The sequence below is a fragment of the Agrobacterium sp. YIC 4121 genome, assembly GCF_002008205.1.
Lineage (GTDB): Bacteria > Pseudomonadota > Alphaproteobacteria > Rhizobiales > Rhizobiaceae > Agrobacterium > Agrobacterium leguminum.
Map to the genome: position 1 here is coordinate 1 of NZ_MRDI01000010.1, position 57,671 is coordinate 57,671.

Below are 57,671 nucleotides of genomic sequence, written 5' to 3' on the forward strand. Positions count from 1 at the left end.
ACCCACAAACCAAAACCAGATGGCCTTCCAATGGCCGCAAATTTAAACCGGACAGTAGTGGGACAAGCCCGAGGATGACGTAGTATATGCGGATAGTGAAGGCGGCTATGGTTTCCCTCACGCCTTTCCGGAAACATCCGGCTTCACCGCGCACACAGCATAACGATGCTGCAGCCCGCGCAGAATGCCTTTCAGCAGGCTGAAATTTTTCGCCTGGGCGCGGTGAATGGCCTGAAGCTCCTGATCGATTGCGACAGGTTCGAAGCCGGTCGCACGCAACAGCGCCGCGACATCGCCGGCCCTTGCGCCCTTCGAAAAATAAACGCGGGAAAGAATGCTGTTGAAGGTGTTTTCCGGGTCCGCCGGCTTGTGCGGCTGGTCCGGTTTGACGAGGCCGATGCTTTCGAGACCGGCCGCCAGTTTCTTCACCAGTTTTTCGCGCCAGCCGGTATTTACGAAATCGCCGTCGACAATCAGAAGCCGTCCGCCCGGTTTCAGAACGCGGAACCATTCGGCAAAGCTTGCCTGCGGGTCCACCAGCGTCCAGACCAGATGACGGGTGATGATGACATCGGCGCTTTCATCCGGCTCCATCGTGTTTTCGGCATCACCGACGAAAAAGCGGATGCTGCGGCCACGGCTTTTCGCTTTTTCACGGGCAAGCGCCAGCATGGTTTCCGACCAGTCCATGCCGATGACCTGAAAACCGAGATCGTCCATCAGGTGCGAAATGACGCCGGTGCCGCTGGCAAGATCGAGCGCCCTGCGGCCTTCTCCGCGGCCGAGATGTTTCAGGATAAGCGCGTGCCAGGCCTCGCGCTCGTCTTCGGAAAAAATTTCATGTCCGGGGGAAAGGTCGAAAGTCGCGGCGCGGCCGGACCAGTAGGATTTGATTTCGTCTCTTAGACTGTCGTTTTTGCCATATTTGATTGTGTCGATCATCGGTCTTCAACTCATGTACCGCTCAGTTAAGAATGGCTCTAAAACATAAATGTTGACTAGTACAGTCAGAAAATAATACAGCCGCGCCAGTCAACACTGGAGAGCAATATCCGATGCGCATCTCAGCCAAATCTGCGGCACTTGCCCTTGGCCTTCTCGTATCCGCCGCATGGCCTGCATTCGCCGAAAAGGTCACCGTCAAGGATGTGACGGGCCGCGATGTCGAGGTGAATGTGCCGGTATCGCACGTCATCCTCGGTGAAGGCCGCCAGATTTATTTCCTGGCTGCACTCGACAAGGAAAACCCTTTCCAGCACGTGGTTGGTTGGCGCGACGATCTGGCGAAAGCCGACCCGGAAACCTATGCTGCCTATCTCGCCAAGTATCCGGAGATCGCCAAGCTGCCGACTTTCGGCGGCATGAAGGACGGCACTTTCGACATAGAACAGGCTGTTGCCCTGAAGCCTGACGTGATCCTGATGAATATCGACGCCAAGACGGCGACCGAAGAAGCGGGCTATATCGAAAAGCTCGCAAAGGTCGGCATTCCGCTGGTTTACGTCGATTTCCGTGAAAAGCCGATGGAAAATACCGAGCCGAGCATGCGCCTCATGGGCCAGCTTACGGGCAAGGAGAAGATCGCCGAGGACTTCATCAAGTTCCGCGCCGACTCCATCGCCAAGGTCACCGATACGCTCGAAAAGGCCAATCCGAAGAAGCCTGTGGTGTTCATGGAGCGCGCCGGCGGTTATTCCGACGATTGCTGCATGTCCTTCGGCAACGAGAACTTCGGCAAGATGGTGGAGCTTGCCGGCGGCATCAACATGGCCAAGGACATCATTCCCGGCACTTTCGGCACCGTCAATCCGGAACAGATCATTGCCTCCAACCCGGAGCAGATCATCATCACCGGCGGCAACTGGAACGGTTATGTTCCGGGCGGCAACTGGGTCGGCGTCGGTTATGGCGCGGATTTGAAGGAAGCCCATCGCAAGCTTGAAAACCTGACCAAGCGCCCGGCTTTCACCGGCGTGCAGGCGGTGAAGGACGGTAATGTCCACGCCATCTGGCATCAGTTCTACAACAATCCCTATCAGTTCGTGGCCGTTCAGGAAATCGCCAAGTGGCTGCATCCGGACCTCTTCAAGGACCTCGACCCCGAGGCGACCTTCAAGGAACTGCATGCCCGCTTCCTGCCGCTCGACTACAAGCCCGGCTACTTCGTTTCGCTGAAGGACGCCAGGTAATAAAGGGACGGTGAAGGGGAGCGCCGTCCGACCGATGGATAAAGCCGCAGCCATGCGGCTTTATCGCTTTGTTTTGGAACTCAATGAGGACTGCTCATGCGGCTCAACGCTCTCAGGCATCTTGCGGTGCTGGCTTTCTCCCTTCTCGCCGTGCCGGTTCTGGCGGCTGAGATTACCGATGTCACTGGACGTAAAGTCGAGCTGGATTTGCCGGCCAGACGCGTCATCGTCGGTGAGGCGCGCCAGGTGCATGTCATTGCCGCGCTCAAGGGCGACAAGACCTTCGACACCATCGTCGGCTGGCGTGACGATCTTCTCAAGAAGGACCCCGACAGCTACACCGCCTATGTCGAGCGTTTTCCGCAGATCGAGAAACTGCCGCGCTTCGGTTATGTGCCGCAGGGCGATTTCAGCCTGGAAACGGCCATCACCCTCTCGCCCGATGTGATCACCCTCAATCTGGAAGCGGAGAAATCCGCCAAGGAGAGCGGTTTCGAAGAAAAGGCCGCCGCCGCCGGCATCAAGATCATCTATCTCGATTTCCGCATCGATCCTGAAAAGAACAGCGAAGCCTCGGTCGAAATTCTCGGCAAACTCTTCGGCGCCGAAGAGCGGGCGAAGGAATTCATCGCCTATCGCCGTGCCGAAATCGCCCGCGTGACCGACCGGCTCGCCAGCGTCAAGGACTTGAAGCGACCGAACGTCTTCATCGAACGCGCGCCCGGCATTTCCGGCGAAAACAATTGCTGCCGCACTTTCGGACCCGTCAATTTCGGCGCGATGGTCGATCTTGCCGGCGGCCACAACATCGCCGACGGCATCATCAAGACGACCTTCGGCGATCTCAATCCCGAACAGCTCGTCGTTGCCGATCCTGACCACGTCATCGTCACCGGCTCCAACTGGGCCGCCGAATCCGACATCAACCAGTTCGTTCCTGTCGGACGCGGGGCGGATATGGCTCTCTCCCGTGAGCGGCTGGCCAATCTGATGAAGCGCACGCCGTTTCCGGAACTGAAGGCCGTGAAGCAAGGCAATGTCCATGCCGTCTGGCACCAGTTCTATGGCGCGCCCTACGAATTCTTCCCGATCCAGCAATTCGCCAAGTGGTTCCATCCCGATCTCTTCGCCGATCTCGATCCGGAAAAGAATTTTGAGGAGTTTCACCGCAAATTCCTCCCCGTCACCTACAAGCCGGGCTATTTCGCCTCGCTCGAAAAAGGTTTGAACCAATGAGTTCGGTGAATGAAAGCGCGGTTGGCATCAGTGGGCGCGATCAATATCGCGCCCTTGCCGCGCGCAGGATAATCATCCTCTTCGGGCTTTTTATCGCGCTGTGTTTCAGCATGGCCGCCGACATGGCGCTCGGTCCGGCGCGCTACACGCTCTCCGAGGTTCTGGCGACGATTGCCGATCCGGCCGCCGTGGGAAACCAGCTTCGGGTGGTGATCTGGGATATTCGCATGCCGATCGCGCTGATGGCGGTGACCGTCGGAGCGTCGCTTTCGGTTGCGGGGGCGCAGATGCAGACCATCCTGTCGAACCCGCTCGCCAGCCCCTTCACGCTCGGCATTTCGGCGGCGGCAAGCTTCGGTGCGGCGCTGGCGCTGGTTGGCGGCGTGGCGATCTTTCCGGGCGCCGTGCATTACATGGTGCCGATCAACGCCTTCATCATGGCCATGGTCGCGGCTCTCTTCATCCATTTCGCCTCGACGCTTCGCGGGGTGACGGTCGAAACCATCGTGTTGCTTGGCATCGCGCTGGTGTTCACCTTCAATGCGGCGCTGTCGCTGCTCGAATATCTGGCCTCCGAACAGGCGCTTGCCGCCGTGGTTTTCTGGACCATGGGCAGCCTGACGAAGGCGACCTGGGACAAGGTCTATATCACCGCCGCCATCCTCCTCGTCACCGTGCCGTTGTTCATGCGCAATGCCTGGGCGCTGACGGCACTCAGGCTCGGCGATGACAAGGCGGCCAGCATGGGCATCAATGTCCGGCGGCTGCGGTTGACGACCATGCTGACGGTCAGCCTGCTGGCGGCCATTCCGGTTTCCTTTGTCGGCACAATCGGTTTCGTCGGGCTGGTCGGTCCGCACATCGCCCGCATGGTGGTGGGTGAGGACCAGCGTTTCTTCCTGCCCGGCTCGGTGATCTGCGGCGCGCTGCTTCTGTCGGCAACCTCGGTCATCAGCAAGATTCTCATTCCAGGCGCTATTCTGCCTATCGGCGTCATCACGGCGCTCGTCGGTGTTCCGTTCTTCTTCGCGCTTATTTTCGGCAACAGGAGGCGCGCATGGTAGCGCTCGCACTGAAAGATGTCGGCGCCGCCTATGGGCGCATCACGGTTCTCTCCAAGGTCGGCATCGATACGCTGGAAAGCGGCAGTGTGACGGCCGTGATCGGCCCGAATGCCGCCGGCAAGTCCACGCTTTTCAAACGTATCGCCAGCCTGATTTCCGGTCCCGGACTGGTCGAGCTCTCCGATACGGCTCGCGGCAACCGCGCCATCTGCTACATGCCGCAGGATACCGGCGCCAATGCCGTTCTGACCGTCTATGAATCCGTGCTTCTTTCCGCCAAGCAGGGCGGCGGCTGGCGGGTCCATGACGATGAGCTGTTCGAGATCGACGCCATTCTCAAGGCGCTGAAAATCCATGACCTTGCTTTCCGCGGGCTTGGCGAATTGTCGGGCGGTCAGCGGCAGCTTGTTTCGCTGGCGCAGGCACTCGCGCGAAAGCCGGAAGTGCTGCTGATGGACGAGCCGACGTCTGCGCTCGATCTTCACCGGCAGATCGAGGTTCTGGGCTTCGTTACCGATCTGGCGCAGAAGACCGGCATGATCGTGCTGATCGCTCTCCATGACCTCAACCACGCGCTTCGTTATTGCGCAAATACGATGGTTATCGCGCGCGGTGAAATGGTGGTGAGCGGCAGCACGGAGGCGGTTATAACCCCGGAGATGCTGCGCGATATCTATCGCATCGATGCCCGTATCGAGCCCTGCTCGCAGGGCAGACCCATGGTCATTGTCGACGGGGCCATCTGAGTGTCCATCCAAGAACGGTGCTGGTTCTAAGGATTGGCGTCATTGCGGTGATCAGCTTTTGAACGGCTCAATCGTTTAGGGATGTTCCGTGGGCCTAAAAATCCGCCCGTCGAATTCAACTAATACGACGCCATGGAAGGGAAGCCCGGCCACTACCAACCTGGAGGTTAGGCCGTTGTCACAAACTGCCAATTTTCTCTGATCGTCAAATTTGCAGGACGCTTCGGCGTGACCGGGAGCACGGTACTTAAACTTTTCACCCTTGAATGAAATTGTCGCGCCATCGTCCGAAAACACCGGTGGGATTCTCGCGCAGCCAGAGAGCAGCCCCGTGACCAACACAGTCAACACGCTAAGGAACTTGGGGATTTTGAGAGCATCATAGGTCATTGATTTGATTTCCCGCCATAGGGCTTCTCATGTCATATTCGTCCTCGTTTTCTCGAAGAGACTCTGACACGTCAATACCCGGCGGCGTCCGGTGTCGGGTCCGCAGGTCCGTCACGCACAGGCTGTTGCATGAGCCGCAGCCTGCACAAATTCTTGATAATAATAATCATGAAATATCTGTTCGATCCACGGTTTGGATGCTAGAGCTTTGAGCGGCAGAGCTGTGCGGCCATTCGGGGGGCGGCAGGTCTCGTCGATCCTTGAAATTTCTCTCGGTTGAGACATGGGCATACGGGAAGATGACAAGCGTTATAACGCTTACGTCGCGCATAGGGTCGACCTGATCAAATACGCCACCCTCATTCTGGGGTCGCGGGCGGATGCGGAGGACGTGGTTCAGGAAGCATTCCTGAAATTCGTTCCGGAGGCCTCCGGCAATCCTTCCAATCTCAAATCCTATCTCTTCCGCATCGTTCGCAATCTTGCGCTCGACAATCGCCGGCGCAGCCGCCAGGACCTTCGGGAACGGCCGGACGATACGCCGTTCTGGGGTGTGCCGCAGGACAATGGTACGCCGGAAGAGCATGCCCTTTTCTGCGACGAAGTTCGCCAGATGCGGACTATTTTGGCCGGCCTGCCGGTTCAGGCGCGGGTGGCATTGGAAATGCACAGATTCGGTGGTTACAATATGGAAGAGATTGCGCGTCACCTTGGCGTGTCCGTGGCCAGCGCACATCGTCTGATCAAGGGCAGCATTGCCGCGATTACCAAAGAAATGAAGTAAAATAGTCCCGATTGTCCCGCCTTGTGAAAAAAATCTCTTCCTCAAACGTCTTTATAGCAATGCAGAAGACGACGCTTCTCCTCCGCCCCGCAAAGGAACTGGCCCGGTTCAATGACCATTGATCCAGAGAAAAAAATTGAATTGCCGGCCGGTAAGGCGGAGGAGGCGGCCGACTGGCTGCTGCGCTTGCAGTCTGGCTCGGCGGAGCCGCGGCTGAAGGCGGAATTCGAGCAATGGCTGGCGGCAGCGCCGGCAAACCGTCTCGCCTGGGAACGAACATGCAAGACGTGGCGCAATCTCGGCCTGGTGGAGCCAGAATTCAAGAACCTCTGGGAAGATGCACCGCATCTGCCCGGCAAGGCCGCGACAAAGCCGCAGCGGCGGCGCTGGTCCGTGCGACATTATGCCGGCGCGGCTGTGGCGGCGGCGTCCCTCTGTCTTGCGGTACTGTTCGTTCCGGCATTTTTCGTTCGTCTGGAGGCGGACTATCAGACCACCACTGCCGAAAGCCGCACGATCATCCTCGAGGACGGCAGCAAAGTACAGCTTGCCGCCGCGAGCGCGCTGTCAACGGATTTCACGAATGGCCGCCGCAATGTGACGGTGCTGAAGGGGGAAGCCTTTTTCGACGTCGTGCCGGATAAAACGCGTCCCTTCGTCGTGGAGGCAAAAAACGTGACCGTTCAGGTGCTGGGCACGGCTTTCGACGTCGACCTGACGGATGGCGTAACCCAGGTGGCGCTGGCGCACGGTTCCGTGGAGGCGTCTTTCCGCAATGCGCCGCCAACGCGGCTGGTGCCGGGCGAGATGCTGATTGTCGACGCTTCGGGCGCAATCCGCAAAGAGACTGTTTCCGTCGAGGATATTGGCGGCTGGCGCAACGGCGAACTCTATGTGGTCGATGCGACGATAGGCTCGGTCGTGGAGCAGATCCAGCGCTACCATCCGGCATGGCTGACCATGGCCGACAAGCGGCTTGCCGAGCAGAGGGTGACGGGCTTTTACGATCTGCGCGACCCGGATCGCGCGCTGGAGGCCCTGGTCGAACCCTACAAGGGCAAGGTGCATGCGATTGGCGGCAGCGCGCGCATCATCACCCGCTTCTGAAACAGTCCGCAACAAAAAATCATATTTATTTTCAGAAGCTTATAAAATTTCTTCTGAAAGCCTGAAAAAAATCGACGAGGCAATCGTCTTTTTGTTGAGTAATCCGGTCAAGATATATCCGGAGCGAAAGACAGGAAGACAAAAGCAATATGCGCCTCCAGACATGCAAGACCGGTTCAGGGGAAAAAGCAGCAAAGCAGGCTCGCAGGGCCATGCTGCTGGCGACAACGGCGGTCGCCGTTTCATTCGCGACGCCCCTTCTGGCCCAGACCGGAGCAGATACCGCCAATTCCCAGCGTCCAGGCGGCGAGCAGGGGGCGACGCGGCCGTTCAATATTCCCGCCCAGTCGCTGTCATCGGTCGTGGGTGCTTTCGGGCGGCAATCCGGCCTTCAGGTCACGCTTGCCACGCCCGCGGCGGGCAATGTGCGCACCAATGCCGTCACCGGCAGTTTCACGGTGCGGGAGGCGCTGTCGCGGTTGCTGGCGGGAACGGGCGTCAATTTCCGTATCGCCGGCAATGGCAGAACCGTCGTCATCGGCACGGGGCAATCGACCGTCGATCTTTCCGCGGCGGAGGGTACGACGGTTCTGGAAACCATTACCCTGACCGGCAAGACCGGGCGCAACTCCATTGCCGGTTCCGGTTATCAGGGGACGCCCGACTGGGTTTATGAGACGCCCGCCAGTGTCAGCGTGGTCGGCCGTGAGGCGATCCAGTCGGCAGGCGTGCGCAACACGCGCGATGTTTTCAATCGGGTTTCCGGTGTTTATGCCGGCGAGGGCAATGGCAGCTTCCCGACCGTTTCGCCCAATGTGCGCGGTTTGCAGGAAAGCGGCCGCGTGGTCGTCTCCATCGACGGGGCGCGGCAGAATGCGCAGCGTGGTGCGGCATTTGGCGGCGCCACCAGCTACACCGCAAGCGCCGGGCAGGGTTATGTGGATGTCGCTTTCATCCGTGCCGTCGAGATCGAGAAAATAACCAATGCGCGCTCAGGCAATGCCGGCTCTCTGGGCGGCAAGGTCGAGTTCCGAACCGTCAGCGCCGACGATCTCATCGCCGAGGGTGAAAACAAGGGCGGGGAAGCGAATGTTTCCCGCGGCACCAATGGTTATGATTTTCAGGGCTCGGTTCTCGGCGCCGTTCGCTCGCCGGATGGTCCTCTCTCCTTCGTCGCCGGCTACAGCCGCACGATCATGGATGAATACAAGGTCGGCACAAAAGGCGAGGCCCGCAGCACCGCGCTCACAATGAAGGATTTGCTCGGCCGCGACGGTTGGTCGACCTTTTTTAAGGGCGAAGGCGATTTCGGCGACGTCAAGGCCTCGCTTTCCTGGATGCATCAGGAGAATGACTTCGTTCAGGGCGCATCTGAGGTGATCGACCGGGAAAGCGTGCGAAACGACAGCGTCGTCGCGAAGCTGGACTGGGATCCGGAGAGCGAACTCATCGACTTCAAGTCGTCGCTGTGGCTGAACGATAATATGACGCATGAACTGCGGGCGGCGCGCAAATATGCGGTGGAAACGAACCTCGATATGGGTCTGCGCAGCTTCGGCGGCAGCATGGAAAATACCAGCCGCTTTGACACGGTGGCGGGTGCGCTCAGTCTGAACTATGGGGCCGAAGCTTTCCGGGACATTGCCACATCCGTCGCGACGAGCGCCAAAATCGCGGAAAATCCCTCTTTCGCCAGCAGCTACACGTCATTCAGCCCTGCCGGGCGGCGCGATGTCGCCAGCCTGTTCCTGAATGGTGAGCTTGAGCCGGCCGATTGGATCACGCTGAGTGGCGGCGTGCGTTACGACTGGTCGCGTCTCAAGGGATCGGCGACCTATTATAGCGTTCGCGATTACATGGTGACCACGACCGTACCCTGCGATGCGATCCGCAATCACTATACGGCTCTCGATTATTTCAATCAGGTCTTTGCCCCCGCTAACCCCAGCTGGGCGGCGCGTTATGCCCTCTATCTTGCGCGCGTCTGGCCCACAACCTCGGCCAACTGCATGCCGGGCACCGGTACAACCACCAATACGCCGGTCACCGAGTACCCTGAGCACAATGTCGATATCGATCGCACCTATAGCGCCTGGCTGCCCTCCGCCACCATCGAGCTGAAACCCGTCGACTGGTTCCGCCCCTATGTGAGCTATTCCCAGAGCTTGCGTCCGCCGACAATTCTCGAAGCATTTTTCGCTGGAGCGCGTCCGGGCGACAGCGCTGGATACGAATACGCTCCGAACCAGGCCCTGCGTGCCGAAAAGGCGACGACCTACGAAGTCGGCGCGAATATGAGCTTCGACGGCGTGCTGCTGGACGACGACTCCATTCGCATCAAAATGGCTGCCTTTCGCCGCGAGGTGAAGGACTATATCGCGCTCGGTTATCTCGTTACGGATCAGGTTCTCGACCGCACCTATACCAGCTTCGTCAATCTGGACGGCACGACCTATATGCGCGGGCTTGAATTCGAGGGCAATTACGATGCCCGCAGTTTCTGGATCGGCGGCTCGGCAACCTTTCTGAAAACAGAATGGCCTGAAAAGACACAGGTTTTTTCCAACGGCACGACCACCACAACGGGCGAAATCGTTGCCTGGCCGGGCGACGTCGCGCCCAAGGTGAAGCTGACGCTCGATGGCGGCATGCGTTTCTTCGATGAAAAATTCTCGCTGGGCGCAAGGCTCAACCACGTTACGCCGACACAGTCGCGCACGCTAGATACGGAAGGCAATCTGCGTGAGGTGACCGATCCCTACACGACGGTGGATCTCTACGGTTCCTATGCCTTCAACGACAAGGCCACGCTTCGCTTTGCCGTCAACAACCTGACGGACCGCAAATACATCCCGGCAGCAAGCGCTTACACAGCGCCGGGCCGCACCTTTATCGCGACGATGAACGTGAAGTTCTGAACCGTGGAAGAAATTCTCCGGGCTGGGTTGCAGCCCGTCCCGGAGATGAAACGCCTTCGCCACAGGACGAAGGTATCGATATTGGCCAGCAAAGGAGTACACCTATGGCTACCACAATTCAACTGACGCAGTCTTCCTCCGATCTGATCGGCTACCTCAACGGTTGGACGAGCGGTTTCGGTTCGACCTATGGTGCGTTCTACGACGCTCAGACCAGCTCTCTCGCCACCACCACCATCGATCCGAACACGACCTATGAGGCGTGGGGCGATGGCAGCACCGGCGGCAAGGGCATCGTCATGAGCGGCGCTCTGCAGTACTCCCAGGGCAACCTGACGGGTTCGGTCGACAGCATCGTTCTGGGCACTGGCTACAGCCAGTCCACCAGCGGCATCGCCGTCAGCCAGCAGGAACTGCTGATCGATCCCGACAGCGCCTACTCGCTTGCCGGTGCCCGCGATCTTCTCGATCTTGCCGTTTATCAGCTCGCCCGCTTCGGTTCGCTTGCCGGTTTTTATGATTACTTCGCGGCCACTGGCACGGTCATCGAGGATACGGCTGCCTCCAACACCCTGACCGGCTTTGCCGGCGCAGACACCTTCGTATTCTCCGGCGGCAACGACGTTGTGGCGACTGGCCCGACCGGCACCTACGGCTACCAGGATGGCACGGATACGCTTGACGTTTCCGCCTGGGGGGCAACTTCGGTGGACGATTTGTTGTGGTATAACGATAATGGAAATGCCGTTATCCTTTCTGCCACAGACACGTCCGTCTCCGTCACACTGAATGGCGTCGATGCAAATGTGCTCGACGCATCGGACTTCATTTTCGCCAGCGCATCGGCGCTTGCCGCGTAAAGGAAAATCAGGCTGTGGGCTTTCAAAACCACCAGCAGACGCCGCCGCAGTCCCTCACTGCGGCGGTTGTTTCGCCCCTTAAAAGCACATTTCTCGGCGTTGCGCTCGTCAGCGGCGTGGTCAATATACTCGCGCTCACGTCGCCGCTCTTCATGCTGCAGGTTTATGACCGGGTCCTGGCAAGCGGCAGCCTGCCGACGCTGGTCGGGCTCGCCATTCTCGCGCTTGGCCTTTACGGCTTCCAGTGCCTGCTCGATATCATCCGCGCCCGCGTTCTGATCCGCATCGGTGAAGATTTCGACATGCGTTATTCCGGCAGGGTGCATGATGCGGTGGTGCGTCTGCCGCTCGTCAACCGCATGCCGGGCGACGGTCTGCAGCCGCTGCGCGATCTCGATAATGTGCGCGGTTTTCTCTCAGGCACGGGGCCGACCGCCTTTTTCGATCTGCCGTGGATGCCGCTTTATCTCGGCATATGTTTTCTGTTTCATTTCTGGATCGGCGTGACGGCGCTTGCCGGCGCTATATTGCTTGTCTCCCTTACGATCCTCACCAACATCTTCTCGCAGAAGCCGATCCGCGACACCATGGTCGAGAATATGGCCCGCAACCGGCAGTTGGAGGCCTCGCGCCGCAATGCCGAAGTCGTGCAGGCCATGGGGCTTGGCGGCCGGCTCGGAAAACGCTGGCAAAATTCCAACGAGGCCTATCTCGCCGCCAATCGCAAGGCGGGCGATGTGGCAGGCGGTCTCGGCAATATCGCGAAGTCTTTACGGGTCGTGCTGCAATCGGCCATTCTGGCGGTCGGCGCGTGGCTCGTCATCAATCAGGAGGCCTCCGGCGGCGTGATGATCGCCAGTTCGATCATGATGGGCCGGGCGCTCGCGCCCGTCGATCTCGCCATTTCCAACTGGAAGTCCTTCGTGGCCGCCCGGCAGAGCTGGGCGCGGCTGAGGGAGCTTTTTGCGCAGATGCCGGCCAATGCCGCCGCCATGGCCCTGCCGAAGCCTGAAAAGGAACTGCGGGTCGAAAACGTCACCATCGTTCCGCCGGGAGAAAGAAAACCGACCGTCACCGGCCTTGGCTTCATCGTAACCGCTGGAAACGCGCTCGGTGTCATCGGTCCCTCCGGTTCGGGTAAATCCACGCTCGCGCGCATTCTCACCGGCGCGTGGATGCCGGCGGCCGGCAAGGTACGGCTGGACGGTGCAAGTTTCGAGCAGTGGGACCGTGAGGCGCTGGGCCGCCATATCGGCTATCTGCCGCAGGGCGTGGAGCTGTTCGATGGCACGATCGGTGAAAATATCTCCCGTTTCGAGGATAATCCCGATCCTGACGCCATCATCGCGGCGGCCAGGGCTGCGGGCGCGCATGAACTGATCCTGCGTTTCGAAAAGGGTTATGACAGCGATATCGGCGAGGCGGGTTCGGCGCTTTCCGCCGGACAGCGCCAGCGCATCGGCCTTGCCCGCGCGCTATATGGCGATCCCTTCATCGTCGTGCTGGACGAACCCAACGCCAATCTCGATGCGGAAGGCGAAGCCGCCGTGGTCAAGGCGATTTCCTCGGTCAAGGCGCGGGGCGGTATTGCCGTCGTCGTCGCCCACCGGCCGAGCGCCATCGGTGCTGTCGATTTCATTCTGATGATGGAAGAGGGGCGGATGAAGGCCTTTGGCCCGCGCGACGAGGTTCTGTCGAAGGTACTGCGTGTTCCGCAGGCGCAGGCGGCCAAGGAATTTACCGCATCCGCCCAGACAATCTCACCGCTGCGCGTCGTCGCCAATACCCAGCCCCAGGCGTTGGTGCTGGAAGACGTCCGTGAAGAGAACAGCCAGGAAGGAGATGCGGATGTCAAACATTGATCAGCGCAGCCATGTGTCCCGCTCCATCCGCAAACATCTTTTTGCCGGCCTTGCTGCGGGTGTAGCGCTGCTGGCCGGCGTCGGCGGATGGGCTGCGACGACCAATCTCGCCGGCGCGGTTGTCGCCTCCGGCCATCTGGTTGTGGATTCCTACAGCAAGAAGGTGCAGCACCCGAGCGGCGGTGTCGTCGGCGAAATTCTGGTGAATGAGGGCGACAGGGTAAAGGCCGGCGATGTGGTCATGCGCCTTGATGCGACCCAGACCCGCGCCAATCTCGCCATCGTGACCAAGCGTCTGGATGAGCTGAATGCGCGCATGGCAAGGCTGGAGGCCGAGCGCGACGATCTGCCGGAACTCGTTTTTCCGCGGGCGCTGATGACGCGAAAAGACGATGCCGATGTCGCTTCCGCCATGCGCAGCGAGACCAAGCTGTTCGAATTCCGCAAATCCTATCGCGAAGGGCGCAAAGCACAGCTTTCCGAACGCATCACTCAGTTCGAACATGAGATTGAGGGGCTGAAGGCGCAGGAAGTCGCCTATGATAACGGCCTTGCCGTGCTGGAGGCTGAAATCACCTCGCAGAAATCGCTGCGCGAACAGGGTATCGTTTCGGTGCAGAGGCTGAACAGCCTGCAGACGCAGGCCGCGACATTCGGCGGCGAGCGCGGCGAAAAAATCGCCTATCAGGCGCAGACGGCAGGGCGCATCACCGAAACCAGGCTGCAAATCCTGCAGATCGATCAGGAATTGCGCACCGAGGTCGGGCGGGAACTGCGGGAAATACAGGCGCAGATGGGCGAATTCGTCGAGCGCAAGGTTGCCGCCGAAGACGAGCTGAAGCGCATCGATATCGTCGCGCCGCAATCCGGCGTGGTGCATGAAATGGCCGTGCACACGGTGGGCGGCGTGGTGACGCCGGCGGATCCGATCATGTTCATCGTGCCTGACGGAGACGAGCTGGCGCTGGAGGTGCAGATCGTGCCGAAGGATATCGATCAGCTTCAGGTGGGGCAAAAGGCCATGCTGCGCATGACCGCTTTCAACCAGCGTGTCACGCCGGAACTGGAAGGCCATGTCAGCCGCATCGCGGCGGATATCACCACCGATCAGCGCAGCGGTCTCTCCTATTATCTGGCGCGGATTTCCGTGCCGGTTTCCGAGCGGCAGAAGCTGAACAATGCGCCGCTGGTGCCGGGCATGCCGGCCGAGGCGTTCATTCAGACCAGCGAAAGGACGGCGCTGTCCTATATCGCCAAGCCGCTGACCGACCAGATCAGCCGCGCCTTCCGGGAAGAGTAGGAATCCTGGTCCGGTTTCCGGGCTTTATCCGCCTTCGCCAAAACGAAAGGCGGCAAAGCCTTTCGTTTTTGTCGGGATCGCCCAGACGCCGCCCGAAAATGGTGCTTTCGCCAGCCTGTCTTCGGACATGTTGTGGCGGTGTGACGTCAGGAAAAGGAGGCTGAAATCAGGTCCTCCGAAGCACGGCATGGTGGGGTGCGGGACGGGCGCTGCGAGCACCTCCGCATGCCTGCCGTCGGCCGTGAAAACGTTCAACAGGCCAGCGGAAACGCCCGCGCTGTAATAGGTGCCGCTGCTGTCGAGACAGCCGCCATCGGGTCTTCCCGTCTCTTCCGTCATCCAGGCCACCAGCACGCCCTCATCAAATGTGCCGTTTCTGCTGTCGAATTTTCGCCGGCGTATCCATTTCTGGACGGAATCGCTCTGCCACATGATGGAGCCGTCTGGGGAAAAGGCGAGGTCGTTCGGGCATGTCAGGCCGGTCTGCATGCGCTCGGCGCTTTTTTCGGTGATCCGCCAAAGTTCACCATGGGGCTCCATGTCCGCGAGTGGCACATTGTGCATGGTTCCCACCCAGAAGGCGCCGTCGGGGCCGATTCGTCCGTCGTTGAGCCGGCAGGGAATGCCGTCCGGTGACGGCAGGGAATGGAGAAGGCGTGTTTTGCCGCTCTCCGGATCGAGGATGACAATATCCATACCGCAGGCGACGATGAGGTCGCCGTTCCGACAGAGACCGAGACTCGAGACCGTATGGGGAAACGCCCATTCGCGATAAAGGCCGGGCTCGAGCGCTGCGGACCGCACCGCCTTGCCGAGTATATCGCACCAGAAAAGCGCCTGTCGCCGCTCATCCCAAACGGGGGATTCAGCAAGCGTGCTCATCGTGTCGCACAGAAGTTTCGCCTGCGACATGGCGAGCGCTTTTTCAGGATTTGCCGTATTCATGATGCTCGAACCGTTGAAGATGATGGTGCGGAATTATTCGAAATAGTCCTGGTGGTTCTCGAAAACCTGCGAAAGAATGCCGAGGACGCGTCTCAGGTGTTTGCGCAAACCATCGGTCGCACGGGCTTCGTCCCCGGCCTTGATCGCATCGTAAACCGCCTCATGTTCGGAGAGCAGCCGCGCCATATGCGCCTCGTCGGTGATGGCGAGCGCGCGCAGACGGTCCAGCCCCGCCTTTTCGCGGATCAATAGCGTCTCCAGCCTCTCAAGCCCCGTCGCGGCGGCAAGCGCGCTGTGGAACTGGTCGTCATGCACACGGAAAGCCTTTCTGTCCCCGCGGTGCATGGCTGCACGCTGGCCGGTGAGGGCGTGTTCGATCTCCTGCTCGGCCTCCGCCGTTATGCCGATCTGGCATAGCCTGCAAACCGCAGCGACCTCCAGCGCCTCGCGGATGAACTGCGCGCTGCGAATGTGCTTTTCCGATAATCTGGAGACATAGGTGCCGCGGCTTGGCAGGGTGACGATCAGGCCGTCATCCCGCAGGCGGCTCAGCGCTTCGCGCACCGGCGTTCGGCTGGAATTGAACAACTGTCCGATTTCGTTCTCCGAAACCGCCTGGCCGGGAAAAAGCTCCCGGGAAAGGATCGCCGATTTCAGCGCGGAATAGATCTGGTCCACGACCGGACGATTAAGATCCAATCGCTCCATTGTCGGCACGGTCCCACCTGTTACGGGAATTTTTGGCATATACCCTCCAGCACTTTCATAACCGGTATACCGGAACACAAGTCTGTTGACAACCGGCATACCGGTATGCAAATGATCGCGTATTGGGAAGGAGGCTCCCGAAATGCAAAATATCAAGACCTGCGTCATCGTTGGCGCCGGAATGGTGGCGAAGACGCATGTGCTCGCCTGTGCGGCAAGTCCGGAAAAAATTCGCCTGAAGGGCTTAGTCGACGGTGGCTCCGGCCGCGCCAGGGCGCTGGCCGCCGAAGCGTCGAAACATGCCGGATATGAGGTCGTCGTTTATTCCTCGGTCGAGGAAGCAGCGCGCGATGCGGATGTCGATTTCGCCATCATCGCAACGCCGCCGAATGCCCGCATCGATCTCGTCGGACAGCTCGCAAAGGCGGGCAAACACATTCTGATGGAAAAGCCCGTTGCCCGTAACACGAAGGAAGCCGGCGGGCTTGTCGCCCTATGTCGTGAAGCCGGCGTCACGCTCGGCATCATCTTCCAGCACCGCATGCGGGCTGCATCGCAAAAAGCCCGTGAGCTTGTGGATGGCGGGACGCTCGGGGCGCTTGGTCTCTGCGAAATTTCCGTGCCGTGGTGGCGCGCGCAATCCTATTATGATGAACCCGGTCGCGGCACCCTGGCGCGTGACGGCGGCGGTGTTCTGATCTCCCAGGCAATCCACACCATCGATCTGGCGCTGAGCCTTACAGGGCCGGTCTCGCGCGTTCAGGCCATGGCGGCGACGACGCGGTTTCATCGCATGGAAACCGAGGATTATGTCGCGGCCGGCCTGCGCTTCAAGAATGGCGCTGTCGGCTCGCTGGTCGCAAGCACCGCAAGTTTCCCCGGCGCTCCGGAATCGATTGTCCTGCATTTCGACAATGCCAGCCTGCGGCTCGCCTCGGGCCTCCTGCATGTCGACTGGCGCGATGGCCGGCAGGAGACCTTTGGCGGCGCGGCATCCGGCACGGGCGGCGGGGCCGACCCCATGGCTTTCACGCATGAATGGCATCAGGGCGTCTTCGAAGATTTCGCAGACGCCATCTCCTCAGGGCGCGCCCCGGTCGTCACCGGCGAAGCGGCTCTTTTGTCTCACAGATTGATCGACGCGATCATCAACTCGGCCGACACCGGCAAGGAAGTGGAACTGCAGGATGACTAAAGCAATCAAGTTCGTCGCTCTCGGCATAGAGCACCGGCACATTTTCGGCATGGCCCAGAACATGCTGGATGCTGGCGCAGAATTCGCCGGCTGGTGGACCGAAGGCGAGCCAGACGTGGTGGAAGGCTTCGTCAAGCGCTTCCCGGATGTGCCGCGCGCGACCTCGAAGGAAGCTCTGCTGGCCGATGGCAGCATCGATCTCGTGCTGATCGCCGACATTCCCTCCAAGCGCGCCGATCTTGCCATCGCCGCCATGGAAGCCGGCAAGGACGTCATGTCCGACAAGCCGGGCTGCACCACCTTCGAACAGCTCGATCGCCTTCGCCAGACGGTGGCGAAGACCAAGCGCATCTGGACTGTCGATTTCTCCGAGCGTTTTGAAGTTCCGAGCGTGACCAAGGCCGCCGAACTCGTTGCGCAGGGTGCGATCGGCCGTGTGATCCAGACCGTCGGTCTCGGCCCGCACCGTCTGAACCGCCAGATCCGCCCGAAGTGGTTCTTCGAGCGTGAAGCTTACGGCGGCATCATCACCGATATCGCCAGCCACCAGATCGACCAGTTCATGTTCTTCACCGGTTCGACCGAAGTGGAGATCGTGGCTGCCACCGTTGCCAATTATGCCAACCCGCGCGATCCGGGCCTGCAGGATTTCGGCGAAGTGGTGCTGCGCGGCGACAAAGGCCACGGCTATATCCGCGTCGACTGGTACACGCCCGATGCGCTGCCGACCTGGGGCGACGGCCGCCTCACGATCCTCGGCACCGAGGGTTACATCGAACTGCGCAAATATGTCGATGTCGGCAACAAGGAAGGCACCGACCGTCTCATTCTCGTGAATGGGGACCGCTGCGAATATATTGACGCCTCCGGTGCCGGCCTGCCCTATTTCGGCCGGCTGTGCGACGACATCCGCAACCGCACCGAAACGGCGATGACGCAGGAGCATGTGTTCAAGGTATGCGACCTGTCGCTTCAGGCGCAGGCCAAGGCCGAAGGAGCAAAGGCATGATTGGCGTCGCAATCGTTGGTGCTGGCATCGGCGCCCTGCATCTGAAGGGTTATCAGGCGTTGCCGGAGCGCTTCTCCGTCAAGGCGATCTGCGACCTCGATCTCGAGCGCGCCCGCTCCGTGGCGGGTGAGGATACCTCTATCCGTCTGACGACCGATCTCGATGAGATTCTGGCCGATGAGAGCATTCAGCTCATCGACGTCTGCCTGCCGCCGCACCTGCATTTTCCCGTGACGCTGAAGGCACATGCGGCGGGCAAGGATGTGGTCTGCGAAAAGCCGCTCGTCCGCTCGCTTGACGAGGCAAATGCGCTGATCGACTCCGTCAGGAAGACCGGCCGTGGCGTGTTTCCGGTCTTCCAGTACCGTTTCGGACATGCGATGCGGCAGCTTCGTGCGCTCATCGATGCCGGCCTTGCGGGCAAGGCCTTTGTCGCGAGTTCGGAAGTTCACTGGAACCGTGGCGCCAGCTATTACGACATTCCGTGGCGCGGTACGTGGAAGGGCGAGTGCGGTGGCGCGATCCTCGGCCACGCCATCCACGCCCATGATCTTCTCTGCCACGTTCTCGGCCCCGTCGACGAAGTGTTCGCCATGGCCGATACGCGCGTCAACACAATCGAAACCGAAGACTGCGCGGCACTCAGCTTCCGCATGAAAAGCGGTGCGCTGGCGACGAGCTCGGTGACGCTCGGTGCCGCCGAAGATACGTCCCGCCTGCGTTTCTGCTTCGAAGGCTTCACCGCCGAAAGCGGCACGCTGCCCTATCGTCCGGCCGAAGACACATGGCGTTTCATCGCCCGTGCACCGACCACGCAGGACCAGATCGACGCCGTTCTGGCGACGGTCGCCAATGGCGAAAACGGCTTTGCCGGTTTTGTCGAAGCCATTGCTGACGCGATGGAAGGACGCGGCGGCAAGGAAGTGACTGTGAACGATGGCTTGCAGTCCATCGAGCTCGTCACCGCCATTTATCGCTCGGTGCGGGAAGGAAAGCCGGTCCGCCTGTCCGACGCCGCAGAAGGCGAATGGATCAAGGGCTGGGCTCCGCGCGCATCCGCCAACGCATAATCATCTAAGGGAGGAAAAGAGATGATCGGTAAATACAGCATGGCATTGGCGCTCGCCATTGGCGCGGCGTCCTTTGCAGGCGCGGCCCAGGCGGCTGAGGAAGTGCGCTTCACCTGCGCTTATGACGGCAACGGCTGCGAAATTCTGAAAGACATTCTCGCGCGTTACGAAAAGCAGCATCCGGACGTGAAGATCGTCACCGACGTCGTGCCCTACAAGGCGCTGCTGGAGGGCCTGCCCGTGCAGCTCGCCGGCGGCAGCGGCCCGGATTTCGCAACCGTGACCGACCTTGGCGGCCTCAACCGCTATTATCTCGATCTCACGCCCTATGTGGATGCGAAATACTGGGAAGACAATTTCTCCAACGTGCTGAAATGGTACCGCAGCGGCCCTGACGACAAGGGCATCTACGGCATGCATACCCAGCTGACCATCACCGGCGCCTTCATCAACCGCACTTTGTTCGATCAGGCCAATGTGGCCGTACCCGGCAAGGATGCGACGCTGGATGACTGGGCGAAGGCAGCCAATGCCGTCGCCAAGGCAACCGGCACGCCTTACCCGATGGCCATCGACCGTTCCGGCCACCGTATTGCCGGCCCGGCCATTTCCTACGGCGCGAAGATTTTCGATGCTGATGGTAAGCCCATTCTCGTCGATGAAGGCTTCACGACTTTCGTGAAGAAATTCGTGGAGTGGAACAAGGACGGCACCATGGCGCGTGACGTCTGGGCCGGGCAGGGCGGCAATACCTATCGTGACGCCGCGCAGGAATTCATCAACGGGCAGCTGGTCTATTATTACTCGGGCAGCTGGCAGACCGCGCGTTTCGACAGCCAGGTGGGCGATGCCTTTGACTGGGAAGTCGTGCCGCAGCCCTGCGGTGGCGTAGCCTGCACCGGCATGCCTGGTGGTACCGGCATCGTCGGCTTCAAGCAGACCAAAAACCCGAAGATCGTTGCCGATATCCTGAACTTCATGGCTCAGGACGAGAATTATCTCGACTTCACCGTTCGCACCCGCAACGTTCCGGCCCATAAGGCCGTTGCCGACAAGGGCGTGACCTATACCGGTGCGACGCCTGCGACGCAGAAGGCCATGAACGCCTGGCTGGACCAGATCCCCGGCCTCAGCCCGATTGCCTATGCCTACCAGGGCTACAAGAACAATCGCGCCATGTTCAACATCTCCGTCCAGCGCATCACGCAGGCCATCGTCGGTGAAAGCACCGTTGATGAGGCCATGGCCCGCGCGAAGACGGACCTCGAGGAAGCGTTGAAACAGGCGAAGTGATCCATCGCCTTCCGGCGCGGGCATACTGCGCCGCGCCGGATCGAAGGAGGACCCTCATGTATAAATTTCTTGCGCCCGTGATGGGCATCGTCGAACTGCCTTTTTCCTTCCTGCAGAAGGTTCTTGGCCACAGGCGGATTGCATGGGTGTTTCTGACGCCCAACCTGATCCTGTTTGCGGTCTTCGCCTTTCTGCCGATCGTGCTGAACATGGCCTATTCCGTGACAGGTAGCGAACACATATTGCTTTCCGAACGCCCTGCCGTGGGCGGCGAAAATTTCTCGGTCCTTCTTTCCTGTCAGAATTACCTCGACCCCAATTCCTGTCAGCGTGACCTGTTCTGGCGCTCCGTCTGGAACACGGTTTTCTTCGTGGTGCTGCAGGTCGGTTTCATGGTCGGCTTCTCGCTGATCACGGCCATCGTGCTTAACCGCGATATCCGGGCGCGCGGGTTCTTCCGTGCCGTCTTCTTCTTCCCCGTGCTGCTGTCGCCCGTCGTTGTGGCCTTGATCTGGAAGTGGATTCTCCAGCGTTTCGGCGTTCTCAATGCGGCGATTGAGGGGCTGGGCCTCGGTTCGGTCGACTGGTTGCTCGAAGCCAATCTTGCCTTCGGCTGGTCGGTCTTCCTGTCGGTCTGGGCGCATATGGGTTTTTACACGCTCATTCTTCTGGCCGGCCTGCAGGCGATCCCGCGCGATGTCTATGAGGCGGCGCAGCTCGACAAGGCGAGCCCGTGGCGCATCTTCCGGCGCATCACGCTGCCGCTTTTGGCGCCCACCATGCTCGTCGTTCTCGTCCTGTCGCTCATCAAGGGCGTACAGACCTTCGATGAAGTCTTTGCCTTCACGGGTGGCGGCCCGGGTTCGGCGACCACCTTCATCATTCAGTTCATCTATCAGACCGGTTTTGCCGGGACGCCCCGCAATTTTGGCCTTGCGGCTGCCGCTTCGCTGCTGCTCGCCGTGGTGTTGGTGGTGCTGACCGCCCTGCAATTCCGGGCAAACAGGAGCAAGGTCGATGGCTAGGATTGGCGCATTTCTGACCCGTACCCGCGGCCGTAACGGCAAGCTGCACTGGACCGACTGGCTGTCCTATGCCTATCTCGGCGTGGCCGTGCTGATGATGTTCGGTCCCGTCGTTTGGCTGGTGCTCTCGTCGTTCAAGACGGAGGCCGATCTCCAGCGCTTTCCGCCACGTCTTCTGCCCTATAGCCAGGAAACCGTGGTGGTGGATGGGCAGGCAGCGCCGCTGCCGGCCTATGTCGACAAGGATGGCCGCAAGTTCGGCATGGTCCGCCGCATCGGCCTCGTGGCCCAGGTGGTTGACCCGGCCAAGCCAACCGAAGTCCTGAAGATACCGTTCAACGAGCTGAAACCGGCTGAAAAAGTGGCGCTGGCGACGGAAAACTACACCGAGCTTTTCCAGCGCTTCAATTTCCCGCTCTATTTCTGGAACTCGACCTTCATCACGGTGACCTCCACCATCATCATGCTGATCGTCAATTCCATGGCGGCCTTCGCGCTCTCGAAATACCAGTTCAAGGGCAGGGGTGCGGTGCTGGCGCTGGTTGTCGGCACGCTGATGATCCCGCAGACCGTCGTGCTCGTGCCGCTGTTTCTCATCACCAGCCAGCTGGGCATGATCAATAGTCTCTGGGGCGTCATCATTCCCGGTGCAGCGACACCCACGGGCGTCTTCCTGCTGCGGCAATATATGCTGACGATCCCGGATGAAATCCTCGATGCGGCGCGTATGGACAAGGCGAGCGAGTGGAAAATCTACTGGCGCATCATCCTGCCGCTTTCGGCTCCGGCGCTTGCCGTTCTTGCCATCCTTGCGATCATGTGGCGCTGGAACGACTTCCTCTGGCCGCTGATCGTTCTGACCCGCAACGACAACTTCACCCTGCAACTGGCGCTCAACTCCTTCCAGGGGGAGATGACGACGGAATGGAGCAATCTTCTGGCCATGACGGTGCTGACACTCGCCCCGATCGCGCTGGTCTTCATGTTCCTGCAAAAATACATCGCCACCGGCATTGCATCGACGGGCGGCAAATAATCCTCAGGGAGGAAACACGACAATGGCAAGTATAGAGCTTCGTCAGGTCAAAAAGACATATGGTGCCCTCGATGTGATCAAGGGTGTCGATCTCGATATCAAACACGGCGAGTTCTGTGTTTTCGTCGGCCCTTCCGGCTGCGGCAAGTCGACCCTGCTGCGCATGATCTCCGGTCTCGAAGAACTGAGCGGCGGCGATATCGTCATCGGCGGTGATGTGGTCAACACGGTGCCGGCCGCAGATCGTGGCCTTGCCATGGTGTTTCAGTCCTATGCCCTTTATCCGCATATGACGGTGCGTGAAAACCTGTCCTTCGGGCTTGAGAACATCGGCACCTCCAAAAAGGATATCGCCGAAAAGATCTCCCAGGTTTCCAAGATGCTGCAGATCGACCAGCTTCTGGAGCGTCGCCCCAAGGACCTGTCGGGTGGCCAGCGCCAGCGCGTCGCCATCGGCCGCGCCGTCGTGCGCGAGCCGCGTGTGTTCCTCTTCGATGAGCCGCTTTCCAACCTCGATGCGGAACTGCGCGTCGACATGCGCGGCGAGATTTCAAGCCTGCACCGGCGTCTCGGCAATACCATGATCTATGTGACGCACGATCAGGTGGAAGCCATGACCATGGCCGACAAGATCGCCGTTCTGCGCGCCGGCAAGCTGGAGCAATTCGGTGTGCCGCTCGATCTTTATAACCGCCCGGCCAATCTCTTCGTGGCAGGCTTCATCGGTTCGCCGAAGATGAACTTTTTTGCCGGCGAAGTGACCTCGGATGCAACGCCGTCCCTGAAGATCGCCACCGGCGAATTGATCCCGCTGCCGCAGACCGGTTTTGCCTACAAGCCCGGTCAGAAAGTGACGCTCGGCATCCGCCCGAACCATGTGCAGGCGGGTGGCGAAGGCGCACTGACCATGTCGGTGCGCACCGCCGAACAGTTGGGCGGCGAGTCCTATCTTTACGGTACTCTCGGGGATGGCACCCGGGTGACGCTGCATCTTTCCGGCCAGACTTCGACATCGGCTGACGAAGTCATTCGCCTGTCGGCGCCGCTGGAACACATCCACCTTTTCGATACGACGAGCGGGCTGACGCTCCGGCAGGACTGACAGCCTTTAGCGCAACCCGCAACGCAGGACCATTGACATGACCGATAAAAAACTCCGTTCCGACCGCTGGTTCGCTCCCGACGACCTGCGCAGCTTCGGCCACCGCTCACGCATGATGCAGCTCGGTTATGCGGAGGAGGATTTTGTCGGCAAACCCGTCATCGGTATCCTGAACACCTGGTCGGAGCTGAATACCTGTCACTCGCATTTCCCAGAGCGCGTGCAGGATGTGAAACGCGGTGTGCTGCAGGCCGGCGGCTTCCCCGTCGAAATGCCGTCGCTTTCGGTCGATGAGAGCTTCACCAAGCCGACATCGATGCTCTATCGCAACATGCTGGCGATGGAGACGGAGGAAATGATCCGCTCGCATCCGCTCGACGGCGTGGTGCTGATGGGCGGTTGCGACAAGACGACACCCGGCCTCGTCATGGGCGCGATCTCGGCCGGCGTGCCGATGATCTATCTACCGGCAGGCCCGATGCTGCGTGGCAACTATGCCGGAAAGGTGCTGGGTTCGGGTTCGGATGCCTGGAAATATTGGGACGAGCGCCGTGCCGGTAACGTCACCGACGAGGAATGGCGCGGCGTGCAGGGCGGCATCGCCCGCTCCGCCGGTGTGTGCATGACCATGGGCACAGCCTCGACCATGACCGCCATCACCGACGCCCTTGGCCTCACCCTGCCGGGAGCTTCCTCCATTCCGGCGGTGGATGCCGAACACCAGCGCATGTCGGCAGGTTGCGGCCGGCGTATCGTGGAAATGGTGACCGAGGAGCTGACGCCGGACCGTATCCTGACCGCGACCGCGTTTCGCAACGCCGCCATCGTCGCCATGGCGACGGGCTGCTCCACCAATGCCGTCGTGCATCTTATCGCCATGGCGCGGCGCGCCGGCGTGCCGATGACGCTGGATGAACTGGACGAACTTGGCCGGGTCACGCCGCTCATCGCCAATGTCCGCCCCTCCGGCAAAGACTATCTGATGGAGGACTTCTATTACGCCGGCGGCCTGCGGGCGCTGATGAAGCAGCTCGAAAGCCGTCTCGACTGTTCGGCGCTCACGGTGACCGGCCGCAGCATGGGCGAAAACCTAGAGGGTGCGAAGGTCTATAATGACGACGTCATTCGCTCGCTCGATAATCCCGTTTATGCGGAAGGCTCGCTTGCGGTGCTGCGCGGCAATCTTTGTCCGGATGGCGCGGTCATCAAGCCCGCCGCCTGCGATCCGAAGTATCATGTTCACGAGGGCCCGGCGCTGGTCTTCGACAGTTATCCGGAGATGAAGAAGGCAATTGACGACGAAAACCTCGATGTCACGCCGGATCATGTGCTGGTGCTGCGCAATGCCGGTCCGCTGGGCGGTCCCGGTTTTCCGGAATGGGGCATGCTGCCCATCCCCAAGGCGCTGATCAAGAAGGGTCACCGCGATATGGTGCGCATTTCCGATGCCCGCATGTCCGGCACCTCCTATGGTGCCTGCGTGCTGCATGTCGCGCCGGAAAGCTTCGTCGGCGGCCCGCTGGCGCTTCTGAAGACCGGCGATATCGTGCGCCTCGATCTGCCGCAGCGTCGTCTCGACATGCTGGTCAGCGAAGAGGAAATCGCCAGCCGCCGCGCCGCCTGGCAGGCGCCGGCAGCGCGTTATGAACGCGGTTATGGTTATCTCTTCTCCAAGCATGTCACCCAGGCCGATCAAGGCTGCGATTTCGACTTCCTGCAGACGGATTTCGGCCGCACCGCCGGCGAGCCCGATATTTTCTGAGGACGCGACATGTTGAAGCGATTACTCATCACCGGCGCCGGCGGCAAGCTGGGCAGCATGCTGCGCGGGCGGCTCGGCCATATCGCCGAGACCATCCGTCTTTCCGACGTCGTCGATCTCGGTGACGCAGCACCCCATGAGGAGCTTGTTCGCTGCCGGCTCGAAGACGAGGCGGCGGTTCATGAACTGGTGAAGGGCTGCGATGGCATCGTCCATCTCGGCGGTATTTCGGTGGAAAAGGCTTTTGATCCCATCGAGGCCGCCAATCTTCGCGGCGTCTACAATCTTTACGAAGCGGCGAGGCAGAACGGCCTGCCGCGCATTCTCTTCGCTTCCAGCAACCACACGATCGGTTATTATCCGCAGGGACAGCAGCTCGAGCCGGAAACGCCCTTTCTGCCGGACGGCCTTTACGGCGTCTCGAAGATTTTCGGTGAAGCGATGGCAAGCCTCTACTACTCCAAATTCGGCCAGGAGACGGCCATCGTCCGTATAGGGTCCTGCGAAGAAAAGCCCTCCAACTGGCGGATGCTGTCGACCTGGCTCAGCTACGGTGACTTCGTCTCGCTGATCGAGGCCACCTTCCGCGTGCAGAAACTCGGCTGCCCGGTAATCTGGGGCGTTTCCGCCAATGACGACAGCTGGTGGGATAACTCCCATGTCGATTTCCTCGGCTGGCACCGCCGCGACAATGCCGCGCGCTACCGTGCGGAAATCGAACGCGATGTGCCGCGCCCCGATCCCGAGGCCGCAATCGCAAAATATCAGGGCGGCGTCTTCACAGACGAGCCCATTCACAGGACTTGAAACACATCCAGCCGCCCATTGCGAGGGGACAGATATGAACAATGAAACGCGCGAAAAACTGATGACGATTTCCGTCGCTACCCTGGCGACGGCGCTTTACAAGCGGGGTCTGCGCAACCAGGTCATTCAGGGTGTGCGCCCGCTGGGCTACAAGGGCAAGAACATGGTGGGCCCGGCCTTTACCCTGCGCTACATGCCGGCGCGCGAAGACCGCAACCAGCTTGTTGAATTCCGCAATCCCGCCCATCCGCAGCGTGTCGCCATCGAAACATGCCCGCCGGGCCATGTGCTCGTCATGGACAGCCGGAAGGATGCGACCGCCGCCTCAGCCGGCGATATTCTTGTGACCCGCCTGATGGTTCGCGGCGGTGCCGGCATCGTTTCCGATGGCGGTTTCCGGGATGCGGCCACCATTGCCGAGCTGGATATTCCGGCCTACCACACCCGCCCTTCCAGCCCCACCAACCTCACCAAACACGAGGCAATCGAGATCAACGGCCCGATTGGCTGCGGCGATGCGCCGGTGTTTCCGGGCGACATCATCGTTGGTGACGCCGATTGCGTTATCGTCATCCCGGCTGGCATTGCCGACGAGGTGGCGACCGAGGCGGTGGAAATGACGGCTTACGAGGATTTCGTGGTGGAACAGGTCAAGGCCGGCCAGACGATCATCGGGCTTTACCCCTGCACGAAGGAAGAGCACCAGACGGCTTTTGCCGAATGGCGCAAGAAGAACAACCGCTGAGTCTTATAGCCAGCCCAGTGCTTTCGCCGCGCGGATCGCCTCCGCGCGGCGTTTGCAATCCAGCTTGCGGAACAGGTTGCCGAGATGAAACTTCACCGTCACTTCCGAGATGTTGAGCGTCTGGGCAATCTTCTTGTTCGACATGCCGCTGGCCAGCAGTTGCAGCATCTGCGCTTCCCGCTGCGAAAGCCCGCCATGCAGGGCGCGGGCCTGCGGTGAATTCACCGAGGCGGCGAAAATCGACAGCGCGGTGCGGACATCGGACGAGGTTTCGATAAAGCTGCGGATGCGGCGATTGTTCAGGAGCGGTGAGAGGAAGACGCGCTCCTCCGACAGGACGCCGCTGCAGCCAAGACGGGTTGCCGATTCAAGAGCGGTGAGGATATGGGCGCGTGCGGCGGCATTGTCGCGGCGCTGGTGCGCGGCATAGCTCTGCCAGATTTTCAGCGCGACCTTCTCGCGGTTGGTGACCTTGGGATTGGCGATCATCGCGTCGATCTGGCGGGAGAGATAGGCGCGCGGCGTGAAAAGATGCACCGCATCGCGCAGCCAGGCCATGACATAGGCGATTTCATCGCGGCGCGTCAGGCGAGAAAGATCCTCATGCGCACTTTCCACCCAGTTGCGGCCCATCGGCATGCGGATTGCCGAAAGCGTCGCGGCGGCATCTGCCCAGCGGTTGGCGTTCTGATAGGCGATGGCCGTCCTGATTTCCATCATCGCATGGAATTGCAGCCCTTCCGAAAGGTGGATCCACAGACCGTCTAGAAAACCGGGGCGCACGGTCATCGGAAAATGATCGATCAGCACCTGCGAGGCATAATGCAGGGCGAACTGCATCAGGCTCGGCCATATCTCGGCAGCAGCGAAGTGATCGAATTCATGTTCGACGAAATGCAGGAGATCGCGCGGTTTTCCCGCCTCATAGGCAAGACACGCTTCCGCCAGCCGCAGCATCCGGAACTCCTGCACGGCATCATGCGGCACCTGTTCCAGCCGCGCACGCGCCTCCTGCGCCGCGTGGCGTGCCAGAAGCGTATCGCCGCTCATCAGCCGCAGCACGATCTGGTGTAGATGGATGAAAAATTCGAGCAGCGGCTGTCCGCCCATTTTGCGCAGATAGATCAGAGCGCGTGCGGCGGCGGCCTCGGCCTCGCGGAAATTGCGGCGGCGGATTTCGAATTCCAGCAACGCATTGTAATAGGCCGCCCATTTGCCGTGATCGTCCATGGGGTAGTCGGCCATGAATTCCCCCAGACGCGTGATTACCGCGTCATTGGGGGTCAGATCCTCGGCAATCATCAGATTCAGCCGGAAGGTGCGGGCGGCGAAGGAAAAGCGTGAGCTACGGGCAAGCACTTTCAGCGGATCGAGATAATCCGACCCGAGGCTCTTGCCGAGCAGATGGCGCACGCGCTGCAACTCACCCTGTTTCAGTAAGGCGCGGGTAACGGCGAAGAGCACGGTTTCATTCGTTGCGATCATATCCTGCGAAAACCGCATGATGATCTCGCGAAACCTGTCGACGCTGCTTCTGTAGATCAGTTCGCGGCCATGGGCGCGTTCAAGGATTTGGGCGGCATGGGTCTCGTAACCACGGTCGAGCAGCATCGCCATGGCCGCAAGCGCCCGCCCTTCCTTTTCGAAAGCCGATGCGACCTCCACCACGGCGCTGCCGGCCTGCAGCGTGGCGAGACGTTCCCGAGCAGCCACGCCCAGAAGCCGTATCAGGGTGGGGTGGCTGTCGGGATTTCCAGTCAGGAAAGGCGGCAGCAGTTCGGTCCAGTCCGCCTCTGGCTCCGCAGAGGGGTTTTCCAGCCAGAACAAAAGCTCAACCGTCTGGGCGGGAGAAAGATGCGGCAGGTAGTTTTCCCGCAGATAGTCGACACACAGCGTTTCATTCGGAAAACGCGCCAGTGACAGAAAAGCCGGCCAACTCGCATAGTCGTGGAGTGCGAGGCGCTTCTGTTCAGGTGGCAGGTCTTTCACCTCGTCCTCACCAAGAAGCAGTTCATTCGGCCCGATGGTGAGCGAACCGCGATGCAGGATTTGCCGGGCCAGTCCGCTGATCCGTTGATCCGGCCGGCAGGCGATGACCACCAGACGCACCGCCTCCAGGATGGCGGCGGGCATGCGGGCCGCCCGCGCGAAAACCGGCACGTCCCACAGGAGACAGCCATTTTCGATCTCGTCGCTTCGCGGCTGGTGCGTCCGGCACACGTCGGTTCCGAGCTCTTTTGCGAGCATTTCCAGCAGCACGCTTTTTCCCGCACCCGCCGGCGCGCGCAGAAAGACCACGCCGGCGGTTTCGCTGGCGATGCGACGGCAGAGGCGGGTGCGGGGAAGCAGCGTCATTCGCAAAGGCATAGGGGATTTAATCTTGAAAACCTATACTCATCTTTCAAAAAACTATACCTTTTCCAGATTGTTCAAAGGGACATGTGGTGAAAACTTATGCTCACGCAACCGATGCACAAGGAACGTTCCACCGATGCAGCAACATCCGCTGGTCGCGATTTTGAACAGGCTCGGCACCTTCGTGCTGGTCATGATCGCCCTGTCCATCATGATTTTCGTGCTCGCCCGCGTGGTGCCGGGCGATCCCGCCCGCATGGCGCTCGGTCCTGCGGCAACGCAGGAGCAGGTGGATGCGCTGCGCGGCGAGATGGGCCTCGATAAGCCGCTTGCCGTCCAATATCTCGACTATATCGGCAATGCCCTGCAAGGTGATCTTGGTTTCTCGCTGGTGTCGCAACGCCCGGTGACTACCGATCTGGCGCAGACCGTTCCGGCTACCGTGGAGCTGGTACTTGTCTCGGTCATCTTCATGTTTGCCGTCGCCATCCCGCTCGGCGTCATCACTGCGCATTACCGCGACCGGCCGCTTGACCATATCGGTCGCATCCTCTCGCTCACCGGGGTCACGATCCCGAGCTTTCTTTTCGCCATCACGCTGCAATTGCTGGCCGCCCGGTTTCTCTCCGGCTGGCCGATCATCGGCAGGCTCGACCATGCGCTCGGCTGGCAGGGCGGCCCAACCGGTTTCATCCTCATCGACGGCACGCTGGCCGGACGTTTCGACGTCGTGCTCGATGCGCTGAAGCATCTCGCACTGCCGGCCTTCGCACTTTCCATGGCCGGCATCGGCCAGATCACCCGCATCACGCGCTCCTCGATGATCGAGAACCAGCGCAAGGACCATGTGCTCACCCTGCAAAGCTTCGGCGTGCCGGAGCGGGTCATCATCTTCCGTTACCTGCTGAAGCTCTCTTCCATAGCGCCGCTGACGATCATGGGTCTCGAATTCGCGTCGCTGATCGGCAATGCCTTCGTGATCGAGATGGTCTTCGCCTGGGGCGGCTTCGCTTCCTATGGGCTCAACGCCATCCTGCAGAAAGACCTCAATGCCGTGACCGCCGTGGTGCTGGTGGCCGGCCTGTTCTTCATCGTTGCGAACCTGATCGTGGATGTTCTGATCTCGATCATCGACCCGCGCCTGCGCCGCAAGGAGGCTCGCTGATGGCCGATATGAAAATGCTCGAACCCACTGATCGGGGCTTAAGCGCCGGTTACATGATGTGGTATCGCTTCAGCCGCAATCCGGCGGCGGTCATCGGCTCGCTGATCCTGCTATCGGTGCTGGTGCTGGCGGTCTTCGCGCCATGGCTCACGCCCTATCCCAAACATATCGGCGCGGTTGTCGATTTCCGCGCCCGCCACATGCCGCCGGATCTCGAACACTGGTTCGGCACCGACAAGGCAGGACGCGATATCTTTTCCCGCACCATCTTCGGGCTCCGCGTCTCGCTGCTTCTCGTCATCGGCGTGCTCGGCATTTCCGTTCCGGTCGGAACTGTTCTTGGCCTGATCGCCGGTTATTTCGGTGGCTGGACTGAAAAGCTCATCAGCGGTCTGACGAATGTGATGCTGGCCATGCCGCCGCTCGTCATGGCGCTCGCGGTCTCCAACCTCCTGGAACCGACGCTGATGAACGCCATGATCGCGATCACGCTGCTGTGGTGGACCTGGCATGCGCGGCTGATCTATTCGGTGTCGAAGTCCATCGCTTCGGAAGATTACATCGAGGCGGCGCGTCTTGCCGGTGCGGGCCCGTTACACATCCTCTTCCGCGAAATACTGCCCAACTGCGTTTCGGTCATTTCGGTCAAGACGACGCTCGATGCCGCCTTCGTCATCCTGTTCGGGGCGACGCTGAGCTTCCTCGGTTTCGGCGTCAAACCGCCGACGCCTGACCTTGGATCGATGGTCGCCGACGGGCGCCAGTTCATGCCGGATTTCTGGTGGGAAGTGCTCTGCCCCGGTGCGGCCGTGCTTTACGTGACGCTGGGTTTCAACCTGCTGGGCGACGGCCTGCGCGACATGTTCGACGTGGAAAGCTAAGGCCATGACTGAACCGCTTCTCAAGGTCGAAAACCTCAACGTCACCTTCACCAATTACGGCCGCACCCGGCAGGTGCTGCGCGATGTCGCTTTCACGGTTGCCGCCGGCGAGCGCGTGGCCCTGATCGGCGAGACCGGATCGGGAAAATCCGTCACCGCCAAGGCGATCATTGGCACTTTGCCGAAGAATGCCGCGATCACCTCCGGTGCGATCGTCATCGATGGCCGGGATGTGCTTTCCTTACCGCGCAGGGAGCGTGAGGCGCTGAAGGGCACGGCGTTTTCGCTGATCATGCAGGACCCGCTATCGTCCTTCAATCCGGTCTTCAAGATCGGCACGCATCTCGATGATGTCATGCGTTTTGCCGACAAGCGCGACGGCATCAACTCGTCCAAGGCCGAGCGCCGCAACCGTATCGCGGCCGTGCTGCGTCGGGTACAGCTCGCGGATACCGAACGGGTCATGAACGCCTATCCCTCCGAACTTTCGGGCGGCATGCGCCAGCGCGTGCTGATAGGACTTGCGCTGCTGCACCAGCCGAAGCTCCTGATCGCCGACGAACCGGGCACGGCGCTTGACGTGACGACGCAGGATGAAATCCTCAACCTCATCAACCAGCTGGTTGCCGAAGAAAACATGGCGCTGCTGATGATCACCCACAATCTCGGCGTCGTGCGCAAGGTGGCGGACAGGGTCGTGGTCATGCATCACGGCGATATCGTCGAGACCGGTCCTTGCACGCAAATCCTACATGCTCCTGCCGAGGATTATACGCGTTCGCTGCTGGATGCCGTGCCGCCGCTTTATGGCCCACGCGTTACCGATCTGGCGCAGAGCACGCGCTCGCCCATCGTCACCATCGAAGGGCTGAATAAGATTTACGGCCGCCGCAACGGTTATCACGCCGTGCGGGATGTGAACCTGACGCTGAAGGAAGGCGAGGTTTTTGGCCTTGCGGGCGAATCCGGTTCCGGCAAGACCTCGGTCGCGCGCATGATCATGGGTCTTTCGCGTCCCACGTCTGGCAATCTTGTCATTGACGCCCCGGCACCTGAGCGCGGCAAGCGGCTGACGCAGATTGTCTATCAAAATCCGGGCACCTCGCTCAATCCGAAGCGCACGGTGAAACAGACGCTTGCCCTGCCGCTGAAATCCATAGGCATGGACGGGCCTGCGCGTGAAAGCCGCATGCAGGAACTGATGGGGCTGGTGCGGCTGCCGCAATCCTATCTCGGCAAATATCCGCACGAGCTTTCCGGTGGTCAGAAGCAGCGCGTGGCGATTGCCCGGGCGCTCGCGGCCGAGCCGAAAATCCTCATCCTCGATGAGCCGACGGCCGCACTTGATGTCTCCGTGCAGAAGACGGTTATCGACCTTCTGCTGCAGCTGCGCGAGGAGCTTGGCCTCACCTATCTGATGATCTCGCACGACCTGTCGCTAATGCGCAATTTCTGCTCGCGCATCGCCATCATGCTGCGCGGCGAGATTGTCGAAGAGGGTGTGACGTCGGCGGTCTTCGCCGAACCGGCCCATCCCTATACCCGCGCCCTGATCGCGGCCATCCCCGTCGTCACCGACGAGGAAGAACGTCTCAAACCCACGGTGACCGAGGAAGAGCGCATGCGCTTCCTCGTAAAAACGACCGATTGATGAAAGAGGAGCCTGACGTGTATCGCGTTGGAATTGACGTCGGCGGCACGAATACCGATGCCGTTGTGTTGCAGGATAAAACCGTTCTGGCGGGGGTGAAGGCCTCCACGACAGAGGATGTGACATCCGGTGTCATCGAAGCCCTTGAAAAGGTCATCGAGGCTTCGGGCATAGACAGGGCGCGCATCGGCGCCGTGATGATCGGCACCACGCATTTCACCAATGCGGTGATCGAGCGCCGGCATATGGACGAGGTCGCCGCCATCCGGCTCGGCCTGCCTTCCGGTGCCGGCCTGCCGCCCATGGTGGACTGGCCGGACGATCTCCGTGAAATCGTCGGCAACCACGGTTATCAGGTGCGTGGCGGTTATGAATTCGACGGACGCGAAATTTCGCCGCTCGATGAGGACGAAATCGTCCGCATCGCCGCCGATATCCGCGCCAAGGGCTTAAAGGCGGCTGCCGTTACCTGCGTTTTTAGCGGCATCAACGAAGCAATGGAGCTGCGGGCGAAGGAAATCCTGCAGGAACGCTGCCCCGGCCTGCCGGTGGTCATGTCCAAGGATATTGGCCGTCACGGTCTGCTTGCGCGTGAAAGTGCGGCGATCATGAATGCCAGCCTGCTGTCGCTGGCCGACCGCACCGTTGCGGCTTTCGGCGAAGCGCTGAAGTCCGCGGGCATTACCTGCCCGTTTTATATCACCCAGAACGACGGCACGCTGATGGCGGCTGATGTGGTGCGCGGTTTCCCCGTGCTCACTTTCGCGTCCGGCCCGACGAATTCCATGCGTGGTGCGGCCTTCCTCACCGGTCTCAAGGATGCCGTCGTCGTGGATGTCGGCGGTACCACGTCGGACGTCGGCTCGCTTTCACACGGCTTCCCGCGTCAGGCCTCGACCACGGTGGATATTGGCGGCGTGCGCACCAATTTCCGCATGCCTGACGTTTTCTCCATCGGTCTCGGCGGCGGTTCCCTCGTGGTCAATGGCGACCATGGCCTGACTGTCGGGCCGAAATCCGTCGGTTACCGGGTTCGCCGCGAGGCGCTCTGCTTCGGTGGCTCGACCCTGACAGCGACCGATATCGCGGTTGCCTCCGGCAAGGCGGATGTGGGCGAGAAGGCGCTGGTCTCCAGTCTCGACAAAAAACTCGTGAATGCCGCGGTCGACAAGATTAACGACATGCTTGAGGCCTGTGTGGAGCGCAGCCGCATTTCGTCGTCACCGGTGCCGGTGATCGCTGTTGGCGGCGGTTCCATCCTGATGCCGGATCGTATCGGTGAGCTGGAGGTCATCCGGCCTGAGAATTTCGCGGTGGCCAATGCCGTTGGCGCGGCGATTGCGCAGATCAGCGGCGAGACCGACCGGGTCTTCTCACTGGTGGACGGACGCACGCGCGAGAGCGCACTGGCCGAGGCGGAAGCCGAGGCACGCGAAAAGGCAATTTCCGCCGGTGCGATTGCCGCGACGCTGGAAGTCATCGAGCGTGAGGACATGCCGCTTGCCTATCTGCCCGGCAACGCCACCCGCATTCATGTGAAAGTTGTTGGAGAAATGGGAGCCAATCATGGCTGAGACACGCAAGCTGAAATATGACGAAGCGGCATTGCGGACGCTGACCCGTGAAGATCTCGACGCGCTGGAAATCGGCGCAGGCATTCTCGGCACGGGCGGCGGCGGTAATCCCTATCTTGGCAAGCTGCTGGCGCTGGAGGCCATGAAGGCCGGTTACGAGATGAAGATTCTGGCAACCGACGCCATCGAGCCGGACGCGCTCTGCATGTCCATCGGCGGCATCGGCGCGCCTGTCGTCGGCGTCGAGCGCATTCGCGAAGGGCGCGAGGGCCTGCGCTGCCTGCGGGCGATGGAAGAGCTGATCCGCACACCCGTCGACGCCATCGTCTGCGAGGAGATCGGCGGTTCCAATTCCATGAACCCGCTGGTGACGGCGGCGCTGGGCGGCCTGCCGATCCTTGATTGCGACGGCATGGGCCGGGCATTCCCGGAAATGCAGATGACCACCTTCTCCATCTACGGCCATAGTTCCACGCCATCGGTGATGTGCGATCTGCACGGCAATGCCGTCATCTTCAGCCATGCCGTTTCCGAGGTCTGGCACGAGCGAATGGCGCGCGCCTGCGTCGTTTCGCAGGGCGGCGGCGCGATGCTGGCGACGGCTCCGATGCAGGCGCATTACGTGCACCAGTATGGCATACCGAAAACCTACACCAAGGCGATTGCCATCGGTGAGGCCGTTATCCGCGCCCGCAAGCAGCAGGAAGACCCGATTGCCGCAGTCTGCGCGCTCGAAGGCGGGCGGCGCATCTTCAACGGCAAGATCACCGATCTGAAGCGCCATCTTCGCGGCGGTTTCGCGGTTGGCGATCTCACGCTTTCCGGCTTTGATGATTGCGCCGGTCAGACGGCAGGCGTCGCCATCCAGAACGAATTCCTGCTGTTTTCCCGTGACGGCAAAGTGGAAGTGACGGTGCCCGATTTGATCGTCCTGCTCGATGTCGACACCGGTTATCCGATCACCACCGAAGTGCTGCGCTACGGCCAGCGCGTGGCCGTCATCGCCATCCCCTGCCACGACCTGTTGCGCAGCGCCCGCGCGCTTGAGGTCGTCGGGCCGGCGGCCTTCGGTTATCCGGACATTCCTTTCTCACCGCTGCCCGTCCCGGTCAGCAAGGCTGCCTAACCATAAGCGGGGCCAACGCCCCGCAATAAAGAGGAGAACGATAATGAAAATGCCTGTACTTTCTTCCCGTCTCGCCGCGCTGGCGCTCGGCACGGCGCTCGTGCTGCCGTTTGTTTCTTCCGCAGCCATTGCGGAAGACAAGGTGTCAGTTGCGGTCAACACCATGCAGATATTCAGCTCGCTCGACCCGGCGAAGGTGACCGATTACACCGGCTACATGGCCATCGTGAACATGTATGACGGCCTGACCACGGTGAACGCCAAGGGCGAAATCGTGCCGCATCTGGCAAAATCCTGGGATATTTCGCCGGACGGCCTGACCTATACCTTCCACCTGCGCAACGATGCGAAGTTCCAGGATGGCACGGCGGTGAAGGCTGCCGATCTTGCCTGGTCGATCCAGCGCCTGCTCGGAATCAACAAGGGCCCGTCGAACCTCATCGTCGGCGTGCTGAAGCCCGAAAACGTTACCGCACCTGACGATGCCACGCTGGTCATGAAGATCGAGCGCCAGTTCTCGCCCTTCATGGCGGCGACGCCGCTGATGATGGCGATGAACAAGACGCTGATCGAAGCCAATGCCAAGCCGGAAGACAAATGGGGCGAGGCCTATGTCGGCGAACATTCCGCCGGCTCCGGCCCCTACAAGCTGGTCAGCTACAATCGTTCGGCCGATATGGTCATCGCCCGCAATGCCGATTATTTCCTCGGCTGGACGAAGGGCAAGCCCATCGACGAAGTACGCTTCGTGCAGACCAGCGACGACGCCACCGTCAAGGCGCTGGCGGAAAAGGGCGAACTCGGCCTTTCCTCGCACGGGCTTGGCAACGACACCTATGAGTCCATCGGCCGGATGAAGGGTTACAAGCTGATCCAGACCCGCACCGCCGGCGGTTTCGTCATCAAGCTCAACACCAAGGTCTATCCGACGGACGACGTCCACGTGCGCCGCGCCATCGCCTATGCGACCGACTACAAGACGATCCAGGAAGTGATCTATCCGGGCTTCGATATGAAGGGACCGCTCTCAGACGCGTTCAAGGACGCGCATAACGGCGATATCCAGCCGGGCGTCTACGATCTGGAAAAGGCCAAGGAAGAGCTGGCGAAGTCGAAATATGCCGGCCAGAAGATCACGCTGGTCAACAGCTATGTCGCTTCGCTGGCCTTTGAGGCGGAAGTGGCGCTGCTTCTGCAATCCAGCCTCGAACAGATCGGCATCACGCTCGATATCAAGCCGGAGCCATGGAACCGGATCGTCGAGCTTTCTTCCAAGCCGGAAACGACGCCGGCATCGACGCAGGTGAACATCTCGCCGACCTATCCGTCGCCGGATTCGATGTTCTACAACCAGTATCACTCCAAGGCCTCCGGTACCTGGATGTCGATGGAATGGTTGCAGAATGCGGAGATCGACGGGTTGATCGACAAGGTCCGCGCCACCACGGATGTCAACGAGCAGAACGCCACCTACAAGGAACTGCAGACGAAGATCGCCGATCTTCAGCCTGACGTCTGGGCGGTTGCGCCGAACCGCCGTTACGCGGCGAACAAGTGCCTTCAGGGTTACGAGTTCATTCCCATGCAGAGCTGGGACCTGAACTTCTCCAACTTCCATTGGGACTGCAAGGCGGAGTGATCTTCGCCTCATGAAAACCGGCCCCGCCGCAAAGGCGGGGTTGGCCAGACTTGGAACTTCAAAGGGAAGGAGCATTGCCTGCGGCCGGAAAGGCTGCGGCATGCCCGAGGATGACGCATGATCCAGGAATTTTCCGAAGACGATATCGAACCTCTGGCCACCGGCGCCTGGATCCTTGGAACCGGCGGTGGAGGCAACCCCTATATCTCGACGCTCAACCTGCGCCATCTCTATGCCGAGGGGCGGCGGGTGAAAGTCATGGACCCCATGGCGCTTGCCGATGACGATATGGTTGCCGTCGTCTCCAAGATGGGTGCGCCGCTTGTCGGTCAGGAACGACTGGGTGATCCCGTGCATCTCGCCCGTGCCGTCGAGGTGATGGAGGATTATCTCGGCAAGCCGTTCCGGGCGATCATGAGCGTTGAAATCGGTGGTTCCAATGCGCTGTCATCCTTCCTCGCCGCCGCTGTGCTCGACCGGCCGGTCGTGAATGCCGATGCCATGGGGCGCGCCTATCCCGAAGCGCAGATGACATCCTTCGCCATCGGCAATCTGCCGATGTTTCCGCTGTCGCTGGTCGATGTGCGCGACAATGAGGTGATCGTGACGCGGGCTGCCTCCTGGAAGTGGATGGAGCGCATATCGCGCAAGGTCTGCACCGAAGTAGGCTCCACCGCCGCCACATGCAAGGCCCCCCGCACCGGCAAGGAAGTGAAGGAATGGGGTATTCATTACACCGTTACCAAGGCGACCGAACTCGGGCGCGCGGTGATGGCGGCGCGTCAACGCCATGACGATCCGGTTCAGGCGGTTCTCGACCACGAGGGCGGCAAGCAGCTGTTCCGCGGCAAGGTGGTGGATGTGGCCCGCGAGACCACAGGTGGTTTCCTGCGCGGCAGCACGACCGTTGAAGGTATCGATGCCGACCGTGGCTCGCGCATGGAGCTGGCATTCCAGAATGAGTGGGCCGTTGCCTTCCGCGATAGCCAGCCAGTCGCCATGACGCCGGACCTGCTCTGCCTTCTCGATACGGTTTCCGGCGGCGCCATCGGTACGGAATCGGTGCGTTACGGTCAGCGCGTGACGGTTGTCGCCCTCCCGGCACCAGAGCTTTTGACGACGCCTGCCGGCATCGCCGCCGTCGGCCCGCGCGCCTTCGGTTATGACATTGACTTCAGATCGGTATTCTCATGAAACGCATCGGTATTGACGTTGGCGGCACCAATACGGATGCCGTTTTGATCGATGGAGACACCATTGTCGCCTCCATCAAGGTTCCGACCACGCAGGACGTCCTGTCCGGCGTCAAGGCGGCGCTTGCCCATGTGGCTGGCCATGTCGGCGCGGCGGATCGCCCGATTGACGCGGTGATGATCGGCACCACCCATTTCACCAATGCGGTGGTGGAGCGCGCCCGGCTGGAACGGGTTGCCGCTATCCGCATCGCTCTGCCGACCGGTTCTTCGCTGCCGCCCATGTGCGACTGGCCGGTGGATCTGCGCGATGCGGTCGATCCGCTGATCTTCATGGTGCATGGCGGCCATGAATATGACGGCAGTCCGCTGGTGCCGATGGTTCCCGATGAAATTCGGGAGGCCGCGATGAAAATCCGCGATGCGGGCATCACGTCCATCGCCATTTCGGCAACCTTCTCGCCGCTGACAACCGAATGCGAAGTGCGGGCAGCGGAAATCGTTCGTTCGGTCATCCCCGATGCGCGCATCACGCTCTCCCATACGCTTGGCCGTATCGGGCTGCTGGAGCGGGAAAATGTCGCCCTGCTGAACGCGGCACTGCAAACACTTGGCAGGACAACCGTTCAGGCATTTTCGGATGCGTTGCGCGAAGCCGGTGTGAAGGCGCCGTTCTATCTGACCCAGAATGACGGCACCGTGGCGCTCGCGGATGTCGCTGCCGCCAACCCCGTGCACAGTTTCGCTTCCGGCCCGACCAACTCGATGCGCGGTGCGGCCTTCCTCACCGGTCTTTCCGATGCCATGGTGGTGGATGTCGGCGGCACTACCTCCGATATTGGCTGCCTTGTCGGCGGTTTTCCGCGCGAGGCGAACAATATCGTTCATATCGGTGGGGTGCGCACGCTCTTCCGTATGCCCGACCTCCTGCCGATTGCGCTCGGCGGCGGCACCATCGTTGACCCTGAGACGGGCAAGATCGGTCCGCGCTCGGTTGGTTATCGCATTCTGACGGAAGCCCGCGTTTTCGGCGGTGAGACGCTGACGACATCGGATATCGCCGTTGCCGCAGGCTTGATCGAAATGGGTGATCGCGACCGTGTAAAAGACCTCGATCCGGCTTTCGTGCAGGCCACGCTTCAACGCATCCGTGACATGGTGGCCGACAGCTTCGACCAGATGAAGACATCAGCCGAAGACGTACCGTTGGTTGCTGTAGGCGGCGGGGCGTTCCTGATCCCCGAGACGGTTCCGGGTGCGTCGGAAGTGTTGCGTGTGGAAAATGCCGGCGTTGCCAATGCGCTGGGCGCGGCGATGGCGCAGGTTTCCGGAGAGGTCGATCAGGTCTTTTCCGGCCTGAGCCGTGACGAGGCCCTTGCGAAAGCCGAGACCGAAGCGCAGAACGCGGCGGTCGCATCCGGCGCGGAGCGGGCGAGCCTCAAGACGCTTGAGGTGGAGGATATTCCGATCGCCTATCTGCCTGGCGGCGCGCGGCGGGTCCGCGTGCGGGTCATCGGCGATATCGCCTTTCATTGATGGTAAGAAGCCCTGCCGCTGGTGGGGCGACGAGGGAGTGAGCACATGACGAAGATCGCACTGGCCATTCACGGTGGTTGCGGCGTGATGCCGGAAGACAGCATGACGGCCGGGGAGTGGGCTGCTGCGCGCGACGATCTGGCAGCGGCCCTGCGCGCCGGTTATGGCGTGCTGAAGGCTGGCGGAACGGCGCTTGAAGCGGTTGAGGCGGCGGTCGTCGTCATGGAGGATAGCCCGCATTTCAATGCCGGCCACGGGGCGGCGCTCAACGAAAACGGCATTCACGAACTCGATGCCTCGATCATGGATGGTGAAACGCTGGCGGCAGGTGCGATCAGCGCCTCTCGCGCCATCCGCAACCCGGTAAAGGCGGCCCGTGCGCTGATGGCGGATGAGCGTGCCGTCTATCTGACGGGAGAGGCGGCCGACCGCTTCGCGAAGGAAAAGGGGCTCGCCACCGAGCCTCAATCCTATTTCACCACCCAAAAGCGTCTTGAAGCGCTGGCGGCGATGAAGCGCCATGCCTCCGCCGGTACGGAAGCGACGGAAAACGAAAAACACGGAACCGTCGGCGCGGTGGCGCTCGATGCGGCGGGGCATCTCGCGGCGGCTACTTCGACCGGCGGTTACACCAACAAGCCTGATGGCCGGGTGGGCGATAGCCCGGTGATCGGGGCTGGCACCTATGCGCGGGATGGGGCCTGCGCCGTTTCCGGCACCGGCAAGGGCGAGTTTTTCATCCGTTATGTCGTCGGCCACGAGATCGCGTCCCGCGTTGCCTATCTCGGGCAGGATCTGGAGACCGCCGCCGGCGATCTCGTCCACAAGGATCTGGCGCCCTACGATATCGGCGCGGGCCTCGTCGCAATCGATGCCGAAGGCGGCATATCCGCGCCCTATAATACATCAGGCATGTTTCGCGGCTGGGTGACGCCATCGGGAGAGGTGCGTGTGGCCACCCATGACGCGGTCTATGAGGTGGAATTGTAACCGGCGACCGTGCCGGGCAAGTGGCGACGCAAAAAAACCGGTGACATCAAGGTCTATCGGCGGCAAAACGTCTGAACCGAAACCGGCTCGTTTCTTCACCCATGGTGCTGGCCTCATGAACATCAAGCAGCTCGAAGTTCTGCGCACGCTTCTTTCCACCGGCTCCACCATCGCCACCGCCAAGGCCATGGGTCTCAGCCAGTCCGGTATCAGCCGACTTCTGGCCCAACTTGAGGCCGACCTGTCGCTGACGCTGTTTGCCCGTGACAAGGGGCGATTGATCCCGACGCCGGAGGCGGTGCTTCTTGCGCGGGATGCGGAAAACGTGCTGCTTGCGGTCGATCGCATGTCCGGCCACGCTGAGGATTTGCGCAATGGCGCGGCCGGTCCGGAAATCGTCCGCATCGGCTTGCCGAGCAGCATGTGGGAAAATTTCGCGCCTGCCATGCTGATCGATTATGTCAGGGATTTTCCCGGCGTTCGCATCGAGACATTTTTCGAAACGACGACCGCCATCAACAAGCTCGTCGGCGAGCGGGTGATCGATCTCGGTTTCCTGCGGATGGAAGGCGAGATCGGGCCGGGCATCGATGTCGAACGTGTTGCGACAGGCAAGAGCGTCTGTGTGGTTCGGGAGGATCATCCCTTGGCCAAGCTTGAGGAAATCACCGTCAAGGACCTGCGCAATGTTCCGCTCATCCTGATCGGCCGCCAGCGGCCGAACCGCATGGCGCTCGATCAGGTTTTCAAGAAGGCCGGCGTCAAGCCGATGGTGAAGATCGAGACCCACACCAACAGTTCCGCCTGCGCTTATGTCGCGCATGGGCTGGGGGTCACGATCATCAGCAGTTTTTATGCGAACCTCTACCGGCATCTTCCCGTTGTCGCCCGGCCATTCGTTCCGCAGGCCACACAGGAATTCGGCCTAGCCCGTGCTTCCGGCGCACCGCTGTCCATCGCTGCGCAGGCGCTGAGCGATGCCTTGAAGCGGGAAATCCAGCTTTCGCAAAAAATCGACTGAAAACGGGATTTTGAGCGGAAAATCTCATTGTCCTCATCAGGATGAAACACGCCGTCATTCTGCATAGATATATGACGTTTATGCATAATATTGCGCCTTATTTATCAATCCGTCATAGTCGCCAGCAAACGAAACCGATAGAGGCGGGATACCATTCCCCGCCATCAATCGTGGGGAACCGATGATAAGATTCATACTGAGCCGTCTTTTGATGGCGCTGCCGACGATCGCATTCGTGTCGATCACGGTCTTTGCGCTCATCCGCTTCATTCCGGGCGATCCGGCTGCGCTGATGCTGGGCGACATGGCGCAACCGGAGCAGATAGAGGCGATGAGGACCGAACTCGGCCTCGACAAATCCATGCCGCAACAGTTCCTCATCTGGGCCGGCAATGTGGTGCAGGGCGATTTCGGCCGCTCCATCGTCAATGATGAGGCGGTGCTGCCGCTGGTCGTCTCGCGTTTTCTCGTCAGCGCCGAGATCGTCGTGGTCGCGGTGCTGCTCGCCAGCCTGATTGCTGTTCCGGCCGGTGTGATCGCCGCCTGGAAACAGAACAGCCTCACCGATCTTGCACTGGTGGGAACGGCGACCCTGCTTCTGTCCATTCCGACATTCTGGCTGGGTCTTCTGCTTCTCCTGTTTTTCGGCCTCAAACTCGGCTGGTTGCCGGTGCTCGGATATGTGTCGATCAGCGACAATCTCGTCGGTGGCATGCTCTATCTCGTCCTGCCCGTCATGACGCTGGTGATCCATGAGATGGGCGTTCTGATCCGCATGGCGCGTGCCTCCACGCTGGAAGTGCTGCGGCTGGATTACATCACCCATGCCCGCGCCAAGGGCCTTTCGGAAAGCGCCGTTCTCTGGCGGCACGCCTTCAAGAACGCCTTCGGCCCGACATGGACGATGATCGGCCTTATCCTCGGCAATCTTCTCGGCGGCATCGCCGTCATCGAGACGGTGTTCACCATTCCCGGCCTCGGGCGGCTGATGGTCGACAGTATTTTCGCCCGCGATTACCCCGTCATTCAGGGATGCCTGCTGTTCGTCTCGCTGTCCTATGTGCTGGTGAACCTGTTCGTCGACCTTCTTTACCCCCTCTTCGATCCGCGTGTGGTTGCCGAATGAAAAAGTTCACACTTAACGGGCTTATCGGCGGCTTTCTCATCGCCCTCCTGCTCATCACCGCCGCGACCGGTCTGTTCTGGACCCCCTATGACCCGATGAAGCTCGGCTTTGCCTCGCGTCTGGCCGGCCCAAGCGCCAGTCATCTTCTCGGCACCGATGAATTCGGGCGCGATGTTTTGAGCCGCCTGATGGTGGGTGCCCGCGCCAGCGTCTGGATCGGCTTCCTGACGGTCAGCTTCGCGACGGTCTGCGGCACGCTAATCGGCCTCGTCAGCGGTTATGCGCGCGGCTGGGTGGATGGCGTCATCATGGCCATCAACAATGCGCTTCTTGCCTTTCCGGGCATTCTGCTGGCGCTCGGCCTGCTCGCGGTTTTCGGCGCCAACCAGTATGGCATCATCTTCGCGCTCGGCATCGCCTATACGCCATCCATGGCCCGCGTGGTGCGCGGTGCCGTGCTTTCCCTGCGTGAGCGGGAATTCATCGAGGCGTCGCTGGTAATGGGCAATGGTGAGATCTACACCATGTTCCGCCACATCCTGCCCAATTGCATCGCGCCGATCACGGTTCTTGCCACCTCCATGTTCGGCTGGGCCATCCTGTCGGAAAGCGCGCTCTCCTTCCTCGGCCTCGGCGTGCCGCCGCCGGCCCCCACCTGGGGCAACATGCTGGCCGCCGGCCGGCCCTTCATCCAGCAGGCCGTCTGGCTCGGGCTTTTCCCCGGTCTCTGCATCGCGCTGACGCTGCTTGGCATCAATCTTCTGGGCGATGCCCTTCGCGACAGGCTTGACCCGCGCATGAGAGGTCTCAAATGACGGATAATACACTTCTCACCGTTCGCGGCCTTTCGCTCGAAGTCGCCAGAACCGGCCACCAGGTGGTCAAGGATGTCTCCTTCGATATTGCCGCGGGCGAAATCTTCGGCATCGTCGGCGAAAGCGGGTCGGGCAAGACGCTCGCCACCCGCGCGCTCATCTCGCTTCTGCCACCGGCCATCGCCGTCACCGGCGGGTCGATCATCTACAAGGGGCAGGATGTCATGTCCCTGCCGGTGAAGGAGCTACGGCGTCTGCGCGGCGCGGAGATCGGCGTCGTGTTTCAGGAGCCGATGACCTCCCTAAACCCATCGATGACGATAGGCCGGCAGCTGGAGGAGGGGCTGATCCTTCATACCAAATTGTCGCCGGAGGAGCGCCGCGAGAAAATTCTCGACATGCTGCGCCGGGTCGGCATCCGCGATCCAGAAGGTGCGCTGACGGCCTATCCGCACGAGTTTTCCGGCGGCATGCGCCAGCGCATCATGCTGGCCTCGGTCATGCTGCTGAAACCCGCTTTGCTGATCGCCGATGAGCCGACGACGGCGCTTGACGCGGTCATCCAGCGCGATGTCATGGAACTGATGGTGGAGCTGACGCGGGCGGAAGGCACCGCCGTTCTCCTCATCAGCCACGATCTGCCGATGGTGGCACGTTATACCAGCCGTATCGTGGTGATGGAAAAAGGCGCGATTGTCGAACAGGGCCGCACCGAGGATTTGCTGGACGCGCCGCAGCACCCCTATACGAAAAAACTGCTTTCCTCCATGCCATTCCGTGGCGAGCCACGCAATATCGACACCTCCAAGGCGCCAATGGTTTCGGCCCGCGATATCGTTGTCGATTATGCCGGCCGCAAATCTCTGCTGAAGAAGGCCAAACCGAAGCGGGCGCTGCATGGCGTCAGCATCGATATTCATGAGGGCGAGGTCGTGGCGCTTGTCGGCGGTTCCGGTTCCGGCAAGACCACGCTTGGCCGCACCATCGCCGGGCTCGTGCAGGAGAGCGAAGGGCATATCCGCTTTCAGGGCCGGGAGCGCAACGAGGACTGGAAGGATTATCGCCTCAACTGCCAGATGGTGTTTCAGGATCCCTATTCCTCGCTTGATCCGCGCATGACCATTCAGGCGCTGGTGGAGGAGGCGCTGCGCCTCGTGCCGGGCCTCGACCAGGCCGCCAAGCGCAAGCGGGCGCTGGAAACCCTGGAGGAGGTGGGGCTCGGCGCTGATTTTGCCGCCCGCTATCCGCACGAGCTTTCCGGCGGCCAGCGCCAGCGCGTGGCGATTGCCCGCGCCATTGCCCGCCGTCCGCGGTTCCTGATCGCCGACGAGCCGGTCTCGGCGCTCGACGTGACAGTGCGGGCGCAGGTGCTCGATCTCTTTTCCGATCTGCAGAAACGTTACGGCTTTTCCTGCCTGTTCATCAGCCACGATCTCGGTGTGGTGGAGCAGGTGGCCGACCGTGTCGTCGTCATGCAGGACGGTCGCATCATCGAAGAGGGTGACCGCGACACGATTTTCGACAGTCCGAGGGAGGCCTATACGCGCCGGCTGCTCTCGGCCATTCCCGCCCTCGACCAGAATGAAAAGGGCGGCGTGACACTGAAATGGCGTCTGGAAGATGAAGTTTAACAGGAAGATGACTATGACCGTGGCTGCTCAACTGAATGCGATCTGCGATGCACAGCCTTTCGTGACGCGCTTCATGGTGCGCAATCTCCTGACCGGTGAAGAGATCGGCCGGGGAGAAAACGAGGAGACGCCGTCGGGCAGCACCCGCAAGACGTCGATCATGATGGCTGTGCTGAAAGCCGCCAGCGAAGGGCGGATCGATCTCGACCAGCCCGTCACCTATGAAAAACGGCTGGCGGAAGAGGTCGCCAGCGGCATGTTCCGCTATATGACGCCGGGCATCGTCATTTCGCTGCGCGATGCCGTCGCTGGCATGATGGTGCTGAGCGACAACGTCTGCACCAAGATGGTGCTGGAGAGGCTGACGCTGGAAGAGGTGGACGGCTATTGCAAATCGCTTGGCATGGCCAATACCCATCACCGTTTCCTCATTCCGCCGCTGGCGCTGGCGGCCGACCATCCGCTGAAAACCGTCACCACTACCTCGGCGGCGGATCAGGTGCTGCTGCTGCAGACTATTCTCGATGCGCAGTCCTCGCAGGTGGCGCAGGCAAAGCTCGGTTGCAGCCCGCAATTGTGCGAATGGGCCATGCAGACGCTGAAGAACCAGATTTTGCGGTATGGTATCCGCTCCCGCCTGCCCTTTGAGGCTGTGGCGGCCAGCAAGAGCGGTCGCGGCAAGCGCGGGCGCATGGATGCCGGCATCGTCTACAGAAACGGCGCGCCGTCCTTCATCATCACCACCTATACCGACGAGGTGCCGCAGGTGATGCCTGACGGTACGCCGGGATACACCATCGCGCTCGAAACGATCGGCCGGCTGGCACAGGCCTGCTGGGACGGCTTTCACCAATGACAATCAATGACAACAAAGAGGGTAGAACAGTGAAAAAACTTCTTCTCGCAGGGGCGGCCCTGCTCGTGACCGCCAATATGGCCGCAGCACGCGATATCACCATCGCCCAAAGTTCGGATCTGCGCAGCAACAATCCCGGCGTGAACCGCGACGGCAATACGGATGGGGTGATCCTGCACATCGTCGAAGGTCTTGTCGGCTATAACAACGCCGGTGAGGTGAAGCCGCTTCTGGCCGAGAGCGTCGACGTTTCGCCCGATGGCCTGACCTATACGTTCAAGCTGCGCAAGGATGTGAAATTCCACAATGGCAAGCCGCTCACCGCAGAGGATGTTGTCTGGAACTGGACACGCTACCTGAAGCCGGAAACGAAGTGGGCGTGCCTCAACGATTTCGCGGAAGGCGGGGCAGCGCATGTCACCGGCGTCAAGGCCACGGATGCCTCCACGGTCGAGATTACCCTTCAAAAACCCTCCGCCGTTTTCCTTGGCCTGATGTCGCGGCCGGAATGCGGCTATACCGGCATGATCTCGCCGGAATCGGTTGCTGCCGATGGCAGTTTCGCCAAGCCCATCGGCACCGGGCCGTTCCAGTGGGACGAGTGGAAGAAAGGCGAATATATCCGCCTCGCCAAATTTGCCGATTATGTTTCGCCGGCAAATGACGGCAAGCCGGACGGCATGGTCGGCTCCAAGCGGCCGCTGGCCGACGGCATCAAGTTCATGGTCATTCCCGATGCTTCGACGGTGAAGGCGGGCCTTGAATCCGGTGTGCTCGATACGGCCGAGATTTCTCCCGATCTCATTCCGGAGTTCAAGACCAATGAGAAGATGCAGCTGATCGTTGCCCGCAACAACGGCAAGAACCTTTTCTACATTCAAACCCGCGACAAGGTTCTGAGCAATCCCGGCGTGCGCCGCGCCATGGCGATGGCGCTCGATCTCGATGAACTGGTCGCCGCCGCATCGAACGGCACGGGTGAAGCCAACGGTTCGATGGTCTCGCAGGACTCGGTTTATTATGACGAGGCCCAGAAAAAGCGCCCGGCCTATGATGTCGAGGCGGCGAAGAAGGAGCTGGAGGCCGCCGGTTACAAGGGCGAGCCGATTTCCATCATCGCCAACAAGCGTGGCAACGTGCCGAGCTTCCCGGCCGCCGTCATGGCGCAGGCCATGATGCAGCAGGCGGGTCTCAACGTGCAGATCGAGGTGCTGGACTATGCCACGCAGGTGGATCGCCGCCGTTCCGGCAATTATCAGGTGATCTCTCAGTCGGTCGCTCCGCGCCTCGATCCGGCGCTGATGTATGCCTTTTATGTCGGCAACAAGGACAAGAACGCCTCGCTGATGTGGGACGATCCGAAGGCGATAGAACTGATGAAGGCGGCTTATGTCGAAGCCGACCAGGTGAAGCGCCAGAAGATTTTCGACGAGTTCCATGAGCTGATGTTGAAGGAAATGCCGGGCATCTTCCTCTACGACATGGTCGATGTCTGGGGCGCGACGAAGAAGCTGAAGGGCCAGCCGGTCTGGCAGTCGAACGCCCGCCTCTGGGAAGTCTCGGTCGACAACTGATTCATTATGCCCGCGCCGGAGGCGGACCCCGGCGCGGGCTTTCCAATATGAAGCGCAGGAATTTGGCGGTGCATCCGCCGAAGCGCTTGCGCGTGCCTGTAAAGGGCGGAAATGCGAGGACAAGCCATGAACCGTGACGCCGTGATGTCGATTGCCGCCGAAGTCGAGGCCATGAAGCCCGACTTCATCACCTTGAGCGACAGCATCTGGGATTTTGCCGAACTCAAATTCGAGGAGCAGCAATCTGCCGGCGTTCTGGCGGGCGCGCTCGAGGAAAACGGCTTTGCGGTTCGCCGTGGCGTGGCAGGCATGGAGACGGCCTTCATCGGCGAATTCGGCAGCGGCAAGCCGGTCATTGCCTTCCTCGGCGAATTCGATGCGCTGGCCGGCATGAGCCAGGTGGCCGATGTGGCTGAGGTGCAGCCGCGTGAGGTGGGCGCCACCGGCCATGGCTGCGGCCACAACCTGCTCGGCGTCGGCTCATTGATGGCCGCTATTGCGCTCGCCCGGCATCTGAAAGCCAATAATCTGCACGGCACCGTACGCTATTACGGTTGCCCCGGCGAGGAGGGCGGTTCCGGCAAGACCTTCATGGTGCGCGCCGGCCTGTTCGACGATGTCGATGCGGCTTTGACGTGGCACCCCGCGCCCTTCAACGGCGTGCGCTCCACCAATAATCTGGCCGTGCTGGAATATTTTTACCGTTTCAAGGGTGTCGCGGCTCATGCCTCCAACGCTGCCCATCTGGGGCGCTCGGCGCTCGATGCCGTCGAACTGATGAATGTCGGCGTCAATTTCCTACGCGAACACATGCCGCAGGATTGTCGGGTGCATTACGCAATCACCGATACCGGCGGCAAGGCGGCGAATGTGGTGCAGGCCAGGGCAGAAGTGCTCTATCTGATCCGAGCCCCGGAAATGCGCCAGGCGCTCGATCTTGCCGCGCGGGTGGACAAAGTCGCGCGCGGCGCGGCGATGATGACCGAAACAGAGGTGGAAATCGTCTTCGATACCGCCTCCACCAATCTCCTGCCCAACATCACGCTGGAAACGGCGATGCATGAAAACATGGTGGCGCTAGGCCCCATCGCCTTCGACGAGGCGGATATCGCTTTTGCCAAACGCATTCAGGACACTTTCACCGACGAGGCGATCAAAAGCAGCATCAGGCTCTATCAGATCAAGGGCGATGTCTTTTCCAACCGGAAGATTGACGGGTCGACACCCCTGCATCTCGGCCTGCGCGATTTCGAGGGTCAGTCGCATTTTCGGGCGGGTTCCACCGATGTCGGTGATGTCAGCTGGGTGACGCCAACCGCGCAGTGCTGGACGCCCGCCTGGGCGATCGGCACCAATCCGCATACCTGGCAGGTGGTGGCGCAGGGCAAAAGCCCCGCCGCCCACAAGGCCATGGCCCATGCCGCCAAAACACTCGCATCGACCGGCTTTGCGCTGATGACCTCGCCGGAACTGCTCGCGAATGCTAAAAGGGAATGGCAGGAAAAAACCGAGGGCAGCAAATATGTCTGCCCGATTCCCGCCGATGTCATGCCCGGTTCCCATCGATAGAACGTGGTGCACCAACACGCCCATTCTGCTGAACCTGTTCCCTTCTCGCGTATTTTCGCCGGTGGAATGGTGCCTCCCATGAGCGCGCTAAGCGAAAAGATGAGACCCGCCGGTGGCTTTGCCAATGGCGGGGTCTGCGGGTCCGGCATTGAAAACGGACCTTCCGCCATATTCTTCGTGATCCTCTGTTTCGGCCCGCGCATCCATGATTTCAACGGCTTATCGATCCCCGCCTGACGAGTGCGGGTAACGTTGAAGAAGCTTCGGCGCAGTTCCCGGCAATCCGCCACGAAACTCCTTCCTCCTGAAATCCTGCCTCATCACCGCCTTGTGTGCCGCTTCGCCGCCTTGCCGTGAAGAAAGCATTGACGTTTGGACCAAAAATGGAATAAATATATCGAACAGACAGAAAATCGGTTTCATTATTCCGTTTTCTGGTTGTGAGGAGGTAGCGGCGGGCTCTCGGGTTCGCCTCCGGCTGGGAGAGGTGGCGCCGGACACCGAGGAGGAGAAAACAATGAAGAAATTTATCATCGGCGCAGCCATGTCTGTGCTTCTGGGCACGGCGGCGCATGCGGAGACCGTAGGTGTCTCGATGGCGCTGTTCGACGACAACTTCCTGACCGTGCTGCGCAACGGCATGCAGGATTATTCCAAGGAGCTGAAGGGCGTGACCCTGCAGGTCGAGGACGCCCAGAACGACGTTGCCAAGCAGCAGAGCCAGATTCAGAATTTCATCGCGTCCAAGGTCGACGCGATCATCGTTAACCCGGTTGATACGGATGCGACGGCGGCCATGTCGAAGCTCGCTGCAGACGCCAAGATTCCGCTGGTTTATGTCAACCGCCAGCCGGTGAACGTCGATAGCCTGCCGGACGGCCAGGCATTCGTCGCCTCCGACGAGACGGTGGCCGGCACGCTTGAAGCGAAAGAAGTTTGCCGCCTTCTCGGTGGCAAGGGCAATGCGGTCATCATGATGGGTGAGCTTTCCAACCAGGCGGCACGCATGCGCACGCAGTCTGCCAAGGACGTTCTGAAGACCGACGAATGCAAGGGCATTTCGGTTGTTGAAGAGCAGACCGCGAACTGGCAGCGCACGCAGGGTTCCGACCTCGTGACCAACTGGCTCTCCAGCGGTATCGAATTCAATGCCGTCATCGCCAACAATGATGAAATGGCGATTGGCGCGATCCAGGCCCTGAAGGCCGCAGGCAAGGACATGAAAAGCTATGTCGTCGCCGGCGTTGACGCCACGCAGGACGCCCTTGCCGCGATGCAGGCGGGCGATCTGGATGTGACGGTGTTCCAGGATGCGGCAGGGCAGGGCAAGGGCGCTCTCGATGCCGCGCTGAAGCTCGTCAAGGGCGACAAGGTGGAGAAGAAGGTCTACATTCCTTTCCAGCTCGTCACGCCTGAAAACGTCAAGGACTACGTGGCCAAGAACTAACGGCCGCCTTCCGGCATCTGCGCCCGTTCAGATTGACATTGGAGGCAGATGCCGGTTTCCGACGGCGCCGAAGACAAGCTTCGGTACGCGAGCGGATTACGATTGAATTTCAGTGAATTCAAAGTGTTGCAGCGCCTTTCATGTCGTGATCGACATGGCGCTGCAAGCCTCCCCGGAGGCCGGGTGCGCCATCTGGCAAAGCCTGTTTCCGGTCATTTTTGTCTATTGTGGAGGATGAGATGGTCGTCAGTCCATCGACAATGGCCGCCGTGCGCGCCAGCGGAGCCGTGCCGAATGCGGAGTATCTTCTCGCGGCGGAAGGCATACGCAAGGAATTTCCCGGCGTCGTGGCGCTTGATGATGTGCAGTTTAAGCTGAAGCGCGGCACCGTGCATGCGCTGATGGGCGAGAATGGCGCCGGAAAATCGACGCTGATGAAAATCCTGGCTGGCATCTACCAGCCGGACAGTGGCGAAATTCGCCTGAAAGGCGCCGACATACGTCTCGATTCCCCGCTCGATGCGCTGGAAAACGGCATTGCCATGATCCATCAGGAACTGAACCTGATGGCCTATATGACGGTGGCGGAAAACATCTGGATACGACGCGAGCCGAAGAACCGGCTGGGCCTTATCGATCACGGCGAAATGTATCGCCGCACCGAAACGCTGCTGGAAAGGCTCGGCATCGATCTTGATCCGGAAACCCGCGTCGGCGAGCTTTCGGTGGCAAGTCGCCAGATGGTCGAGATCGCCAAGGCGGTTTCCTATGATTCCGACGTTCTCATCATGGACGAGCCGACATCCGCACTGACGGAGCGCGAGGTCGAGCATCTCTTTCGCATCATCCGCGATCTCCGGGAACGCGGTATCGGTATCGTCTACATCACCCACAAGATGAACGAACTGTTCGAGATCGCCGATGAATTTTCGGTTTTCCGCGACGGCAAATATATCGGCACCCACGCCTCGACCGATGTAACGCGTGACGACATCATCCGCATGATGGTGGGCCGTGAAATCACCCAGATGTTCCCGAAGGAAGAGGTTCCGATCGGCGACGTAGTGCTTTCGGTCAAGAATCTCACTCTCGACGGCATTTTCCACGACGTTTCCTTCGAGGTGCGCGCCGGTGAAATTCTCGGCGTTGCCGGCCTTGTCGGATCGGGCCGCTCCAATGTGGCGGAAACGGTGTTCGGTGTAACGCCCGCATCCTCGGGCACGATTGCAATCGACGGCAAGCCGGTTTCGATCGACAGCCCGACGAAGGCCATCAGTCACCGTATGGCGTTCCTGACGGAGGATCGCAAGGATACGGGGTGCCTGCTGATCCTGAATATTCTGGAGAACATGCAGATCGCCGTCCTGCAGGACAAATATGTCGCCAATGGCTTTGTGCAGGAAAATGCGCTGTCGGATGCCTGCGAGGAGATGTGCCGCAAGCTCCGGGTCAAGACGCCGCATCTTTACGAGCGCATCGAGAATCTCTCGGGCGGGAACCAGCAAAAGGTGCTGATCGGCCGCTGGATGCTGACCAAGCCGCGCATTCTGATTCTGGATGAGCCGACACGCGGCATCGATGTCGGAGCCAAGGCGGAAATTCATAAGCTGGTTTGCGAGATGGCGCGCCAGGGCGTCGCCGTCATCATGATTTCCTCCGAAATGCCGGAGGTTCTGGGTATGAGCGACCGTGTCATGGTCATGCATGAAGGTCGGGTGACGGGCTTCCTTGATAGAAGTGAAGCCACGCAGGTTAAAGTGATGGATCTCGCATCGCGGTGAGGCGCGCCGGGATTTCTCGAGGAGGAATGACTATGAATACGAACGCCGCCGCCAACACAGAGTTGGACGCAAAATCCGGACGCAAGCCGCACCGGCGCATCCCGCCGGAGGCCAATATCTTTTTCGTGCTGATCGGCATCGCGCTGGTTTATGAAATTCTCGGCTGGATTTTCATCGGCCAGAGCTTCCTGATGAACCAGCAGCGCCTGACGATCATGATCCTGCAGGTTTCGGTGATCGGCATCATCGCGGTCGGTGTCACGCAGGTCATCATCACCGGGGGTATCGATCTCTCTTCCGGTTCCGTCGTCGGCCTGACGGCGATGCTGTCCGCCAGCGTGGCGCAATCGTCCACATGGCCGCGGGCGCTTTATCCGGGATTGACCGATCTGCCCTTCTTCATACCGCTCGCCGTCGGCATATTGGCTGGCGCCCTTGCGGGCTTCATAAACGGGCAGCTCATCGCCCGCACCAAAATTCCGCCCTTCATCGCAACGCTTGGCATGATGGTGACGGCGCGTGGACTTTCCAAGTGGTATACGAAGGGTCAGCCGATCTCCGGTCTGACGGACGGTTTCAACTTCATCGGCACGGGCATCTGGCCGGTCGTGGTGTTCCTCGTCGTCGCCGTCATCTTCCACGTGGCGCTGCGTTACACCCGCTACGGCAAGTTCACCTATGCCATCGGCGCCAACCAGCAGGCGGCACGCGTGTCCGGTATCAATATCGAGGCGCATCTGATCAAGGTCTATGCCATTGCTGGCCTGCTCGCCGGTCTCGCCGGTGTCGTCACCGCCGCCCGCGCCCAGACGGCGCAGGCCGGCATGGGCGTGATGTATGAACTCGACGCCATCGCCGCTGCCGTTATCGGCGGCACATCGCTCGCCGGCGGTGCCGGCCGCATCACCGGAACGGTGATCGGCACCATCATCCTCGGTGTCATGACGTCGGGCTTCACCTTCCTCCGGGTGGACGCCTATTATCAGGAAATCGTCAAGGGCCTGATCATCGTGGCCGCGGTCGTTGCCGACGTCTACCGACAGAAGAAACGCGCAAAGCGCTAAATCCTCCTCCCAGACTTGGGGCAGGCCTTCAGGCTTGCCCCTTTTTTGTGTTCTTATGAGCCGGGGGGATTAGCTAAGGTTCATGCCTTGCTGTTCCGATAGTCGTGGACGGCCTTGCCGAAGGCCTCGAACAAAGCGCGCGACGGTGCGTCGGTCTCAGCCCAATATTCCGGATGCCATTGCACGCCGACGGCAAATCCCTTGGCGTCGATGACTGAAACGGCCTCGATGGTGCCGTCCGCCGCTGTCGCCTCCACCTGCAGGCGTGGGGCGGTCTCGGCGATTGCCTGCCGGTGCAGTGAATTGATCTGGATTTCGCCCGACATGCCGAGATGCTCTGCGATGCAGGAGCCTTCGCGCACATGCACCGGCTGGCGGATGGCGAAGGCCACGTCGCGGTCGTCATGTTCCGGCTTTCGGTGGTCCCATATGCCAGGCTGCTCCTGAATTTCGGACGCAAGCGTACCGCCCAGCGCGACGTTCAGCTCCTGAATGCCGCGGCAGATGGCCAGCATCGGGATGCCACGTTCGATGGCGCGGCGGATGAGCGGCAGGCTGGTGGCGTCGCGGGCCTGATCGAACGGGCCGTCGCTTTCCTGCGCCTCTTTTCCGTAAAGGGAAGGATGCACATTGGTGGCGGAGCCGGACACGAGCAGGCCATCCACCCGGTCGAGAATAGCGTCGACCTCGTTTCCGTCCTCGAAGGCCGGGACAATGAAGGACATGACACCAGCCACCTTCAGCGCGGCGGAAAGATACTGGTTCTGCGCGGCGTGCCAGTCGGCTCCGGTGAAATGCCGGATGTCGGCGGGAACGGCGATAATGGGTTTTGGCATGGTGGCTCCGGGACGAATCTTCGAAATTTGTGCGACTGCCGGCTGACCAAGTCAAGCACGCGTTTTGCGTTATGAGGATCCTTTATGCGCCTAAAGTATAAGGCGATGCCGGGATATTTCAGTTGGAAATAAAATACGAAGCAGAGTTTCCGAAAATTCCTGGAAAGGCCGGTTTTTCCGCGATTAATTCTTGGTGCGGGTGCTTGTCAGCCGGGCCGTAACCGTGCTTACTTTGCTGCGATGCCTGAACAGCAACGAGGGGAATTCAAAGCTGCGGGCAGCGTTCATATCTGGGAGGATATAGATGGATCGCCGTTCCTTTATGAAAAAAGGTGCGCTTGCGGGAGCTGCTACGGCAGCGCTGGCCGCGCCCGCCATTGCACAGCAGAATACCAAGATCAACTGGCGCCTGACGTCGTCGTTTCCGAAATCGCTCGACACGATCTATGGCGGCGCGGAAGATATTGCCAAGCATGTCGCCGCCGCAACCGACGGCAATTTCACCATCCAGCCCTTTGCCGCCGGTGAAATTGTGCCCGGCCTGCAGGCAGCCGATGCCGTATCGTCCGGCACGGTGGAAATGTGCCACACCTGCTCCTATTATTACGTCGGCAAGGACCCGACCTTCGCCATCGGCACGGCAATACCTTTCGGCCTCAATGCCCGCCTCACGAATTCATGGTTCTATGAGGGCAACGGCAACAAGCTGCTCAACGAGTTTTACGCCAAGCACAATCTCTACGGCATGATTTCTGGCAATACCGGCGCGCAGATGGGCGGCTGGTTCCGCAAGGAAATCAATACCGTCGACGATTTCAAGGGCGTGAAGATGCGCATTGCGGGTCTCGCCGGCAAGGTGGTGGAAAAGCTCGGCGTGGTGCCGCAGCAGATCGCTGGCGGCGATATCTATCCGGCGCTGGAAAAAGGCACCATCGACGCGGCGGAATGGGTCGGTCCATATGACGACCACAAGCTCGGCTTCCAGAAGGTGGCGAAATATTACTATTATCCCGCATTCTGGGAAGGTGGCCCGGTCATCCATTCCTTCGTCAATCTGGAGAAGTGGAACAGCCTGCCGAAAAACTATCAGACGGCGCTGCAGGACGCCTGCGCCTTCGCCAACACGAGCATGATGGCGAAATACGACGCGAAAAACCCGATCGCCATCAAGCAGCTCGTCTCTGAAGGTGCGGTGCTCAGGCCGTTCAGCCAGGAAATCCTCGAGGCTTGCTACAAGGCTGCGCTGGAGGTCTATGCCAATATTTCGGCCTCCAATCCGGACTTCAAGAAGATCTACGAAGATCAGGTCGCCTTCAAGCGCGAAGGTTATCTGTGGATGCAGCTTGCGGAATACACATTCGATACTTTCATGATGATCCAGCAGCGTAACGGCAAGCTCTGATTATTCGGTGACGGCGGACCGAGCAAAGGCCCTGGGGATTTCGGTCTCCGGGGTTTTTGTTGTGTGCGCATGCCTTCACGCATCCGACAACAAAGGATGATTTACGATCAATTCCGTTGTGGGCAAAAGCAGCAGGCTCCGGGGCCAGCCGGAGTGTCGGCGAGGATTGGCCACGCCGACCTCGGCAAAGGCCTTGCTCTGAACTGTGGAGGTGATGCGATGTGGAAAACGCTGAGCATTGCATTCGTCATTAGAAAAACCGGACAGGCTGGTCAGTGAATGTCCGGTTCCATTTCTAAAGAGAATAAACGGAAGGCAGGGGCGCAACCCTGTCTTCCACTCCACAATCATAAGCGTTTCGCCCAGTCCTTACAAGACGCCGATCAGGGTCCGATCTTCGGGGGCTCGCCAAGATTCGGCATGCCCGGCAATCCACCCGGCTGGCTGAAATTGGGCATGGTGTTGCCACCCTGATTGCCGAAGGCGGGCACTTCGATCTTGATGGAATTCAGATCGACTTCGGGCGCCTTGTCCAGCCAGTAGGTGACGGATTCCGGCCAGAAGATCACGATGGCGACGAGGATGAGCTGCATGCCGAGCCAGGGAATCGCGCCCATGTAGATATCCGATGTCTTGACCGTGCGCGGCGCGATGGAGCGCAGGTAGAACAGCGCAAATCCGAAGGGCGGATGCATGAAGCTCGTCTGCATGTTGATGCAGATCAGAACGCCGAACCAGATGAGGTCGATGCCGAGCGACTGGGCGATTGGCGCCAGCATCGGAATGACGATGAAGGCGATTTCGAAGAAATCAAGGAAGAAGGCGAGGAAGAAGATGAAGATGTTGACGAAGATCAGGAAGCCGATGGGGCCGCCCGGAATGCCCGACAGCATATGCTCGATCCAGAGCGAACCGTCCATGCCCTGAAAGACGAGGGAGAAGCAGGTGGCGCCGACCAGAATGAACACCACCATGGAGGTGATATGCATGGTGGAATGCATGCCCTGCTTGATGAGGTCCCAGGTGAGGCGGCGGTGCGCGGCGGCCAGCGCCATGGCGCCCACGACCCCGAGCGCACCGGCTTCGGTGGGCGTTGCGAGGCCGAGGAAGATGGTGCCGAGCACGAGGAAGATCAGCACGATGGACGGGATCATGCCTGCCAGCACGCGAAACACCAGCGCCCGGTTGAGCTCTCCCCGCGCTTCCGGCGGCAGCGCCGGCAGGTCCTTCGGCCGCACGACCGACATGAACAGGATGAAGAGCATGAAGATGGCGACCTGCAGGAT

Annotated in this window: 48 protein-coding genes (1 of these 48 running past the window's edge); 41 read left to right on the plus strand and 7 right to left on the minus strand. The window is 60.5% G+C overall.

The window, feature by feature from the left end; genetic code table 11:
• Positions 1-117 precede the first annotated feature (117 nt).
• On the minus strand, positions 118-942 hold the full coding sequence (locus BTE54_RS11095) for a class I SAM-dependent methyltransferase (protein ID WP_078052490.1): 825 nt from the start codon (positions 940-942) through the stop codon (positions 118-120).
• Between the two features lie 113 nt (positions 943-1,055).
• On the opposite strand from BTE54_RS11095, the gene BTE54_RS11100 reads away from it, so the two are divergent.
• The 4 genes from BTE54_RS11100 to BTE54_RS11115 all read left to right on the plus strand — a co-directional run bounded on the left by BTE54_RS11100 (position 1,056) and on the right by BTE54_RS11115 (position 5,235).
• On the plus strand, positions 1,056-2,189 hold the full coding sequence (locus tag BTE54_RS11100) for an ABC transporter substrate-binding protein (protein WP_078052491.1): 1,134 nt from the start codon (positions 1,056-1,058) through the stop codon (positions 2,187-2,189).
• 96 nt (positions 2,190-2,285) lie between these two features.
• Entirely contained in the window at positions 2,286-3,425 is a 1,140-nt protein-coding gene (locus BTE54_RS11105) for an ABC transporter substrate-binding protein (RefSeq protein ID WP_059753331.1), read from the plus strand.
• Positions 3,422-4,489, plus strand: a complete 1,068-nt coding sequence (locus BTE54_RS11110) for an iron ABC transporter permease (RefSeq protein ID WP_078052492.1) — start codon at positions 3,422-3,424, stop codon at positions 4,487-4,489. The genes BTE54_RS11105 and BTE54_RS11110 overlap by 4 nt, the downstream gene beginning before the upstream one ends.
• A complete protein-coding gene (locus BTE54_RS11115; RefSeq protein WP_003524635.1) occupies positions 4,483-5,235 on the plus strand; it encodes an ABC transporter ATP-binding protein in 753 nt (250 codons plus the stop codon). Before BTE54_RS11110 ends, BTE54_RS11115 begins: the two co-directional genes overlap by 7 nt.
• A 75-nt stretch (positions 5,236-5,310) precedes the next feature.
• On the opposite strand, the gene BTE54_RS11120 is transcribed toward BTE54_RS11115, so the two are convergent.
• Positions 5,311-5,625: a hypothetical protein gene (locus BTE54_RS11120; protein WP_078052493.1), complete on the minus strand. Its 315-nt coding sequence runs from the start codon at positions 5,623-5,625 to the stop codon at positions 5,311-5,313.
• Between the two features lie 283 nt (positions 5,626-5,908).
• On the opposite strand from BTE54_RS11120, the gene BTE54_RS11125 reads away from it, so the two are divergent.
• The 6 genes from BTE54_RS11125 to BTE54_RS11150 all read left to right on the plus strand — a co-directional run bounded on the left by BTE54_RS11125 (position 5,909) and on the right by BTE54_RS11150 (position 14,456).
• A complete protein-coding gene (locus tag BTE54_RS11125; RefSeq protein ID WP_003524633.1) occupies positions 5,909-6,409 on the plus strand; it encodes an RNA polymerase sigma factor in 501 nt (166 codons plus the stop codon).
• Between the two features lie 111 nt (positions 6,410-6,520).
• A complete protein-coding gene (locus tag BTE54_RS11130) occupies positions 6,521-7,516 on the plus strand; it encodes a FecR family protein (RefSeq protein ID WP_065657210.1) in 996 nt (331 codons plus the stop codon).
• A 149-nt stretch (positions 7,517-7,665) separates the two neighbouring features.
• Positions 7,666-10,434, plus strand: a complete 2,769-nt coding sequence (locus BTE54_RS11135) for a TonB-dependent receptor (protein ID WP_078052494.1) — start codon at positions 7,666-7,668, stop codon at positions 10,432-10,434.
• Positions 10,435-10,538: 104 nt separating this feature from the next.
• Positions 10,539-11,294: a hypothetical protein gene (locus tag BTE54_RS11140; protein WP_078052495.1), complete on the plus strand. Its 756-nt coding sequence runs from the start codon at positions 10,539-10,541 to the stop codon at positions 11,292-11,294.
• A gap of 14 nt (positions 11,295-11,308) precedes the next feature.
• A complete protein-coding gene (locus tag BTE54_RS11145; protein ID WP_078052496.1) occupies positions 11,309-13,156 on the plus strand; it encodes a type I secretion system permease/ATPase in 1,848 nt (615 codons plus the stop codon).
• Positions 13,143-14,456 carry an HlyD family type I secretion periplasmic adaptor subunit gene (locus BTE54_RS11150; RefSeq protein ID WP_078052497.1) on the plus strand — a complete coding sequence of 438 codons (1,314 nt, stop codon included), beginning with the start codon at positions 13,143-13,145 and terminating at the stop codon, positions 14,454-14,456. Before BTE54_RS11145 ends, BTE54_RS11150 begins: the two co-directional genes overlap by 14 nt.
• A gap of 24 nt (positions 14,457-14,480) precedes the next feature.
• Here BTE54_RS11150 and BTE54_RS11155 read toward each other — a convergent pair whose 3' ends face one another.
• Entirely contained in the window at positions 14,481-15,401 is a 921-nt protein-coding gene (locus BTE54_RS11155; protein ID WP_198939127.1) for an SMP-30/gluconolactonase/LRE family protein, read from the minus strand.
• Between the two features lie 33 nt (positions 15,402-15,434).
• On the minus strand, positions 15,435-16,148 hold the full coding sequence (locus BTE54_RS11160; RefSeq protein WP_035240481.1) for a GntR family transcriptional regulator: 714 nt from the start codon (positions 16,146-16,148) through the stop codon (positions 15,435-15,437).
• 103 nt (positions 16,149-16,251) lie between these two features.
• Here BTE54_RS11160 and BTE54_RS11165 point away from each other — a divergent pair, with 103 nt between their 5' ends.
• Genes BTE54_RS11165 through BTE54_RS11210 form a run of 10 tightly spaced genes read left to right on the plus strand, consistent with a single transcriptional unit; the run spans position 16,252 to position 27,153 of the window.
• The gene (locus BTE54_RS11165; RefSeq protein ID WP_078052498.1) at positions 16,252-17,304 is read left to right on the plus strand and encodes a Gfo/Idh/MocA family oxidoreductase; all 1,053 of its coding nucleotides are present in this window, start codon (positions 16,252-16,254) and stop codon (positions 17,302-17,304) included.
• Complete coding sequence (locus BTE54_RS11170) at positions 17,297-18,313, plus strand: Gfo/Idh/MocA family oxidoreductase (RefSeq protein ID WP_065657216.1); 1,017 nt, start codon at positions 17,297-17,299, stop codon at positions 18,311-18,313. Before BTE54_RS11165 ends, BTE54_RS11170 begins: the two co-directional genes overlap by 8 nt.
• Positions 18,310-19,383, plus strand: a complete 1,074-nt coding sequence (locus tag BTE54_RS11175; RefSeq protein ID WP_078052499.1) for a Gfo/Idh/MocA family oxidoreductase — start codon at positions 18,310-18,312, stop codon at positions 19,381-19,383. Before BTE54_RS11170 ends, BTE54_RS11175 begins: the two co-directional genes overlap by 4 nt.
• A 21-nt stretch (positions 19,384-19,404) precedes the next feature.
• Entirely contained in the window at positions 19,405-20,676 is a 1,272-nt protein-coding gene (locus BTE54_RS11180) for an ABC transporter substrate-binding protein (protein ID WP_065657218.1), read from the plus strand.
• Between the two features lie 56 nt (positions 20,677-20,732).
• Positions 20,733-21,701, plus strand: a complete 969-nt coding sequence (locus BTE54_RS11185) for a sugar ABC transporter permease (protein WP_078052500.1) — start codon at positions 20,733-20,735, stop codon at positions 21,699-21,701.
• The gene (locus tag BTE54_RS11190) at positions 21,694-22,737 is read left to right on the plus strand and encodes a carbohydrate ABC transporter permease (RefSeq protein ID WP_143240710.1); all 1,044 of its coding nucleotides are present in this window, start codon (positions 21,694-21,696) and stop codon (positions 22,735-22,737) included. The genes BTE54_RS11185 and BTE54_RS11190 overlap by 8 nt, the downstream gene beginning before the upstream one ends.
• A gap of 22 nt (positions 22,738-22,759) precedes the next feature.
• A complete protein-coding gene (gene ugpC, locus BTE54_RS11195; RefSeq protein WP_078052501.1) occupies positions 22,760-23,839 on the plus strand; it encodes a sn-glycerol-3-phosphate ABC transporter ATP-binding protein UgpC in 1,080 nt (359 codons plus the stop codon).
• 37 nt (positions 23,840-23,876) lie between these two features.
• On the plus strand, positions 23,877-25,601 hold the full coding sequence (gene araD / locus BTE54_RS11200; protein WP_078052502.1) for an L-arabinonate dehydratase: 1,725 nt from the start codon (positions 23,877-23,879) through the stop codon (positions 25,599-25,601).
• Between the two features lie 9 nt (positions 25,602-25,610).
• Positions 25,611-26,408, plus strand: coding sequence for an NAD(P)-dependent oxidoreductase (locus tag BTE54_RS11205; protein WP_078052503.1), 798 nt, complete (start codon positions 25,611-25,613; stop codon positions 26,406-26,408).
• A 34-nt stretch (positions 26,409-26,442) separates the two neighbouring features.
• The gene (locus BTE54_RS11210) at positions 26,443-27,153 is read left to right on the plus strand and encodes a ribonuclease activity regulator RraA (protein WP_078052504.1); all 711 of its coding nucleotides are present in this window, start codon (positions 26,443-26,445) and stop codon (positions 27,151-27,153) included.
• Positions 27,154-27,156: 3 nt separating this feature from the next.
• Here the strand turns inward: BTE54_RS11210 and BTE54_RS11215 are convergent, their stop codons facing one another.
• Entirely contained in the window at positions 27,157-29,508 is a 2,352-nt protein-coding gene (locus BTE54_RS11215) for a LuxR C-terminal-related transcriptional regulator (protein WP_198939128.1), read from the minus strand.
• Positions 29,509-29,644: 136 nt separating this feature from the next.
• Here BTE54_RS11215 and BTE54_RS11220 point away from each other — a divergent pair, with 136 nt between their 5' ends.
• From BTE54_RS11220 to BTE54_RS11315, 20 genes are all read left to right on the plus strand, one after another.
• Positions 29,645-30,673 carry an ABC transporter permease gene (locus tag BTE54_RS11220; RefSeq protein WP_078052505.1) on the plus strand — a complete coding sequence of 343 codons (1,029 nt, stop codon included), beginning with the start codon at positions 29,645-29,647 and terminating at the stop codon, positions 30,671-30,673.
• On the plus strand, positions 30,673-31,554 hold the full coding sequence (locus BTE54_RS11225; RefSeq protein WP_020813268.1) for an ABC transporter permease: 882 nt from the start codon (positions 30,673-30,675) through the stop codon (positions 31,552-31,554). The genes BTE54_RS11220 and BTE54_RS11225 overlap by 1 nt, the downstream gene beginning before the upstream one ends.
• A gap of 4 nt (positions 31,555-31,558) precedes the next feature.
• Positions 31,559-33,205, plus strand: coding sequence for an ABC transporter ATP-binding protein (locus BTE54_RS11230; protein WP_078052506.1), 1,647 nt, complete (start codon positions 31,559-31,561; stop codon positions 33,203-33,205).
• Between the two features lie 17 nt (positions 33,206-33,222).
• Entirely contained in the window at positions 33,223-34,779 is a 1,557-nt protein-coding gene (locus BTE54_RS11235) for a hydantoinase/oxoprolinase family protein (RefSeq protein WP_065657296.1), read from the plus strand.
• On the plus strand, positions 34,772-35,905 hold the full coding sequence (locus BTE54_RS11240) for a DUF917 domain-containing protein (RefSeq protein ID WP_004438394.1): 1,134 nt from the start codon (positions 34,772-34,774) through the stop codon (positions 35,903-35,905). Before BTE54_RS11235 ends, BTE54_RS11240 begins: the two co-directional genes overlap by 8 nt.
• A 43-nt stretch (positions 35,906-35,948) precedes the next feature.
• Positions 35,949-37,544 carry an ABC transporter substrate-binding protein gene (locus BTE54_RS11245; RefSeq protein WP_162934179.1) on the plus strand — a complete coding sequence of 532 codons (1,596 nt, stop codon included), beginning with the start codon at positions 35,949-35,951 and terminating at the stop codon, positions 37,542-37,544.
• Between the two features lie 117 nt (positions 37,545-37,661).
• A complete protein-coding gene (locus BTE54_RS11250; protein ID WP_078052507.1) occupies positions 37,662-38,738 on the plus strand; it encodes a DUF917 domain-containing protein in 1,077 nt (358 codons plus the stop codon).
• Complete coding sequence (locus BTE54_RS11255; RefSeq protein ID WP_078052508.1) at positions 38,735-40,273, plus strand: hydantoinase/oxoprolinase family protein; 1,539 nt, start codon at positions 38,735-38,737, stop codon at positions 40,271-40,273. Before BTE54_RS11250 ends, BTE54_RS11255 begins: the two co-directional genes overlap by 4 nt.
• Before the next feature lie 45 nt (positions 40,274-40,318).
• The gene (locus tag BTE54_RS11260) at positions 40,319-41,263 is read left to right on the plus strand and encodes an isoaspartyl peptidase/L-asparaginase family protein (protein WP_078052509.1); all 945 of its coding nucleotides are present in this window, start codon (positions 40,319-40,321) and stop codon (positions 41,261-41,263) included.
• A gap of 115 nt (positions 41,264-41,378) precedes the next feature.
• On the plus strand, positions 41,379-42,284 hold the full coding sequence (locus tag BTE54_RS11265) for a LysR family transcriptional regulator (protein WP_078052510.1): 906 nt from the start codon (positions 41,379-41,381) through the stop codon (positions 42,282-42,284).
• A 181-nt stretch (positions 42,285-42,465) separates the two neighbouring features.
• Positions 42,466-43,410: an ABC transporter permease gene (locus BTE54_RS11270; protein WP_003524593.1), complete on the plus strand. Its 945-nt coding sequence runs from the start codon at positions 42,466-42,468 to the stop codon at positions 43,408-43,410.
• Entirely contained in the window at positions 43,407-44,225 is an 819-nt protein-coding gene (locus tag BTE54_RS11275; RefSeq protein WP_078052511.1) for an ABC transporter permease, read from the plus strand. Before BTE54_RS11270 ends, BTE54_RS11275 begins: the two co-directional genes overlap by 4 nt.
• Positions 44,222-45,856 carry an ABC transporter ATP-binding protein gene (locus tag BTE54_RS11280; RefSeq protein ID WP_078052512.1) on the plus strand — a complete coding sequence of 545 codons (1,635 nt, stop codon included), beginning with the start codon at positions 44,222-44,224 and terminating at the stop codon, positions 45,854-45,856. The genes BTE54_RS11275 and BTE54_RS11280 overlap by 4 nt, the downstream gene beginning before the upstream one ends.
• A gap of 13 nt (positions 45,857-45,869) precedes the next feature.
• The gene (locus BTE54_RS11285) at positions 45,870-46,712 is read left to right on the plus strand and encodes a serine hydrolase (protein WP_185740804.1); all 843 of its coding nucleotides are present in this window, start codon (positions 45,870-45,872) and stop codon (positions 46,710-46,712) included.
• 29 nt (positions 46,713-46,741) lie between these two features.
• On the plus strand, positions 46,742-48,286 hold the full coding sequence (locus BTE54_RS11290) for an ABC transporter substrate-binding protein (RefSeq protein ID WP_198939129.1): 1,545 nt from the start codon (positions 46,742-46,744) through the stop codon (positions 48,284-48,286).
• A gap of 126 nt (positions 48,287-48,412) precedes the next feature.
• Positions 48,413-49,855 carry a M20 family metallopeptidase gene (locus BTE54_RS11295; protein WP_078052515.1) on the plus strand — a complete coding sequence of 481 codons (1,443 nt, stop codon included), beginning with the start codon at positions 48,413-48,415 and terminating at the stop codon, positions 49,853-49,855.
• A 78-nt stretch (positions 49,856-49,933) separates the two neighbouring features.
• Positions 49,934-50,092, plus strand: coding sequence for a hypothetical protein (locus BTE54_RS24965; protein ID WP_158080268.1), 159 nt, complete (start codon positions 49,934-49,936; stop codon positions 50,090-50,092).
• 280 nt (positions 50,093-50,372) lie between these two features.
• Entirely contained in the window at positions 50,373-51,302 is a 930-nt protein-coding gene (locus BTE54_RS11305) for a sugar ABC transporter substrate-binding protein (protein ID WP_003524584.1), read from the plus strand.
• 239 nt (positions 51,303-51,541) lie between these two features.
• Complete coding sequence (locus BTE54_RS11310; RefSeq protein ID WP_065657236.1) at positions 51,542-53,083, plus strand: sugar ABC transporter ATP-binding protein; 1,542 nt, start codon at positions 51,542-51,544, stop codon at positions 53,081-53,083.
• Positions 53,084-53,115: 32 nt separating this feature from the next.
• The gene (locus BTE54_RS11315) at positions 53,116-54,147 is read left to right on the plus strand and encodes an ABC transporter permease (RefSeq protein ID WP_003524582.1); all 1,032 of its coding nucleotides are present in this window, start codon (positions 53,116-53,118) and stop codon (positions 54,145-54,147) included.
• Positions 54,148-54,227: 80 nt separating this feature from the next.
• Here BTE54_RS11315 and BTE54_RS11320 read toward each other — a convergent pair whose 3' ends face one another.
• The gene (locus BTE54_RS11320) at positions 54,228-54,983 is read right to left on the minus strand and encodes a gamma-glutamyl-gamma-aminobutyrate hydrolase family protein (RefSeq protein ID WP_078052516.1); all 756 of its coding nucleotides are present in this window, start codon (positions 54,981-54,983) and stop codon (positions 54,228-54,230) included.
• A 304-nt stretch (positions 54,984-55,287) separates the two neighbouring features.
• On the opposite strand from BTE54_RS11320, the gene BTE54_RS11325 reads away from it, so the two are divergent.
• Positions 55,288-56,385, plus strand: a complete 1,098-nt coding sequence (locus BTE54_RS11325; RefSeq protein ID WP_003524575.1) for a TRAP transporter substrate-binding protein — start codon at positions 55,288-55,290, stop codon at positions 56,383-56,385.
• 383 nt (positions 56,386-56,768) lie between these two features.
• On the opposite strand, the gene BTE54_RS11330 is transcribed toward BTE54_RS11325, so the two are convergent.
• Positions 56,769-57,671 carry the 3' portion of a TRAP transporter large permease subunit gene (locus BTE54_RS11330; RefSeq protein ID WP_078052517.1) on the minus strand. The gene runs 567 nt beyond the window's last position, so 903 of the gene's 1,470 nt are visible here — the last part of the coding sequence; its start codon lies beyond the right edge, outside the window; its stop codon occupies positions 56,769-56,771.

Coding starts and splice junctions, on each gene's coding strand:
- BTE54_RS11095 (WP_078052490.1), bottom strand. CDS start 942: ATGATCGACACAATCAAATATGGCAAAAACGACAGTCTAAGAGACGAA.
- BTE54_RS11100 (WP_078052491.1), top strand. CDS start 1,056: ATGCGCATCTCAGCCAAATCTGCGGCACTTGCCCTTGGCCTTCTCGTA.
- BTE54_RS11105 (WP_059753331.1), top strand. CDS start 2,286: ATGCGGCTCAACGCTCTCAGGCATCTTGCGGTGCTGGCTTTCTCCCTT.
- BTE54_RS11110 (WP_078052492.1), top strand. CDS start 3,422: ATGAGTTCGGTGAATGAAAGCGCGGTTGGCATCAGTGGGCGCGATCAA.
- BTE54_RS11115 (WP_003524635.1), top strand. CDS start 4,483: ATGGTAGCGCTCGCACTGAAAGATGTCGGCGCCGCCTATGGGCGCATC.
- BTE54_RS11120 (WP_078052493.1), bottom strand. CDS start 5,625: ATGACCTATGATGCTCTCAAAATCCCCAAGTTCCTTAGCGTGTTGACT.
- BTE54_RS11125 (WP_003524633.1), top strand. CDS start 5,909: ATGGGCATACGGGAAGATGACAAGCGTTATAACGCTTACGTCGCGCAT.
- BTE54_RS11130 (WP_065657210.1), top strand. CDS start 6,521: ATGACCATTGATCCAGAGAAAAAAATTGAATTGCCGGCCGGTAAGGCG.
- BTE54_RS11135 (WP_078052494.1), top strand. CDS start 7,666: ATGCGCCTCCAGACATGCAAGACCGGTTCAGGGGAAAAAGCAGCAAAG.
- BTE54_RS11140 (WP_078052495.1), top strand. CDS start 10,539: ATGGCTACCACAATTCAACTGACGCAGTCTTCCTCCGATCTGATCGGC.
- BTE54_RS11150 (WP_078052497.1), top strand. CDS start 13,143: ATGTCAAACATTGATCAGCGCAGCCATGTGTCCCGCTCCATCCGCAAA.
- BTE54_RS11155 (WP_198939127.1), bottom strand. CDS start 15,401: ATGAATACGGCAAATCCTGAAAAAGCGCTCGCCATGTCGCAGGCGAAA.
- BTE54_RS11160 (WP_035240481.1), bottom strand. CDS start 16,148: ATGCCAAAAATTCCCGTAACAGGTGGGACCGTGCCGACAATGGAGCGA.
- BTE54_RS11165 (WP_078052498.1), top strand. CDS start 16,252: ATGCAAAATATCAAGACCTGCGTCATCGTTGGCGCCGGAATGGTGGCG.
- BTE54_RS11170 (WP_065657216.1), top strand. CDS start 17,297: ATGACTAAAGCAATCAAGTTCGTCGCTCTCGGCATAGAGCACCGGCAC.
- BTE54_RS11175 (WP_078052499.1), top strand. CDS start 18,310: ATGATTGGCGTCGCAATCGTTGGTGCTGGCATCGGCGCCCTGCATCTG.
- BTE54_RS11180 (WP_065657218.1), top strand. CDS start 19,405: ATGATCGGTAAATACAGCATGGCATTGGCGCTCGCCATTGGCGCGGCG.
- BTE54_RS11185 (WP_078052500.1), top strand. CDS start 20,733: ATGTATAAATTTCTTGCGCCCGTGATGGGCATCGTCGAACTGCCTTTT.
- BTE54_RS11190 (WP_143240710.1), top strand. CDS start 21,694: ATGGCTAGGATTGGCGCATTTCTGACCCGTACCCGCGGCCGTAACGGC.
- ugpC (WP_078052501.1), top strand. CDS start 22,760: ATGGCAAGTATAGAGCTTCGTCAGGTCAAAAAGACATATGGTGCCCTC.
- araD (WP_078052502.1), top strand. CDS start 23,877: ATGACCGATAAAAAACTCCGTTCCGACCGCTGGTTCGCTCCCGACGAC.
- BTE54_RS11205 (WP_078052503.1), top strand. CDS start 25,611: ATGTTGAAGCGATTACTCATCACCGGCGCCGGCGGCAAGCTGGGCAGC.
- BTE54_RS11210 (WP_078052504.1), top strand. CDS start 26,443: ATGAACAATGAAACGCGCGAAAAACTGATGACGATTTCCGTCGCTACC.
- BTE54_RS11215 (WP_198939128.1), bottom strand. CDS start 29,508: ATGACGCTGCTTCCCCGCACCCGCCTCTGCCGTCGCATCGCCAGCGAA.
- BTE54_RS11220 (WP_078052505.1), top strand. CDS start 29,645: ATGCAGCAACATCCGCTGGTCGCGATTTTGAACAGGCTCGGCACCTTC.
- BTE54_RS11225 (WP_020813268.1), top strand. CDS start 30,673: ATGGCCGATATGAAAATGCTCGAACCCACTGATCGGGGCTTAAGCGCC.
- BTE54_RS11230 (WP_078052506.1), top strand. CDS start 31,559: ATGACTGAACCGCTTCTCAAGGTCGAAAACCTCAACGTCACCTTCACC.
- BTE54_RS11240 (WP_004438394.1), top strand. CDS start 34,772: ATGGCTGAGACACGCAAGCTGAAATATGACGAAGCGGCATTGCGGACG.
- BTE54_RS11245 (WP_162934179.1), top strand. CDS start 35,949: ATGAAAATGCCTGTACTTTCTTCCCGTCTCGCCGCGCTGGCGCTCGGC.
- BTE54_RS11250 (WP_078052507.1), top strand. CDS start 37,662: ATGATCCAGGAATTTTCCGAAGACGATATCGAACCTCTGGCCACCGGC.
- BTE54_RS11255 (WP_078052508.1), top strand. CDS start 38,735: ATGAAACGCATCGGTATTGACGTTGGCGGCACCAATACGGATGCCGTT.
- BTE54_RS11260 (WP_078052509.1), top strand. CDS start 40,319: ATGACGAAGATCGCACTGGCCATTCACGGTGGTTGCGGCGTGATGCCG.
- BTE54_RS11265 (WP_078052510.1), top strand. CDS start 41,379: ATGAACATCAAGCAGCTCGAAGTTCTGCGCACGCTTCTTTCCACCGGC.
- BTE54_RS11270 (WP_003524593.1), top strand. CDS start 42,466: ATGATAAGATTCATACTGAGCCGTCTTTTGATGGCGCTGCCGACGATC.
- BTE54_RS11275 (WP_078052511.1), top strand. CDS start 43,407: ATGAAAAAGTTCACACTTAACGGGCTTATCGGCGGCTTTCTCATCGCC.
- BTE54_RS11280 (WP_078052512.1), top strand. CDS start 44,222: ATGACGGATAATACACTTCTCACCGTTCGCGGCCTTTCGCTCGAAGTC.
- BTE54_RS11285 (WP_185740804.1), top strand. CDS start 45,870: ATGACCGTGGCTGCTCAACTGAATGCGATCTGCGATGCACAGCCTTTC.
- BTE54_RS11295 (WP_078052515.1), top strand. CDS start 48,413: ATGAACCGTGACGCCGTGATGTCGATTGCCGCCGAAGTCGAGGCCATG.
- BTE54_RS24965 (WP_158080268.1), top strand. CDS start 49,934: ATGAGCGCGCTAAGCGAAAAGATGAGACCCGCCGGTGGCTTTGCCAAT.
- BTE54_RS11305 (WP_003524584.1), top strand. CDS start 50,373: ATGAAGAAATTTATCATCGGCGCAGCCATGTCTGTGCTTCTGGGCACG.
- BTE54_RS11310 (WP_065657236.1), top strand. CDS start 51,542: ATGGTCGTCAGTCCATCGACAATGGCCGCCGTGCGCGCCAGCGGAGCC.
- BTE54_RS11315 (WP_003524582.1), top strand. CDS start 53,116: ATGAATACGAACGCCGCCGCCAACACAGAGTTGGACGCAAAATCCGGA.
- BTE54_RS11320 (WP_078052516.1), bottom strand. CDS start 54,983: ATGCCAAAACCCATTATCGCCGTTCCCGCCGACATCCGGCATTTCACC.
- BTE54_RS11325 (WP_003524575.1), top strand. CDS start 55,288: ATGGATCGCCGTTCCTTTATGAAAAAAGGTGCGCTTGCGGGAGCTGCT.